The 40,841-nt window shown below is 41.2% G+C and carries 41 protein-coding genes and 1 pseudogene; 22 read left to right on the top strand and 20 right to left on the bottom strand.

What is annotated here, in order from left to right; translation table 11 throughout:
* Nucleotides 1–55 precede the first annotated feature (55 nt).
* The 3 genes from RM049_RS34040 to RM049_RS34030 all read right to left on the bottom strand — a co-directional run bounded on the left by RM049_RS34040 (nt 56) and on the right by RM049_RS34030 (nt 2,320).
* Nucleotides 56–436: a DUF423 domain-containing protein gene (locus RM049_RS34040; protein WP_322707345.1), complete on the bottom strand. Its 381-nt coding sequence runs from the start codon at nt 434–436 to the stop codon at nt 56–58.
* 78 nt (nt 437–514) lie between these two features.
* A complete protein-coding gene (locus RM049_RS34035; RefSeq protein ID WP_322707344.1) occupies nt 515–994 on the bottom strand; it encodes a hypothetical protein in 480 nt (159 codons plus the stop codon).
* Between the two features lie 342 nt (nt 995–1,336).
* Complete coding sequence (locus tag RM049_RS34030; protein ID WP_322707343.1) at nt 1,337–2,320, bottom strand: helix-turn-helix domain-containing protein; 984 nt, start codon at nt 2,318–2,320, stop codon at nt 1,337–1,339.
* Nucleotides 2,321–2,687: 367 nt separating this feature from the next.
* Here RM049_RS34030 and RM049_RS34025 point away from each other — a divergent pair, with 367 nt between their 5' ends.
* The 3 genes from RM049_RS34025 to RM049_RS34015 all read left to right on the top strand — a co-directional run bounded on the left by RM049_RS34025 (nt 2,688) and on the right by RM049_RS34015 (nt 5,766).
* Complete coding sequence (locus RM049_RS34025; RefSeq protein WP_322707342.1) at nt 2,688–4,298, top strand: acyl--CoA ligase family protein; 1,611 nt, start codon at nt 2,688–2,690, stop codon at nt 4,296–4,298.
* A gap of 418 nt (nt 4,299–4,716) precedes the next feature.
* The gene (locus RM049_RS34020; protein ID WP_322692114.1) at nt 4,717–5,085 is read left to right on the top strand and encodes a hypothetical protein; all 369 of its coding nucleotides are present in this window, start codon (nt 4,717–4,719) and stop codon (nt 5,083–5,085) included.
* Nucleotides 5,086–5,334: 249 nt separating this feature from the next.
* Complete coding sequence (locus RM049_RS34015) at nt 5,335–5,766, top strand: GFA family protein (protein WP_322692113.1); 432 nt, start codon at nt 5,335–5,337, stop codon at nt 5,764–5,766.
* 78 nt (nt 5,767–5,844) lie between these two features.
* On the opposite strand, the pseudogene RM049_RS39475 reads toward RM049_RS34015, so the two are convergent.
* Nucleotides 5,845–6,016: pseudogene (locus RM049_RS39475) on the bottom strand (efflux RND transporter permease subunit); the annotation flags it as partial.
* Nucleotides 6,017–6,897: 881 nt separating this feature from the next.
* On the opposite strand from RM049_RS39475, the gene RM049_RS34010 reads away from it, so the two are divergent.
* Nucleotides 6,898–7,254, top strand: coding sequence for a hypothetical protein (locus RM049_RS34010; RefSeq protein WP_322673207.1), 357 nt, complete (start codon nt 6,898–6,900; stop codon nt 7,252–7,254).
* A 190-nt stretch (nt 7,255–7,444) separates the two neighbouring features.
* Here RM049_RS34010 and RM049_RS34005 read toward each other — a convergent pair whose 3' ends face one another.
* From RM049_RS34005 to RM049_RS33995, 3 genes are all read right to left on the bottom strand, one after another.
* The gene (locus RM049_RS34005; RefSeq protein WP_322673208.1) at nt 7,445–7,792 is read right to left on the bottom strand and encodes a cupin domain-containing protein; all 348 of its coding nucleotides are present in this window, start codon (nt 7,790–7,792) and stop codon (nt 7,445–7,447) included.
* On the bottom strand, nt 7,789–10,683 hold the full coding sequence (locus RM049_RS34000; RefSeq protein ID WP_322707341.1) for a glycerol-3-phosphate acyltransferase: 2,895 nt from the start codon (nt 10,681–10,683) through the stop codon (nt 7,789–7,791). Before RM049_RS34000 ends, RM049_RS34005 begins: the two co-directional genes overlap by 4 nt.
* A 351-nt stretch (nt 10,684–11,034) precedes the next feature.
* Nucleotides 11,035–11,175, bottom strand: coding sequence for a hypothetical protein (locus tag RM049_RS33995; RefSeq protein ID WP_190240958.1), 141 nt, complete (start codon nt 11,173–11,175; stop codon nt 11,035–11,037).
* Nucleotides 11,176–11,434: 259 nt separating this feature from the next.
* Between RM049_RS33995 and RM049_RS33990 the strand changes: the two genes are divergently transcribed.
* Complete coding sequence (locus tag RM049_RS33990) at nt 11,435–12,400, top strand: SGNH/GDSL hydrolase family protein (RefSeq protein WP_322707340.1); 966 nt, start codon at nt 11,435–11,437, stop codon at nt 12,398–12,400.
* A 135-nt stretch (nt 12,401–12,535) separates the two neighbouring features.
* Here the strand turns inward: RM049_RS33990 and RM049_RS33985 are convergent, their stop codons facing one another.
* From RM049_RS33985 to RM049_RS33965, 5 genes are all read right to left on the bottom strand, one after another.
* Nucleotides 12,536–13,561, bottom strand: coding sequence for a lysophospholipid acyltransferase family protein (locus tag RM049_RS33985; RefSeq protein ID WP_322707339.1), 1,026 nt, complete (start codon nt 13,559–13,561; stop codon nt 12,536–12,538).
* Nucleotides 13,506–14,129: a class I SAM-dependent methyltransferase gene (locus RM049_RS33980; protein WP_322707338.1), complete on the bottom strand. Its 624-nt coding sequence runs from the start codon at nt 14,127–14,129 to the stop codon at nt 13,506–13,508. The genes RM049_RS33985 and RM049_RS33980 overlap by 56 nt, the downstream gene beginning before the upstream one ends.
* Nucleotides 14,130–14,176: 47 nt before the next feature.
* Nucleotides 14,177–14,671, bottom strand: coding sequence for a DUF1772 domain-containing protein (locus tag RM049_RS33975; protein ID WP_322673213.1), 495 nt, complete (start codon nt 14,669–14,671; stop codon nt 14,177–14,179).
* A 253-nt stretch (nt 14,672–14,924) separates the two neighbouring features.
* Complete coding sequence (locus tag RM049_RS33970; protein WP_322707337.1) at nt 14,925–16,601, bottom strand: alpha-amylase family glycosyl hydrolase; 1,677 nt, start codon at nt 16,599–16,601, stop codon at nt 14,925–14,927.
* Nucleotides 16,602–17,009: 408 nt separating this feature from the next.
* Nucleotides 17,010–17,441: a nucleoside deaminase gene (locus RM049_RS33965; RefSeq protein WP_322707336.1), complete on the bottom strand. Its 432-nt coding sequence runs from the start codon at nt 17,439–17,441 to the stop codon at nt 17,010–17,012.
* 14 nt (nt 17,442–17,455) lie between these two features.
* On the opposite strand from RM049_RS33965, the gene RM049_RS33960 reads away from it, so the two are divergent.
* Nucleotides 17,456–18,379, top strand: a complete 924-nt coding sequence (locus RM049_RS33960) for a nucleoside hydrolase (RefSeq protein ID WP_322707335.1) — start codon at nt 17,456–17,458, stop codon at nt 18,377–18,379.
* A gap of 29 nt (nt 18,380–18,408) precedes the next feature.
* On the opposite strand, the gene RM049_RS33955 is transcribed toward RM049_RS33960, so the two are convergent.
* Both RM049_RS33955 and RM049_RS33950 read right to left on the bottom strand, forming a co-directional pair.
* Nucleotides 18,409–18,669: a hypothetical protein gene (locus RM049_RS33955; protein WP_322707334.1), complete on the bottom strand. Its 261-nt coding sequence runs from the start codon at nt 18,667–18,669 to the stop codon at nt 18,409–18,411.
* A gap of 15 nt (nt 18,670–18,684) precedes the next feature.
* Entirely contained in the window at nt 18,685–19,014 is a 330-nt protein-coding gene (locus RM049_RS33950; protein WP_322707333.1) for a flavoredoxin, read from the bottom strand.
* Nucleotides 19,015–19,117: 103 nt separating this feature from the next.
* Between RM049_RS33950 and RM049_RS33945 the strand changes: the two genes are divergently transcribed.
* Nucleotides 19,118–20,740: an ATP-binding protein gene (locus tag RM049_RS33945; protein ID WP_322707332.1), complete on the top strand. Its 1,623-nt coding sequence runs from the start codon at nt 19,118–19,120 to the stop codon at nt 20,738–20,740.
* 47 nt (nt 20,741–20,787) lie between these two features.
* Here the strand turns inward: RM049_RS33945 and RM049_RS33940 are convergent, their stop codons facing one another.
* Nucleotides 20,788–21,342, bottom strand: a complete 555-nt coding sequence (locus tag RM049_RS33940; protein WP_322707331.1) for an NUDIX hydrolase — start codon at nt 21,340–21,342, stop codon at nt 20,788–20,790.
* 128 nt (nt 21,343–21,470) lie between these two features.
* Between RM049_RS33940 and RM049_RS33935 the strand changes: the two genes are divergently transcribed.
* The 4 genes from RM049_RS33935 (at nt 21,471) to RM049_RS33920 (ending at nt 24,637) form a co-directional block, all read left to right on the top strand.
* On the top strand, nt 21,471–22,523 hold the full coding sequence (locus tag RM049_RS33935) for a dipeptide epimerase (RefSeq protein ID WP_322707330.1): 1,053 nt from the start codon (nt 21,471–21,473) through the stop codon (nt 22,521–22,523).
* Nucleotides 22,507–23,553, top strand: a complete 1,047-nt coding sequence (locus RM049_RS33930) for a DUF1611 domain-containing protein (protein ID WP_322707329.1) — start codon at nt 22,507–22,509, stop codon at nt 23,551–23,553. Before RM049_RS33935 ends, RM049_RS33930 begins: the two co-directional genes overlap by 17 nt.
* Before the next feature lie 130 nt (nt 23,554–23,683).
* Nucleotides 23,684–23,941, top strand: a complete 258-nt coding sequence (locus tag RM049_RS33925; RefSeq protein WP_322707328.1) for a hypothetical protein — start codon at nt 23,684–23,686, stop codon at nt 23,939–23,941.
* A gap of 27 nt (nt 23,942–23,968) precedes the next feature.
* On the top strand, nt 23,969–24,637 hold the full coding sequence (locus tag RM049_RS33920; protein ID WP_322707327.1) for a Uma2 family endonuclease: 669 nt from the start codon (nt 23,969–23,971) through the stop codon (nt 24,635–24,637).
* Between the two features lie 38 nt (nt 24,638–24,675).
* Here the strand turns inward: RM049_RS33920 and RM049_RS33915 are convergent, their stop codons facing one another.
* On the bottom strand, nt 24,676–24,876 hold the full coding sequence (locus RM049_RS33915) for a hypothetical protein (RefSeq protein WP_322707326.1): 201 nt from the start codon (nt 24,874–24,876) through the stop codon (nt 24,676–24,678).
* 253 nt (nt 24,877–25,129) lie between these two features.
* On the opposite strand from RM049_RS33915, the gene mnmE reads away from it, so the two are divergent.
* The 4 genes from mnmE to RM049_RS33895 all read left to right on the top strand — a co-directional run bounded on the left by mnmE (nt 25,130) and on the right by RM049_RS33895 (nt 27,699).
* Nucleotides 25,130–26,524, top strand: coding sequence for a tRNA uridine-5-carboxymethylaminomethyl(34) synthesis GTPase MnmE (gene mnmE / locus RM049_RS33910; RefSeq protein ID WP_322707325.1), 1,395 nt, complete (start codon nt 25,130–25,132; stop codon nt 26,522–26,524).
* Between the two features lie 69 nt (nt 26,525–26,593).
* Nucleotides 26,594–26,818 (top strand): hypothetical protein, encoded by a 225-nt coding sequence (locus RM049_RS33905; protein WP_322707324.1) that lies wholly within the window; start codon nt 26,594–26,596, stop codon nt 26,816–26,818.
* A 147-nt stretch (nt 26,819–26,965) separates the two neighbouring features.
* Nucleotides 26,966–27,382: a XisH family protein gene (locus RM049_RS33900; RefSeq protein ID WP_322707323.1), complete on the top strand. Its 417-nt coding sequence runs from the start codon at nt 26,966–26,968 to the stop codon at nt 27,380–27,382.
* Complete coding sequence (locus tag RM049_RS33895) at nt 27,370–27,699, top strand: XisI protein (protein WP_322707322.1); 330 nt, start codon at nt 27,370–27,372, stop codon at nt 27,697–27,699. The genes RM049_RS33900 and RM049_RS33895 overlap by 13 nt, the downstream gene beginning before the upstream one ends.
* Before the next feature lie 75 nt (nt 27,700–27,774).
* Here the strand turns inward: RM049_RS33895 and RM049_RS33890 are convergent, their stop codons facing one another.
* From RM049_RS33890 to RM049_RS33880, 3 genes are all read right to left on the bottom strand, one after another.
* On the bottom strand, nt 27,775–29,250 hold the full coding sequence (locus tag RM049_RS33890; RefSeq protein WP_322707321.1) for a DICT sensory domain-containing protein: 1,476 nt from the start codon (nt 29,248–29,250) through the stop codon (nt 27,775–27,777).
* 232 nt (nt 29,251–29,482) lie between these two features.
* Nucleotides 29,483–30,985 (bottom strand): UDP-N-acetylmuramoyl-L-alanyl-D-glutamate--2,6-diaminopimelate ligase, encoded by a 1,503-nt coding sequence (locus RM049_RS33885; RefSeq protein WP_322707320.1) that lies wholly within the window; start codon nt 30,983–30,985, stop codon nt 29,483–29,485.
* Between the two features lie 53 nt (nt 30,986–31,038).
* Complete coding sequence (locus RM049_RS33880) at nt 31,039–31,320, bottom strand: glutaredoxin family protein (RefSeq protein ID WP_322707318.1); 282 nt, start codon at nt 31,318–31,320, stop codon at nt 31,039–31,041.
* Nucleotides 31,321–31,528: 208 nt separating this feature from the next.
* Between RM049_RS33880 and RM049_RS33875 the strand changes: the two genes are divergently transcribed.
* The 7 genes from RM049_RS33875 (at nt 31,529) to RM049_RS33845 (ending at nt 40,308) form a co-directional block, all read left to right on the top strand.
* On the top strand, nt 31,529–32,494 hold the full coding sequence (locus RM049_RS33875; protein ID WP_322707317.1) for a homogentisate phytyltransferase: 966 nt from the start codon (nt 31,529–31,531) through the stop codon (nt 32,492–32,494).
* Between the two features lie 3 nt (nt 32,495–32,497).
* Nucleotides 32,498–32,971 carry a tetratricopeptide repeat protein gene (locus RM049_RS33870; protein ID WP_322707316.1) on the top strand — a complete coding sequence of 158 codons (474 nt, stop codon included), beginning with the start codon at nt 32,498–32,500 and terminating at the stop codon, nt 32,969–32,971.
* Between the two features lie 703 nt (nt 32,972–33,674).
* Nucleotides 33,675–35,828: an ATP-binding protein gene (locus tag RM049_RS33865; protein WP_322707315.1), complete on the top strand. Its 2,154-nt coding sequence runs from the start codon at nt 33,675–33,677 to the stop codon at nt 35,826–35,828.
* 311 nt (nt 35,829–36,139) lie between these two features.
* Complete coding sequence (locus RM049_RS33860) at nt 36,140–37,366, top strand: tetratricopeptide repeat protein (RefSeq protein ID WP_322707314.1); 1,227 nt, start codon at nt 36,140–36,142, stop codon at nt 37,364–37,366.
* Between the two features lie 101 nt (nt 37,367–37,467).
* The gene (gene cobA / locus RM049_RS33855; protein WP_322707313.1) at nt 37,468–39,057 is read left to right on the top strand and encodes a uroporphyrinogen-III C-methyltransferase; all 1,590 of its coding nucleotides are present in this window, start codon (nt 37,468–37,470) and stop codon (nt 39,055–39,057) included.
* Nucleotides 39,058–39,164: 107 nt separating this feature from the next.
* Entirely contained in the window at nt 39,165–39,761 is a 597-nt protein-coding gene (gene coaE, locus RM049_RS33850) for a dephospho-CoA kinase (RefSeq protein WP_322707312.1), read from the top strand.
* A gap of 241 nt (nt 39,762–40,002) precedes the next feature.
* Nucleotides 40,003–40,308 carry a hypothetical protein gene (locus RM049_RS33845; RefSeq protein ID WP_322674792.1) on the top strand — a complete coding sequence of 102 codons (306 nt, stop codon included), beginning with the start codon at nt 40,003–40,005 and terminating at the stop codon, nt 40,306–40,308.
* Nucleotides 40,309–40,494: 186 nt separating this feature from the next.
* Here RM049_RS33845 and RM049_RS33840 read toward each other — a convergent pair whose 3' ends face one another.
* Nucleotides 40,495–40,767 (bottom strand): hypothetical protein, encoded by a 273-nt coding sequence (locus tag RM049_RS33840; protein ID WP_322707311.1) that lies wholly within the window; start codon nt 40,765–40,767, stop codon nt 40,495–40,497.
* Between the last annotated feature and the right edge of the window lie 74 nt (nt 40,768–40,841).

The raw sequence follows: 40,841 nt of genomic DNA, 5'->3' as shown, positions 1-40,841 counted from the left end.
ACCTTGCTACTATCCATATCTGGGTTCAAAGGATTTTATTAGTGGGATAGGTTCATTACAACTTCAAATTCCAAGCAGCAAAAGCTAAAGCACCCCAACCTGCGAGAAAGGCTGTGCCGCCTAGTGGTGCGATCGCTCCCAAGGATTTAATACCGGTTAAGCTAAGGGCGTACAAGCTACCTGAGAAAATAGCAATGCCAATAATAAATAGCCATCCACTGGCTACGAGTGTGGGTTGAGGCGACTCGGTACGACTAATTAGTATTGCTACTAGAAAAAGTGCCAGAGCATGATACATTTGGTAACGAGCGCCAGTTTCAAAAATTTCTAGCGATCGCTCACTAATCTTATCTCGCAAAGCATGGGAAGCAAAAGCACCAGCAGCAACCGACAAACCGCCTAAAATGGCAGCTACGCTCAAAAAAATCTGCGTCATTAGACCTAGCCGTAAGTTGAAGATCGTCATTGGTCATTGGTCATTAGTAAATAACAAATGACAAAGGACTAATGACAATTAGACATCAAAATGATATGATACAGCCCCTTCTTCGTTCACCTTAAAATTTGCATTGAATTCTTTAGCTTTTTCATCTAAATATTGTCTGGCGTGGGCTGCGGGTAATTGTGACTGGATGGCAAAGCCTAAAACAGTTACGCGCCCGTGATTTTCTTGTAGCATCTCATAAAAAATCGATTGCAGGCGATCGTTAACTTGTTGATTAATTGCCTTTTTCTCCTGCCGACTTTGACGGTACAATCCCAATGCTAACCACGTGCCCAGTGTTAGGGTAGGGACACCAAAAATTAGACCACCAACAGCAGCATTATTATCTTCATAAGTAGCATTCGGTGCGTTAAAGTCATACTCACCCGCCGGTATTGAGATGGCTTTAGGTGTAGCGAATTTTTCTAGTGCCGCTGTTGCTGATAGAGTTACAAACATGAATCCGAGTGTCAGTAGCCAACCGGCAGCTAATTTTTCAGCAGTTTTCATAGTTTCACTTCAGATTTACACTTTGCTTGCGATTTTAACCTGACTTTCATAAAGGTTCCAATATATCAATTAACCTGACTTTTCACGTTATGTGGAAAAGTCTACCAAAAACCTAACCCCCTAATCCCCTTACCGCGTCGGTAAGGGGGAAAATTCAAAGTCTCTCTCCTTTTAGGAGAGAGATTTAGAGAGAGGTTTTTCAGATACCGTGAAAAGTCAGATCAATTAACTCCCAGTTACAGTTTTTTAGCTTTTACACAATATTTTTTGCCTATGCTCACCACTCATGGAATGGAGTGGCGAGGACGGCATTAAGATGTAATTGGATTGTGGTACAGTTCGTTAATACGATCCTTCTGGTGGGGAAATATCAGATCCGACAGCCACACCAGTATTATTAATGGATTTAATCCCCGGTTTAACAGTAGGGGATTGTTGTTTTAACGATTGTAAAACCGAAGAAGAGTTATCTTGCTCAGTTGATATATTGGTATTTGCTTGTTGCTGGGACATCAAAGCTAATCCTCCCATTGCACCAGCAAGAAGAGCTGTATAACCTACATATAAATGCGTCGGACGAATTTCTAATCCCATTCCTTTTTTAGATTGGTACGAAAGAGGCTGAGTTACTGGTATAGCTGCTTGTACTGGCAAAGAAGCAGCTAAAGCAACACCATTAAGTCCTAAAGCATCTCCATAACGTCGGATAAATCCACGTAAAAAAATGTCATCTGGCAATTCTTTCGAGTTGCCGTTTTCTAATGCCTCTATCAGCTCGGTTCGGATATGAGTGGAAAGCTGGATGTGGTCTAAAGAAAGCCCTTTGGACTGACGGTTTTTTTGGAGTTGTTGCCCGATTTGATGTAGGCACACCATACGTTGTTGGTCTGCTTGCAAGGCAAGTTCTGCTTGAGAAATTTTCTGATGATTCAGAAATTGCAGTGGTTTTTTCCACAGCGAATTTTCTGCTGCATTTTTAGAGGATTGCTCCTGTTGAGTGCAATCCTCCTGCTGTATCTCTGATGAAGAATTGACTGTTTCTGTCGCTTGCTTCGTATCTGTAGCTGTTTCAACTTTTTGATTTTGTTGGGCAAATTGTCGAAATGCTAAACCGATCGCTTCTCTACCTACAGCTTTTAATAAATCTTGAGCCTGACCTGTTTCTTCACCTATTAACTTCTGCACAATCGCTAAAGCACGTCGATAAACTCGGCTACGATGCAGTTGTACTTCTATTTCTCCTAAAAGCGATCGCAACTCATCTTGAGAAATTTCAATATTTGGATTGCCCAGAATTTGCAAATAGTGTACAGAAGTAGTAACCATTGTGAAAACCTTTTATATTAACTCAATCAAAGAAATTTACAATCATATCTTCACTATTGTTTCCTAACTTCACCTTGGTTTTCCGGATATTAATTGTATAATTTAAATTTTTTAATTCATTATCAACACTGGAACAAACCCATAATAAATGCAGTCACCATCGTAAAAATGATACTGGCATCTCTGTGAGAAAAAACCTTGAGTGCGTACCATTTGCAAGTAACCGGAATCTCAAGGTAGACTGAGCCTGCCCCTGAGTCTAGTCTAATTGAATGCGATCGCGGTAGCTAAGTACTGTAAAAATCATGTAGTGCTTTATGACCGTATGGTATGCTCATGCAGTAAATAATTACTGTTAGCATTAGCCATGAACCCTGAAGCAGTTGATCGCAGCTTTCTCACACCTCTAACTTTTATTCAACGTAATGCTAAAGTCTATAGTCATAAAGTTTCTATTATATATAATCAAAAACGCTTCACTTACAGGGAATTTGCAGAGCGGATCAATTGTCTAGCCTCAGCACTGCATCATGCTGGACTTGAAAAAGGCGATCGCGTCGCTTTTTTTTGTTTTAATACTCCACCCATGCTAGAAGCCCATTTTGCTGTGCCTTTAATAGGTGGGATTCTCGTATCTATTAATACTCGTTTGGCTTCCCAGGAAGTTGCTTATATCTTAAATGATTGCGGTGCTCAATTTCTTTTTATTGATACAGAGTTAACAAATATAATTCGACCTATTCAAAATAGTCTTAAAACTGTTAAGTATATAATCAATATCAGCGATAATCAAGGATTTGAACCTATAAATGGAAAGGATTATGAAACATTTCTCCAAACTGGTAATCCAACTCCTTTGCCTTGGGTAATTACAGATGAAATGGATACGATTTCTATTAATTACACTAGTGGAACCTCTGGTAAACCCAAAGGTGTAATGTATTCTCATCGCGGTGCATATATTAACTCTTTAGGAGAAATAATTGAAACAACACTAACACCTAACTCAGTTTATTTATGGACTCTGCCGATGTTTCACTGCAATGGTTGGTGTTTTACTTGGGCGGTAACTGCTATCGGTGGTACTCATATTTGTTTGCGTAAGTTTAACCCTGGTAATATCTGGAAGTTAATTCAACAAGAAGGGGTAACTCATTTAAATGCTGCACCTGTAATTTTAATTTCTCTCCTCAATCATCCAGACTGTCCGCAATTATTAGCAAAACCTCTAACTATCACTACAGCAGGCGCACCACCATCGCCAATATTGATTGAAAAACTTACTAAAATTGGCGCAAAAATTATTCACGTTTATGGTTTAACAGAAGTTTATGGCCCATATAGTGTTTGTGAATATCAATCAGATTGGAATAATTTAAATATTGAAAAACAAGCAAAACTTATGGCACGCCAAGGCGTACCTTATATCAGTGCAGATGGTTTGCGAGTTGTAGATCGAAATATGAATGATGTCCCCGCGGACGGTGAAACAATGGGGGAAGTGGTGATGCGGGGAAATATGGTGATGACAGGCTATTATAATGACCCAGAAACAACTGAAAGTGTATTTAGAGGAGGATGGTTTCATAGCGGTGATTTAGCAGTAATGCACCCTGACGGTTATATTGAGGTGCGCGATCGCATGAAAGATATCATCATTACAAATGGAGAAAATGTCTCTAGTATTGAAGTTGAACAATGTCTTTACCGCCATGAAGCTGTGTTAGAATGTGCAGTTATTGCTGTGCCTCATGCCAAGCGGGGTGAAGTACCAAAAGCTTTTGTTACCCTCAAAGAAAACGCGCAAGTTACAGAACAAAATTTAATCCAATTCTGCCGCGATCGAATTGCTGGTTTTAAATGCCCTACGACAATTGAATTTACTACTCTGCCAAAAACTAGTACTGGTAAAATTCAAAAGTATCTTTTACGAGAAAAAGAATGGATAGGTTATGAAAAGAGGATTTATGGCAGTTAGTTGCGATATCTAAATTCACTGCCAAGTTTACCTGATATTGTTATTGAAGGATATAAGCGGCTGAAGTTGCGAATCAGGCAAGGACTCCACAGCACTGGTCTGTTCTACATTGAGATTGAGTTAGTCAGTCTCACGCTGGGATAGCTGTTGCTAGATGTTTTTTCAGCTTTCCTGTAACCAACACCAATTAGACAGCTAGGGCCTGCAAAGGCGATTTTATAAAGAATTTTTAAGAAATTAATATTTTTCAGAAAAGGAAAGACCTAATGCTGAAGTAATCCCCAAAAGTTCAGAATCATAGATTTTGTAGTTTACACACACTCTAGTGTCTGAAAACCTTACATGGTAAAGTCTCTGATGTACTTCATCCATGTCGAAACCTAATTATTAGTTTTTCAATTTTTTGGAGGAGAGGAAAATGAAGAAGTTCAGCTGTTTGATGATTGTGGGGGCAATATTGTCGATTAGTGCGCCGGCTGTGGCTGAAAGTCGTGCCGTTAATATCAGTATTGGCAGTATTGGTGGTTCCTTAGATAATGCTGCTTTGCGAACAGTTCGCCAGGTTATCGGGTCTGCTGTCGGCAATAGCACTGTCGATAAATTCATTGTATATAGTCCTAGAACTGGATCTATTCCCATCGAAGGAGGTTTATCTGCTTGTGCTGAAGCTGGCTTCGGGATCAGCAATGCAACATTTAATGCTTTTGTCCAGCAGTTGCGTTCAATTAATCCCAAACCAGGGACTTTCTACAATCTAGAACTTACCGCAAGCTGCAAACTGAAATAAGACGTTTGCACTCAACCACGGTAGGATGGGCTTCGTACCTCAGCCCATCCATCGAGTTAAACTCCACGCGATCGACGCAAAACTCCATATTTTGAAATTGGAGATGTAACATCAATGTTGATTTAAATCAGCGTCAAGAAGCGACTAGATTAGTTGTATCAGCCTCTAAACTCAATAGTGCAGATACTTCCAGCATAAAACAAAAAAGAATGTAAAAATAGAGCGCATTTTTGGGAGCAGAGAAACAATATGTCTAATGTGAGCATTGCAAAAGGTAGCTGCTTGTGCGGAGTAGTAAACGTTTCTACAACCCGTATGAGCGATCGGGTAGAAGCATGTCATTGTAGTATGTGTCGCAACTGGGGTGGAGGACCTTTGTTAGTAGTTGACTGTGAAAATGAGGTTAGCTTCTCTGGTGAAGAATATATCGAAGTTTATCAATCTTCAGAATGGGCAGAGCGTGCATTCTGTAAGAAGTGTGGTAGCCATCTATTTTACAAATTCAAACAAAATAACCAGCATTTCATACCCGTTGGACTATTCGATAGCTGTGAAGGTCTTGTTTTCGAGCGTCAGATATTCATAGATGAAAAGCCCAAATATTACTGTTTTGCCAATGAAACCAAGAACCTAACAGGGGCGGAGGTATTTGCACAGTTTGCACCGCAATCACAGCAGTAAAGATTGAAGTTACTTTTTAGCATATCTGTGATAGTCTGAGCAATTATTGTCAGGAAAGCCTTGGTAAATGCCTTAACTTGTAGAAAATGCTAAACCTCCGGTTAAGGCATATTCCTAGACCTTGATACAGTTCAGATCCCTGTCCTGGAAAGATTGCCAAGGGAACCATGCCTAGAACGCTCGTACCTGCTGACATAATGATAATGATGGCACGGAGGCGATCGCGTATCGCATTGTAGAGCGATTCATCGTTCAGTCGCTTAGATCATTTTGCCTTACACTAAGTAATGTCGTATTTGCGACTAATCTCATACTCTAGCTTGTTCAAAGTTCACCTATTTTTTGTTAACAGCCACTCTATTAATTTATTAAGTGGTGAAACGCCGAGCGCGCCAATACTAATATCGTGTCCGGTTAAAGACTTATCATTAAGACGGCAGGGGAGCAGGGGTCAGGGGGAAAGAGGGTTTCCTGGTTTTTGCACAGATGTGGGAATTATAACTAATTAGGCGGACATAATATAACTCATCAATTACGGCTATTTATCAGGTAAATAGACCACGCGCTAGAGGCGCAAGGCGTTGCGCCCCTACGACAGGTGTGGTTCAAATACATGTACATGAAAACTGCTGTAAAGTCACTTTTACGCAGACATCAGGTCAATTGGAGTACAAAATACTAATAAACTTCTCTGTTTTGCCTTCACGTTTCGGTGTTTCGTGCAGCCTGTAGCAACTTCCGTCTTCCCTGCAAGAGCTTCTGCCTTCGCGTTTCGGTGTTTCGCGCAGCCTGTAAGAGCTTCTGCCTTCGCGTTTCAGTGTTTCGCGCAGCCTGTAAGAGCTTCTGCCTTCGCGTTCCGGTGTTTCGCGCAGCCTGTAAGAGCTTCTGCCTTCGCGTTTCGGTGTTTTGCGCAGTCTGTAGCAACTTCTGCTTTGACATTATCAGAAACAGACTTGCATTATATGACAATACGGTTCGGTTAAGGTTTTTTGATGAAAATTTTAGATTGCAAAGACGCGACAAATTGCATCTCTACATCTGGATTTTGGGTTATTCCTGATACACATTTACTTGCACTGTAAGATTTAATCGGATAATCTGAGCAATCGAGATTGTTTTTCAAGAAAACCAATGAACAAATTCATACTGAGTTTGCTTTCTTCTCCAGTGCTGATTAGCTCTCTTCTCTCTATGGGAGTAATGCTAAATCACGCACAAGCTATGGAGCCAGAACCAGGAGTCAAAAGCACAGATCGTCTATCTTGTATACGCAATAAACATAAAGTGGGTTTAGTATGTGCCAGGGCTTCTGTATTGGCTCAAATTCCTAACTATCAGCGTGAAATAGAGTTTTCTCAAGAAGATGCTCCCATGCTGGAGTTCAATGATGAAGAAAGCAATGTGGCAATCGACTTATTTGGTTGTGATTGTCCTGCTTGTATAAATTCTTTGCGTCAGATGCGCAACGCGACACCCTTGGTATATTAATAAATCATTGATTTTTGAAGACGCGATTTATCGCGTCTCTACATCAGGGTTTTGATTTGATCTGAAATGTATTGATTTATAAGCAACATCCGCAAACTTTTCTAAGGACATAACAATGTTATGTCCCCCTGCGTGTTTTATTCAAAATCAAATTAACCTCAATTGCTAGTTAACGATCCTAACTGAATGATTAGCTCGATTTTTCGACTCGCAAACCAAAGTATGTCAAAACAAGTTCGGTTGAGCCACTATTGACAACTTCGTGTACTTCTCCCGGTTCGATGGCTACGCAGTTTCCCGGAAGCAAGGGGTATTCTGTACCATCAATGTGAATTACTCCCAAACCAGCTTCTACAAAGAATACCTCGCACATATCTTGATGCGCGTGTGCTGGTGCGGTTTGTCCAGGAGCAAAACGTGCTTGAGAAAAGTTAGTTAGGTGAGGTAAATCGCCGAAGCGTAACATCACCTTTTTCTTGATTTCGGCATTGTGAGAAACCGATTCTTCTGGCAAATCTTTCAGGGAAGTGGTAATCATTCGGGTCTTAAATCATTAGATAATTCCACAATACCCCTAGACCCATCAATCCTGACTCGTTGACCATCTTGCAAAAGCCATGTAGCACCACGAACATCCATCACGGCGGGAATTCCATACTCACGAGCAACGATCGCACCGTGAGAAAGTCTTCCTCCAGCTTCGGCAATTAATCCTCCAGCCCTTAATAATAATGGGGCCCAGCCGGAATCTGTATAAGGCACTACCAGAATCGTATCTCGATCGACTTCTGGAATGTCTTGTAAATTTCGCAACACTTTCACCCTACCTTCGGCTTGCCCATGACTGGCTCCAATACCTTGTAAAATTTGGTCAGAGTAAAGTTCAGAGGGAGCTAAGGGGTGAGGAGGTGTATTGCCGTAGACTAAAACAGGTATTTGAATAATCTCGCTATCTTGCAGAAATTGCGATCGCCTAAATTCCACTAACTCATCTAACTGCTCGATTAAGCTGGAATCTTCATCTCCAATTAGACGCCGCACTTCATCAAAGTTGAGAAAAAAGATATCGCCTGTTTGCCTAAGTAAGCCAGACTTTAACCAAATCTTCTCTAAAGCCACAAAACTCCAACGCAATTCAGCTAAAAGCCGGGAATAAACTTCGGTGACTCGTCCTTTGATATCCACGCGCCGTTGCACGAAAGAGCGTTTGCGCTTACTGGCAAAAATACTATTAATCGCATCTTTAGCACCTGCTTGTGGTTCGTTCCCCTGCATTAACTGCACAAACATCTGCTGAATCATTTGGGGATTTTCTCGCCAAGTGGGAACGGAGATATCGGTTCCTACTTCGCTTAAGTAGCCGTAATCTTGCAGCAATTCGTTAAATTCTTGGAGGATCTTCTCTCCTTCGGGGGATTGCTTTAATTGTTCAAATACTTGCTGTGGCTCAAACTCAACCAATACCTGCTTGGCATCTGTAGCGATCGCACTGAGCGATCGCAATGCCGCTACCTCTGGGGTGACGCTATGATCGATTTGCCCATCTTTTACTCGAAAAATTGCCTGTCTTAGGGCAGCACTCAAGGGAGCTAAAATGCTGTAATACGTTCCATGACGCAGCAACTCTAGAATAAAATCAATTCTTGCCAACAACGCCGGTGGTTCCAAGCTATCTATATCTGACTGCGCCAACTGCGACAACCCAGGAATGAACCGTTTGTGATAATCTTCCTTGAAGTCCTTTTCTAAATTTAATTCCCGCTTCAGCAACTTTCCTAGTCCTGGCAAATTTTCCCAAGTTGACTGCAAGGACGGTTTACTTAATTTAGCTCCTCTGGTTAAAAATTCCAGACTTTCCGGCGGCAGTCCCATTCTGAGAAAAATATCTCCTAAGAGGGAAGCATTAAAGTAGGCTCTGGAATAATGCAGAGTTGCTGTTTTGGCGAAATCTAACCCCAAAGCGCGATCGCCTAAAACTAAAGTAAAAAATTCTCCCCAAACTCCACAAGTTAAGGGACGATTAATTGACCATGTTAAAGGGTGAATTACTCCGGGAATCACTTCGGCGGCGATTTTGCGCGTCCAGATGGGTAACAGAGTGGCGATCGGTCGAGATTGCAACACCCAAAGCGTTTGCCCATCATAACTCCACTCGATATCTTGAGGAGTGCCATGATAACGTTTTTCGAGTCGGTAAGCTAAATATGCAACTTGTTTGATTAATGATTGTGGGACTCGTCCTTGACCCTCTAATTGTACAGAGTAAGAATTTTCTGTTTCAACGACAAAAGCGCGATATTGTTCTGGGGTGACTTTTCCCGAAACGACTTGCGTCGGGCTGCCTGGAAGGGCTTCAATCACGATCGCATCGCCTTGCTGGGTAATGGGATCGCGACTGAAAGCAACGCCAGAATACACACTCTGGACTTGTTGCTGAATCAACACAGCCATTGCTGTATCATTTAAGCCGCGATCGCGCCGATATTGAACAGCAGATGGATGATTGTAGGAAGCTTGAACTTGAGCGATCGCTTCTTGTAATCCTTTTTGGCTAGTAACATTTACAACTGTTTCATACTGTCCAGCAGCAGAAGCGTATTCTGAGTCTTCTCCAATAGCGGAGGAACGCACCACCAAAGGAGATAATTCTGATGGCTGGAGAAATTCTGTTAACCCTTCTGGATTGTCGATGGGGGCTAGCACCCATCCCTTCGGCACTGGATAGCCCCAGCGCTTAATTTGAGATAATGTTGCTGCCTTTTCTCCGACTATGGCAGCATTCAACTCTTCATCTAGAGAAACCATTGTGCGTTCGCCGCGTAAAAACTCCAACATCGCAAGAGATTCAGTTTGTGCCTCTTGGGCTGGCAGTTTCATATCATCAGCAATTTTGGTGTAAATCCAGCCCATTAAACCAGCTAAGGCTACAGCAGCAAGTATTCTGGGAATATCGCTAAAGTGCAGAAGTGCCACAAACAAAGGAAAAAGTAGCAAAACCCCAAATTTGACTAACTTTCTTGATTGCAGAATTGTAAAAGCAATACCTGCAAAGAAAGATACAAATATCGCTACCAGTGGGTCGTGTACGACAAATCCCCAGACAACATTTGTCGTACCTGCTCCTCTGCCTATCCAGTATCTACCAATTACCAGAGCGATTAGGGCAAGCAATTCCCAAGACGATCCATCTGGGAAGAAAATGCGGGTGAGTAAGACTGCCGCAACTCCTTTCAAAGCTTCTGACAAGACTGCCAGAATTCCGACAATTTTACCCCCATGATAAAAGGCAGCTGATACACTAATGTTTCCTGTACCAACTTGTGATAACTGCTTCCGCGTCAGGGCGTAAGTTATCCATGCAATCAGGGGTAATCCGCCCAAAAGGGGGCAGATAATTAAAATAGCGAAAACACCCCAAGGTTCAAACATTCTGGAATTTGGATTTTAGATTTAAATTTTCCATCTAAAACCTCAAATCTAAAGTTTTGCTGAAATTTTTGATGGTTATAAAAGGGGCTTTTATCAAAGAGAATTCAGGAGTCAGGAGTCAGGAGTCAGAACGATGGCTAGAGGATGAACGCGGGGTTTAAAAACAATCCAAATTATAGATTTATAAGTCTACAATCAGCTAGTAGTTTGAATTCCCCAAGGAAAAGCATTCTGGATTCTGGATTCTGGATTCTGGATTCTGGATTCTTTTTTAATTACTAGTTGCTAAATGGACACTTGGCTAAGACGGAAACCGTTTAACACAAGTGTCCTTCTAGACTACTAATGGTTTTAGTTTAGCGCATAGGCAGCTTGCAGCGCCCAGATTACGAGAGCAGCGATCGATCCCAGAAGCAACACGGTAGAGATAGTGACTACTTTTGGGGAATCTGCACCCTTAAATTTCATAATTCCGCGATTTAAGTCGGACACAGCTTCTAATCCTCTGTTGTTGGAGCATGAAATATTTGTCCGTCTTGATTGTAGTCCCTCTCTTTGCGGATGATGTTAAATTCACTTTAAAAATTTAGAAGTGGGGGGGACTGGGGACTGGGGGCTTGGGGACTGGGGACTGGGGACTGGGGACTGGGGAATGGGGGCTGGGGACTAGGAGAATAACCAATGCCCAATGCCCAATGCCCAATCCTTCAGTATCATTGAAAAGCAACTCCGTATAAGAGGGTGTGAGTAGGTGAAAATAGCACTGAGCGTAATTTTGGCGGTGGTTGTGGGATTGTTTCTGGTAATTGAGATTGGACTGCGATCGCTGTTTGGTTTTGGTAATCCTTTGATTTATATTGGCGATGAGCAAATTGGTTATTTGTTGGCTCCTAACCAACGGACTCGTCGTTTTGGTAATCGGATTGAAATTAATGAATATTCTATGCGAGGTAGTCCGATCAAAAAGCTACCTGCACCTACTGGGCTGCGAATTCTCCTCTTAGGTGATTCTATTGCTAATGGTGGCTGGTGGACAGATCAGACTAATACAATATCTAGTTTGATGATGCGTTCTCTAGCATCATCTACTAATAGTAATTATCGGGAAGTAGAAGTGTTAAATGCTTCAGCAAATTCTTGGGGGCCAAGAAATGAATTAGCTTATTTAGAGAAGTTTGGCAATTTTAACGCGCAAGCAGTGGTGTTATTAATTAATACCGATGATTTGTTTGCTACTCCTCCTACTTCATTACCAGTAGGACGCGATCGCAATTATCCCGATCGCAAACCTCCTCTGGCATTGGTGGAAGTATGGCAGCGTTATATCGTCAAGCAAAAGCCAATTCCAGAACTGCAAGCCGTACAAAATGAACCAGGCGATCGCGTGGGGATTAATCTGGAGGCGATCGCTAAAATTCAAGCCTTGACTCGCCAATCCCACAGCAAATTTCTGCTGGTGATGACTCCTTTACTACGAGAAATTGGTGAACCAGGCCCCCGCGATTACGAAATTAAAGCACGTCAGCGCTTGAGCGATTTTACCAAGGCACAGCAAATTAACTATATAGACTTTTTACCAAATTTCAATTCAACTACCAACCCCCAAGGTTTGTTTCACGACCACATTCACCTCAACTTGCAAGGAAATAAATTTGTCAGTGAAGTTATGGAGCGATCGCTTTTGGAAATGCTGGGGGAGGCGTCACTTCGTCACTAATATTCGTGTTTTATATCAAGTCCGGCTAATTAGTTTTAATTCCCAAATCTATGCAGAAAGCCCAAAAGCCCCTCTCCTCCCCTGCTCCTCTGCTCCCCTGCCCTCCTAATGATAAGTCTTTAACCGGACATGATATTAGCTAGATTTCTGACTATCTCTAACCAAATTATTTAACTCTTCCTGCATTTGACTTTGAACTATTTCATAACAAGCATTCACATAGTTACGATCTCTAGCTGCATCTTGACCATATCTTTCAAAAATAATTGGATGACAGATACGAGTGTGAATTTGCACAGGTAAAGGAATATTTGGCAGAGGGCCAATAGACAAGCCCCAAGGCAAACCTAAGTAAATTGGGAAAACACCAGGGTCTAATTGATATAACCACGGCAATCCCCACTGATGCAATTGTTTGACGAAATCATAGCAATCACATAAGACTATCAAGCTATCATGAGCGCCTACCGAAATTACAGGAATAATTGGGACTTCTTGTTTTAAAGCCAGTTTGACAAAGCCTTGATGACCGGCAAAATGAATTTTATAGCGTTGGCTATGAGGACGAAACATATCATATTGTCCACCAGGATATACAAGAACGCTAGCACCCCGATCGAAAGCCGCACTAGCCATTTTGGGATGTGCAAGAATTGCTCCAAATTTCTGGGCTAATCCTGCTATTTCTGGACTCACTTTCCAAGCGTAAGGGTGCATTAGACCATACACTAAACGCTCGGTTCCAAATCTCGAAAACCAATCGTACATCATCATTATTAAATCTGGAGAAGCCATTCCACCATTGTGAGAGCCAACCAGTAGTACTTTCCCTGTTGTTGGGATGTGATGCCATCCATCAGTTTTTACTTGAAAGTAATAACGGTAAAACCATGACCATATAGGCATCAATGATTCAATAAACTGAGGATCTCGCTGTGTTAATGACTGATAAATCTTTTTCGAGAATTCTGATGTTAAAGTATTGTCAGCGCTGACAGAAATATTCTCTACCTGTTTTGGAAATTCCATAATTAATCGCCCATCTTCCATCAATATTGCAAGTATCTCTGCAACTGATCTAAATTTCAATGCACCAAAATTGTCTTTACTTTCTAAACAAGATTGATATAAGTCTGGGTGGTTTATTTTGATCTTTTTCATGCCACCACTCTTTGAAGTCTTCAAGTAGAAAGCCATGAACTTTCGCTATGTTAAAAAAGTCTGATAGATGATGCACAAATGCCGTAATTTCAACGGACTCTTGCTGTCTTTGAAAATTAGCTTTTGTTCCTTGATATTGCTTGAATGGATGAAGCTCACAGATGAAAAAGTATCCTCCTTTAACTAAGACACGAGATGCTTCTGAAAATATCAAGCTGAGGTCTTCGATGTGTTCTAAAACAAGATTACAAGTGACTAAATCGGCAGACTCATTATCACAAGTCCATTGCTTGGTAATGTCTTCGGTAATAAACACTACATTCGCAGACCTCACTTTTTCTTTTGCCTTTTCGATCATCTGTGCTGAAAAATCGATCGCACAAACTTTCAGAGCAATTTGTGAAAGCAAAAGTGTATTTTTACCTGTGCCACAGCCAATTTCTACGACTGATTTACACTTCAAACCCATCAAGGTTTCTCTGGTGACGATTCGATCGAGATCGCGCGTCAGATTTTCGTCAGCATCGTATGTGGCTGACCAATTATCGTATGCTGCTTGAATACTCATATAGCTTCATTTTGCCAAGCAAAGGGTATCATACATATCGATCGTTTCTATTTCACCGTGCGATCGCACAGTCCGAGTATAACTGCTGCCGCAAGTGCTGCTATTGTCCGAACGTGGTTCCAGAACGTCCAATTGGTAAGATATTTAGCCCATAGGTTCGCGCCTTCAGTGCTATCCGGTTTGGCGATCGCTAAGGCATCATTCAGCGGCACATTAAACGCGATCGTCACTAGAACGGTGCCAATCAGATACAGGAGGCTACCGACAAGCAAATAGGCAGCACCAGGTTGATGCCACTTTAACACCGAGGAAATCGCTAGAAAGATGCAAGCCATAGCCGTTCCAAAGAGTGCCAACATGAACAATGGATTGATCGCAGTGATATTGATGGATTGCATAGCGATAATGCCCTCCTTTGGTTGGAGTCGTGCAAGGGCATTCATCACGAAAGTCGAGAAGGCAAAGAAGACGCCAGCCACAAGCGCACAGCCTAGTGCTGTGAAAAGCGTCAACGGAAAGCGCAAATTGTCAACAATTACCATTAAAGCCTCCTGTTAATTACTGCCCAATGCCTTATTCGCAGTAGATGATTGGTCTTTCAAGACGCGATAAATCGCGTCTCTACAATCTGGGTTTTGGGCCGATCCGATTGGACACGATATTATTTTATTTGCTGTTGTTCCCATCGCTAGTCTTATTATTGTGTTGCGACGCAAGCAGTTTGTTTGACGAGCGATCGCACTGCTTGCGACAATGTATTTATAACCTTTTGACATTAACGACCTACAGACTACATTACTGTGAATTTGAAACAAATATTTTAGCTGTATAGCTTGATAAGTCAGTAACTAAACCATCCTCTTTAGATTTCACTTCTTGATTGCTAACCCAATCTCGCCAATACTCAGCAGTTGGAAAGTCTGAAATTTTATATTGATTTAGATTTTGGTCGGAGAAATTTACCACGACAACGACATGAGAATTCTGCTCATTCCAACGGGTGTAAGCCAGCACTTTCTCAGCTGCATTTTCGTAGAAAAACTTAATATTGTCACTTTGCAAAGCTGGATTTTGCTGGCGTAGAGCAATCAACTTTTGATAATACTCAAATAAATCATGATTCTGGTCGCTTGACAATAAAGACCAATTAATCTTTTGCGGTTTAGTCACATCTTCGCTTTTTTGCTGATATTCGCCAAACTCGTCTCCCATCCACAGCATCGGTATACCCATCGCTGTCATTAACACAGCAGCAGCTAACTTAGCTCGTTCAAATGCGGCGGCGTCAAAGATGCTACAATTGCCTAATTCTCGTAATAGACGTTCGCGATCGTGGGTTGCCAAATAATTAATTACATTGGTTGCGATCGCATAACCCTGCTGTTTGGGATCTAAAATCTGCTTGAGTTGTTCTAATTCAAATGATTTCCCACAAATATATGGAACTAGAAAGTAGCGAAAACTCTCATGCCAACAAGCATCTAATGGGCCATTTGGTTTGACTACAGTCTTTGTATCGGGAATGTGTTCAGCAATGTTGTAAAACTGTTTGGGTGCAGCATAATTTTTCGCTTCCTTAGTCAGCCAGTTGAAAAATTCAAAGTTAGCCAATTGCCGCACTGCATCAAAGCGAATTCCATCAATGTGATACTCCTTAATCCAAAATTTTACCACATCGCCGACGTATTCCCATGCAGGTTTAATATTTAAGTTTTTGTCGTAATTATCATAGTTAAACTCTGGGCCCCAGTAATTATCTGGATCTTCAGGATAATGCTTGTTTTCGTAATACCAATAATTTCGGTCAATTAGTATTAAAGGGCATTCTTCATCTGTATGGTTATAAATTCCATCCATAAAGACGCGAATGCCTCTACCATGACACTCGTCAATCAACCGCTTTAAATCTTCTGTTGAACCGTAACTAGATTCTGTAGCAAAGAAGTGGCGAACTTTATAGCCCCAGTTATAATCACCAGGGTACTCATTAACTGGCATTAATTCAATTGCATTAATTCCCAATTCGCAAAGATAATCTAACTTAGCAATTATCCCTAAATATTTGCCTCGCTCGTTAGAATCAACTTCATCACCAGTAAAATCGGCAACGTGTATCTCATATATGACTAATTCTCGGTTATCAGGCAACGGTATTTCATTGTTTTGCCAAAGGTAATTATCAACAATGCGTTGCCCATCTTGAATGCGTACTATGCTGTATTTTTCTGTTTCATCAATATCTGTCGCTTTAGGATCGATGATATCTATCCATTCATCAAGTGCAAAATTTGGGCTTTTGGTTTGAATGCGAAATTTATATTGATAAACACCGTCTTCTAATTTTATTTTCGTGCGAAAATAACCATCTTCACCTTTTGACATGGGAATTTCTTTCCAATCTGAAAAAGACCCAATTAAAGCTGCTCCTTTGTTGCGAGGAGCAAATAATGTAAATTCAATTAAATTTGCCATTTTCACATTTTGAAATTTTAGCTAGTTATAGTAACTAAAATTATTGTGTAATATAAAATAATTAGTAGCTTCTTTCTTAAGTATTATCAATATTTTCCTAATTTGCTGGACTTCAGACAGATAGTGCGATCGCTATGATTTTAGAGGTGCAATAGCTATCCAAATCATAACTACTTATGCGGACATGATATGATAGTTTTGCTCAATTGTATCTGGGGTTTCGTTCTCAAATTTGATTCATACCTTCTGGAATTAAATGTCTATTTCAAGACAGTAAACGCAGTGACTATTTTCTGGCATCACATTACTCTTGCTACTGGCTGATTTTAAAATATCTATCCTTAAAAAATGGATAGTGGGTAGTAGGGAGCAGAGGAGAATAAATAATTAATGACAAATGACAAATGACTATTTACCAATATCTTCATTCCAAAGTTCGGGGTTAGTTTCAATAAACTCACTTATCATTTGTTCGCATTCGTCAAGATTAAGATCGATAACGTCCACACCGTGAGATACCATAAATTCTTTAGCGCCAGGAAAAGTTCTAGATTCTCCAGCGATGACTTTTTTAATGCCAAATTGTACCACTGCCCCAGCGCATAGGTAACACGGCATTAAAGTTGAATAGAGTGTAGTACCTCTATAACTGCCAACTCTTCCAGCATTGCGGAGACAATCGATTTCGGCGTGGGTAACAGGATCGGCATCTTGCACGCGTTTGTTGTGTCCTCTACCGAGAACTTTACCATCCTTGACAAGAACCGAACCAATAGGAATTCCACCTTCTTGTCTGCCTTGTTTTGCTTCTTGAATTGCAGCTTCCATAAACTCATCCATATAATTCTCCTTTTATGACAAAACAACTTGTATTAATGGATCACGATGGCGGTGTAGATGATTATCTGGCAACTATGCTGCTGTTGACGATGGATCGTATTGAACTCCTTGGTGTTGTTGTCACCCCAGCAGATTGCTACGTTCAACCGGCTGTTAGCGCCACACGTAAAATTATAGATTTGATGGGATTTTCTCATATCGCGGTAGCAGAAAGCACTGTGCGCGGGATCAATCCATTTCCTACTCTCTATCGCCGTGATTCGTTTATCGTTAACCATCTCCCCATTCTCAATCAAAGCGAAACCATTACTACGCCATTGGTTGCCGAAACAGGTCAAGATTTCATGATACAGGTGTTGCGGGAGGCATCAGACCCCGTAACGTTGATGGTAACTGGCCCGTTAACGACGGTTGCAGTGGCTTTGGACAAAGCACCAGATATTGAAGCCAAGATTCACAAAATTGTTTGGATGGGGGGTGCGTTGAATGTTGGCGGTAATGTAGAAAAAAGTTTAGAACCTGGACAAGATGGTTCCGCCGAATGGAATGTTTATTGGGATGCTGTTTCAGCAGCGCGGGTATGGCAAACCCAAATTGAAATTATTATGTGTCCTTTGGATTTAACTAACAATGTCCCAGTCACATCGGAGTTAGTATACAAAATGGGACGACAACGCCACTATCCCATCTCTGATTTAGCCGGACAATGTTATGCACTAGTTATCCCCCAAGATTATTATTTTTGGGATGTCTTAGCAACAGCTTATCTGGGACATCCAGAAATTTATCAATTGCGCGAATGGGAAACAGAAATTATCACCACTGGTCTTAGTCAAGGGCGTACTAAAGTAGTTCCTGGTGGTAGGAAAATCTATGCAATGGATAAGGTAGATAAAGAGGCTTTTTACGCTTATATTTTGCAGCAATGGGCAAGGTAGAAAACTAAAAAATTAGGTGTGGTGGATACTCAAACTTGTGCCTGCACAATAAAATCCTCAACTTGTCTGATTCGATCCCAATCAATGGCAGCAACCCACAATTTCTCCTCTTCGGAGAACTGCACTACTCCATCAACTTCCAAATCCTCGCTATATACCGTGAGCAACTGTCCATCTCGTAGCTCAATACTCTGATTTGCTAAGTCTTCCATTGTACCAATACAGTTCAAACGCAAACGCCCTTCAGCATCAGCATTATGAAAATCTGCAAAAACTCTAGGGGTAATCATTCTAGGCGATCCAAACTATAACTGCTGCTTTGCTGGATTAGAAACAGTAGGTGTGAGGAGTTGACTAACTTGCTGCGGGTTTAAACCCCTCAATGTTGCATGATTAGCACTTCTACCGGATGTTCGGATTACATCACCACCTGCTTGGCGAACCTCGCCAACTGTTGTTACACCAATCTGCCCATGAGGAATACCCGATGCCAACTCCACTACTGACGATCCTACTGCACATTCTACAGAAATTCCTGTTATGCCACTCGGATGAGTACCTATTCCACGTCGAATATCCTCTGGACGATTACGCCCTCCCCGAACTACCAATGCTTCATCTGGAATTATTGTCACAAGTGTAATGTTTTTGATTAAAGATTAGAATTTGTCCGGTACTTCATGGATTGCATTGTATGCTACAAATTTAAAGAATCGTTAGGCTGCTATGCGTAACTATATGTCAATTGAAGTAGTTGAAATTACCTCCGATCAATTAAATCAGATACTTATAGCTCAGGAAAGCCATTTTCTCGATCTAAAGTCAATAGATATACAGCCAGGAAAATTATGTAAGTTTATTGCTGGATTTGCCAATGCAGATGGTGGAGAACTGTTCATTGGCATTGATGAGGATACTGTAGAAGGCAAAAAAACAAGAGCTTGGCGAGGTTTTACCGATCAGGAAGCCGCAAATGGGCATTTACAAATTTTTGAACAACTTTTTCCTTTGGGAGATGGTTATTCATATACCTTTCTGATTTGTGAAGGCTGTCCTGGTTTGGTTCTGCAAGTTACTATTTTTAAATCACGAGGAGTCGTGGAGGCTTCGGATAGTGTTCCCTATCTAAGACGTGGCGCACAAACTCTGCCTATTAAAACTGAACAAGCTTTAGAAAGATTAAGATTAGACAAAGGTATCGAGTCATTTGAGAGAAGAACTATTGACGTAGAACTAGAGGTAATTACAACATCACAAGTAATGTCTAAATTTATTAGTGCTGTAGTTCCAACTAGCGAGGCTGAATTGTGGCTCAGAAAACAACAATTAATTCAAAAGAATAAACCAACAGTTGCAGGTACTCTACTGTTTGCTGATGAACCTCAAGCTATTTTTCCAAAGCGTTGCGGAATTAAAATTTATCGATACAAAACAAAAGATATAGAGGGCACAAGAGAGACTCTTGCCTTTGATCCGATAACTATTGAAGGTTGTCTATACGATCAAATTCAGCAAGCAGTAGCTAAAACAATAGAAATGGTTGAAGAAATTCCAAAAGTAGGGGAAACGGGATTAGAATCAATCAGCTATCCAGAAGAAGCTATTCATGAAATAATAACAAATGCTTTGTTACATAGAGACTACAGTATAGTATCTGATACTCATATTCGCATTTTTGACAATAGGATTGAAATTGAAAATCCAGGTAGATTACCTGGTCATATTACTGTAAAAAATATTCTCAAAGAGCAGTATGCACGGAATGGAGCTATTGTTCGTATAATCAACAAATTTCCCAATCCACCTAATAAAGATGTTGGAGAAGGTTTGAATACTGCTTTTCAGGCAATGGCTAGGTTGAGACTGCAACCTCCTGAGATATATGAAGCCGAAACCTCTGTAGCTGTACATATTAAACATGAACCTCTAGCTTCAGTAGAAGCAACCATAATGTTATATTTAGAAAAGCATAAAGAAATTACTAATAATATTGCTCGAAATGAAACTGGAGTTCGTTCAGAAGGAACTATCAAACAAGCATTTTATAGGTTAAAAAATAGGGGACTTATTGAGGCTGTTCCTGGGAGGGCAAGAAGTAATGCAGCCTGGCGTAAAGTTGGAATTAATGACACAGATTCAGAAAATGCAATCTCAATATATGAAATGTATCCACAGTATGAGCAATTAGTCATGGACTATCTTGTAGATCATGAAGAAATAGATAATCGTATTGCTCGACAACTGACTGGGATCGAATCAGGTACAGTAATGAAAAATATTTTTTATAGGTTGCGGAACAAAGGACTTATAAAAATCGTGCCAGGGAAATCGCGTATCGATGCCAAATGGCGCAAAGTTTAAACCTGTCTCAAGAATCATTCTTGCTAAAGCTAAAAAAGCTATATTGATTATTGAGGAGTGATAAACTTTAAACCTAAGAAGAGAGCCGCCATAGTTCCGGCAACAGAAATTTCTCCCTGAATAATTTTATTTAAAACTGATTCGATAGGAATTAATACAACTTCCATCTCTTCAGTAATATTTAGTTGTTGCTCTCCAACTTTGCTCGCATTTTCTGCTAAAAATAAATGTATATGATTGGTATCTTTACTCGGCTTATCGTATAAAGTTCCAATTTTTTGAAATTCTTGGGGAATATAACCAGTCTCTTCTCTCAGTTCTCTAATTGCTGCTATTTCTGCACTCTCTTTTGTCGGGTCGAAATTCCCTGCTGGCAGTTCCAAGAAAAATTCACCTACGGCGTGTCTATATTGCCGGACAAAAATAATTTCTCTATTACTAGTGATAGGTAAAACCATCGCAACGTCAGGCTTAATACTGACAAAATAATCATCTATAATTTTACCATTTGGTAATTCTATTTCATCTTGCCTTACCTGACACCAAGGATTATCTAAAACCATTTTTGATTTTAAAATCTTCCATTTCTTTAAGTTGTTCATAAATAAAAATAATGTATAAAAACTTTAGTCATTAATCAATGAATGTAAAAAAGTATAACAGATGTATCCGATAATCTAAATTTTGAACTTACACTGGCTTTTGCAATAATATAATATGTAAAATAAGTATGCAAATAAATGTAAAATTATTTACAGTAAACAAGAGATTTCCGCTGACTATTAGTCGAGGTACAACGGCACAGACAACAAATGTATGGGTGAGAATTTCACACGATCGCATCGAAGGCTGGGGGGAAGCATCGCCGTTTGGTGTAGGTAATCATCGGCAATCAACTGATGCAATCAAAGATACTCTAGAGCAAGTTGTGCCTCTGTTACAAGCATTCAGTCCTTTACAACGTCAGGAAATTGAGCAAGTTTTAATACAAAATCAAATTCCTTCTGCTGCAAGAGCTGCCTTGGATATAGCAATGCACGACTGGTTAGGTAAGCGTGTAGGTTTACCTTTATGGCAAATTTGGGGACTCGATCGCAATCAAATAGTCCCGACTTCAGTCACAATTGGGATTAATTCGCCAGAAGGCGCTAGGGCGAGAGCGCGAGACTGGTTAAAGTTTACAGATGTCCGTCTTTTTAAGGTGAAGCTAGGTAGTCCAGATGGCATAGATGCAGATAAAAAAATGCTCTTAGCGGTGCGAGAAGAAGCACCCGAACTAGAATTTTTTGTTGACGCCAACGGGGGTTGGAGTTTAGAAGATGCGATCGCCATGTGCAATTGGCTGGCCGATTTAGGTATAAAGTATGTAGAACAGCCATTGCCACGGGGAGAAGAACCAAGTTTAGCAAAACTCAAACAACACTCTCCCTTGCCTATCTTTGTCGATGAAAGTTGTTTCACCAGCGCTGATATTCCCGATTTGGCAAATTACGTGGATGGCATTAATATCAAACTAATGAAATCAGGGGGGCTAACAGAGGCAATGCGAATGGTACATACAGCACGAGCATATCGGTTGCAAGTAATGTTCGGTTGCTATTCTGACAGTTCGCTAGCTAATACAGCAGCATTACAGCTAGCGCCACTAGCTGATTATTTAGATTTAGACAGTCACCTGAACTTAATTGATGACCCTTTTACGGGTGCATTGCTAAAACAAGGAAAAGTTTTGCCAAACGATTTACCAGGTTTGGGAGTACAACACAGTGCGTCTACCACTTAATCAACGAGTAGCTATCTTGCTACATGAAGGGACTATTGGGACTCACGGCAAAACAGGGCTAGCAATTTTACGTTACAGTGAAGCCCCAATTGTAGCCGTAATCGATCGCGAGTGTGCTGGTAAATCTCTACCAGAATTAACAGGTATCAAGCGCGATCTGCCGATTGTGGCATCGGTAGCCGCAGCCCTAGAGTACAAACCGGAAGTTTTAGTAATTGGTATTGCTCCAGGAGGTGGTGCTGTACCAGATGATTACTGGCTAGAAATCAAAGACGCTTTAGAAGCGGGAATGTCGCTGGTGAATGGTTTACATACACCAATGGCAAGTATCCCAGAATTAAATGCACTGCTCAAACCAGGGCAACTCATTTGGGATGTCCGCAAAGAGCCATCTAATATTAATGTTGCTAGTGGAATGGCACGTACTCTTCCATGTCGGCGGGTGTTGACAGTGGGAACCGACATGGCAATTGGTAAAATGTCAACTAGCCTAGAGTTACATTGGGCGTCAAAACTGCGGGGCTGGCGTTCTAAATTCCTCGCCACAGGGCAAACTGGAATTATGTTAGAAGGAGACGGTGTGGCTTTAGATGCCGTGCGGGTAGACTTTGCCGCCGGTGCTGTGGAACAGATTGTTATGCGCTATGGCAAAAACTACGACATCTTGCATATTGAAGGACAAGGTTCGCTGCTACACCCTGGTTCAACAGCAACTCTACCCCTAATCCGTGGTTCGCAACCAACCCAACTAATATTAGTACATCGGGCGGGACAAGTTCATGTCCGCAATCATCCCCATGTAATAATTCCACCTTTACCAGAGGTGATTCGGCTTTATGAAGCTGTTGCTAATGCTGGTGGTGCTTTTGGAAGTGTTTCTGTAGCGGGTATAGCATTGAACACAGCCCATTTAGATGAATCTGCGGCTCAGGAAAGCATCGCTCAAACAATAGCAGAAACGGGGCTACCTTGCACTGATGTAGTCCGCTTTGACGCCAATGTGCTTTTGGATGCGGTGATGAATAATTAACGTGAGTTCGACGAGTGCTATTTTGACCTCTCCCCCAGTGGGGTAAAACTAAAGCTAAAACCTTAGTAAATCAGGTTTGGGGGGAGGTTTTGAGAATTTATGCAATAAATATATTAAATTCGGGCGGTCGTTGATTGAATTCGGGCGGTCGTTGATTGAATTTGGGCGGTCGTTTATTGAATTCGGGCGGTCGTTTGTTGAATTCGGGCGATCGTTGATTGAATTCGGGCGATCGTTTGTTGAATTCGGGCGATCGTTGATTGAATTCAACCAGTGGTTAGGGTGGGGTAAAACCCAGATTATTGAACAACGTAGAGACTTGTGTGTACACCGTAGGTGGGGGAGAGGAATGGAAGTGGGGTTTTTAGAGCCGTCGAACTCACGTTAAACTTATAGCACTGACACACTTGTTGCCATGTCTGTCGCCCAAGATTTAGAATCCCCAGAAAATGTTATATTTCCCCCAGGGGATTTATATAGTGACGAACCGCCTTTGGAAACTGACTTGCATCGGTTGCAAATGACACTGCTCATCCAATGTTTGGAGTGGCTGTGGCAAAATCGCAAAGATTTTTATGCATCGGGTAATCTCACCATCTACTACAGTCCACGCCAGCGCAAATCAGAAAATTTTCGGGGGCCAGATTTTTTTGTCGTACTGGGGACTGAACGCAAACCCCGTAAAAGTTGGGTTGTCTGGGAAGAAGAAGGCAAATATCCCAATGTAATTATAGAAATTATCTCGGATAGCACAGGCGACACTGATAAAGGCTTAAAAAAACAAATTTACCAAGATATATTTCGCACACCAGATTACTTCTGGTTTGACCCAGAAACGTTAGAATTTTCAGGGTTCCATTTGCTGGATGGTGAATATCAACCGTTAGAACAAAATCCCCAAGGCTGGTTATGGAGTCAACAGCTAGGTTTATATTTAGGGGTTGTTCAAGAAAAATTACGCTTTTACACTCGTGAAGGAGAACTGATTCCCACACCGGAAGAAGTGGCACAACACCAGAAACAACGTAGCGATCGCTTGGCAGCAAAACTGCGAGAATTAAATATAGATCCAAATACCATTTAACTTCCACGCTGTCTTGCTTGTGCCTGTTAGCTCGAATGCTATGGATCTTCAGGAAAAACCCATTTTGGAGGTTCTGCCATTTTTTTTTGCAGACGTTCTTGTGCCAACTCCAGCATTTTCTCTAAGGGAGTCTCTTCAATAAATTTTGCGGCTGACTCTCTAAACTCGGTATTGGGGCATTTATCCCCTAAAACACACCCATTAACACAGGCTACAGCGCAGTTAATCTTTTGCTCCACAGTACATTCCTCTCTCTAAAAGTTATAAGTTATAAGTTGTGAGTCATGATTTTCATCTCTAACTCTTCACTGTTAACTCTTTACTATCAGGCATGACCTACAAGTAAATTTTACCTTGACAGTTGGTATCTCATTAGTCTAAATACTCACTATTTAGAAAGTTATGAGTTATGAGTGAAAGTTATGAGTTATGAGTTATGATTTTTACTCCTAACTCCTCACTCCTCACTCCTCACTTTTATAAAGGGCGCTCATGTCAGAACTGTTTGCTACTACTGGAACTATAGCCGCGATCGCCACTGCTGTTGTCCCCCAACAGGGTAGTGTTGGGATTGTGCGGGTATCCGGTTCTCAAGCAATGGCAATCGCCCAAAGTCTCTTTCATACACCAGGGCGACAAGTTTGGGAAAGTCACCGGATTTTCTACGGTTACATTCGCCATCCCCAGACGCGACAAATAGTGGATGAAGCCCTATTGTTGATGATGAAAGCACCCCGTTCTTACACCCGTGAAGATGTAGTAGAATTCCATTGCCACGGGGGAATTATCGCAGTGCAGCAGGTATTACAACTGTGTTTGGAAAATGGCGCTAGACTAGCGCAACCTGGAGAATTTACTCTCCGCGCTTTTTTGAATGGACGATTGGATTTAACTCAAGCCGAAGGTATTGCTGATTTAGTGGGAGCTAAATCGCCCCAAGCTGCTCAAAGCGCCTTAGCTGGTTTACAAGGAAAATTAGCTCATCCGATTCGGCAGTTACGCGCTAACTGTTTAGATATCTTGGCAGAAATCGAAGCTCGGATTGATTTTGAGGAAGACCTACCGCCGTTGGATGATAAAGCAATCATATCAGCAATCGATAAAATTGCCGCAGAAATAACTAGGTTATTGCAAACCAAAGATCGAGGTGAGTTGCTACGCACTGGTTTAAAAGTGGCAATTGTCGGGCGTCCGAATGTGGGTAAGTCGAGTTTATTGAACGCTTGGAGCCGGAGCGATCGCGCTATTGTGACTGATTTACCTGGTACAACCCGCGATGTTGTCGAATCTCAGTTAGTTGTCGGCGGAATTCCCGTACAAGTGCTAGATACAGCCGGGATTCGGGAAACAACAGACCAAGTGGAAAAAATTGGCGTCGAGCGATCGCGTCGTGCTGCCAATGCAGCTGATTTAGTCTTGCTTACCATCGATGCTTCCGCAGGTTGGACAGAAGGCGATGAAGAAATTTATCAAGAGGTACAACATCGTCCGTTGATTATAATAATTAACAAAATCGATTTATTGCAAGAAAGCGAAAGAACAACTCTTCAATCTAAAATCTCAAACCCAAAATCCAAAATTGTCACAGCCGCAGCCCAAAATCAAGGTATTGATGCTTTAGAAACAGCAATTTTAGAAATAGTTCAATCTGGAAAAGTGCAAGCTGCTGATATGGATTTAGCCATTAACCAAAGGCAGGCAGCAGCCTTAACTCAAGCTAAAATATCTTTGGAACAGGTACAAGCAACAATAACCCAGCAGTTACCTCTGGATTTTTGGACAATTGACTTACGAGGTGCGATTCAAGCTTTAGGGGAAATTACCGGAGAAGAAGTAACAGAATCAGTTTTAGAGAGGATTTTTAGTAGATTTTGTATTGGTAAATAAACTAGACAAGTATCAATAAAAAATAAAAAATCGTAATATTTATGTCGGATTATTAATTATTATAATATAATGCTTGATACAATTCCAGTTCGAGTTCTTGGTTGTCTTAGACCAGGCATAATCACGGTTATAGCCTTTCCTGGTGCAGGAATGTTAGATGGTGGGTTACTAATGGAGTTACCAACTGAAATAATTCCAGTAGAGCTACGAATGCCAAATAGTGAATTTATAGTAGTTCGCAATAAACAAAGTGGAGAGTTTACACAGGTGTTGTCAAAAGATTCATCCAAATAACATTATGTCTTTTATCAATAAGATTAATTCTGTAAACAGATGAATTTTAAAAACCAATCCAGGTAAATTACCAGTGTAAACTATTTGCTTTAATAAAATTTTTATAGTTGCTGCAAAACTGCCAGTGAATATATTTATAATTAAATTATGTCAGCTAAAGATATTTTTCATATTGCTGTTTGTTCAGCTTTAAAAAAGGATGGGTGGACTATTACCCATGACCCTCTATCAGTTAAAGTTGATGAAATTGAATTTTATGTAGACTTAGGGGCAGAAAGAATCTTAGCTGCTCAAAAAGCTGGTCAAAAAATCGCAGTTGAGATTAAATCTTTTATCGGTGCATCGGAAATTAGTGATTTTTATGTCGCTTTAGGTCAGACGCTCACCTACCGTTCAGCATTACGGAAAAAGTACCCTGAACGAATTTTATACTTAGCTATCTCTGAAGATGTTTATCAAGACTTTTTTATTCGGCCATTTATTCAAGAAATAATCGCTGAACATCGGCTGAAGCTTCTGATTTTTGAACCCATTAAAGAAGAGGTTTTGCTATGGAAAGAATAAACTACCGTGAATTAGTGCAGACAATCCTGAAACGTCATTCAATTCACCACTCAAATGATGATACAGAAGTACAGTTAATTTTTGATACAGAGCGCAACCATTATCAAGTTCTTCATTTGGGATGGGAAGAACTGAGGCGAGTTTATGGTTGTATCATCCATATTGATATTAAGGACGACAAAATTTGGATTCAGCGCGATGGAACTGAGACCGGAGTAGCAAATGAGTTAGTAACTGCTGGAGTGCCAAAACAAGATATTATTTTGGGTTTTCATGCTCCTTATAAGCGAAAGTTTACTGAGTTTGCACCAGGTTAGGCAAAATAACTGTAGGAATTATAAGTTATGAGTGATGAGTTATGAATTTTTAACTCATAACTTATAACTCATAACTCATAACTCATTTTCTGTCACGATCGCTCTTGGCATATTATCAGCAGTTGCCAGTTGCACTGTAAAGGTAGAACCTTCAGATAATTTACTTTTTACAGAAATAGATCCACCACAGCGCAGCAGCAATTGCTGTACTATCGTTAACCCTAACCCAGCACCACCATAATCTTCGGTTGCTGCTGTACGCACGCGATAAAAGCGATCGAAGATTTTAGGAATTTCGTTTTCGGCAATACCGATACCTGTGTCGCGGAATTCTAATTGGACATAATCGCCTTGATTACGGGCACGCACCCATACTTGACCTCCATTAGGGGTAAACTTAAGACTGTTGTGCAACAGATTAATCACAATTTGCCTTAGCTTACCAGTCACGCACCAAACAGATGGGAGTTCAGTCGGTACGGTGTAGGCTAGCATAATTCCTTTTTCTTGGGCTACAGGTTGGTAAGTACTAACTACTCCAGGTACTATATCTGAGAGACGCACCAACTCCAAAGTCGTCCCGTCAAAATTCTGTTCTAGCTGCACCAGTTCCAAGAAACCAGTAATCAGGGAGTTTTGCTGATCGCACTGGGTATTTAACATCTGTAAATAACGTTGTCGTTGCGGGGGTTTCAGATTAGGGGAATTTAATAATGAAAGTGCTGTTTTCATGTGCGTCAAAGGTATACGTAGTTCCTGACAGACATTTTTCAGGTATTCATCTTTGAGTTGCTCTTTGTTGTGCAGTTCTTGATTTTGCTGCTCCAACTTATTAGTGCGTACTGTGATGATTTGACGATTAATTTCATCTTGTCGGAGGAGTTGTTTTGCCAACAATTGATTCATAAGTGCGGCTTGAGGCACGGTTGGACAAATAAAACTAGCAGGTAAAATTGAGGATGATTCTGGCGCAATCGCTTGTTGGATACCATTTAATACTTGCTGAATTACTCTCCCCTCAACAGTAGTTATAATCAGCAACGGCTGGTTTTTATTAGTATTTACCTTCCCCGATGTCTGATTTTTGCGTTTTTTAAGTGGTCGATGAGCCAAAATTAAACTGCAAAACTGTGGCGATAACACCATCAGAAAGTTTTCCCGCCGCATTTGGCTATCTGGTGGTAGGTGAACAGGAATGTGATAGGGGGACAAGGGGGACAAGGAGGTATTTACTTTTTCCTCTCCCTTGTCTCCCCCTGCTCCCTCATCTCCCCCTGCTTCCTTTTTCCTACTCTCGTCAATCTGGCAACTATAAATGAGACTAGACGCACCTACCGAGGATTGATAACGCGCTAATTCTGATTGCCAAATTTTATCTGGTGGTAGCTTCACCCAGAGAGTGGCTGCAATTTGCTGCTCAATGAGTAAGTCAATTTGCGCTCTCACCAGAGATAGCAGAGTAGCAGGACTGAGGGACAATGGTTTCGGAGGCGCTTGCACTCCCATAACCAGTTGATAAACAGACAGATCCTTAGCCAGAGAAACATTCATGAGTCAAGCACAACTTGGATGAAGCAAGAAATAATTCTGTCTTCGATTTTCACCTTTATATGTGCATTTTTTACAAAATCACCACGGAAAGAAACATTAACTATAAAAAACTCTACTTAGACGGGACTGGGGACTGGGGACTGGGGACTGGGGACTGGGAACTGGGGACGGGACTGGGTACTAGGAGAATAACCAATGCCCAATGCCCAATGCCCAATGCCCAATACTTAAATTAAGCTTGGACGTTAAGTCTTTCGTGTAAAGCGTCGCGTGCGTGTTCTCGGTCGTCAAAATGGATTTTTTCAGTGCCGAGAATTTGGTAATCTTCGTGACCTTTACCAGCAAGCAATACTCCATCACCGGGTTGTGCTTGTAAAATAGCGGTACGAATTGCGATCGCTCGATCGCAAATTACTGTTGGCTGCACTGTGTCAGCTATTCCCGCCAAAATATCTTGCAAAATCCTTTCTGGATCTTCAGTGCGGGGATTATCTGATGTCACCACTGCCACATCAGCTAACTCAGCAGCAATTTTACCCATTTTTGGGCGCTTAGTGCGATCGCGATCGCCTCCACAACCAAATACACAAATCACTTTACCAGGTATAAAGGGACGCGCAGCTTTCAATAAATTTTCCAAGCTATCGGGCGTGTGGGCATAATCCACAATCACGCTAATATCTTGCTCAGTACTAATCTGTACCCGTTCCATCCGTCCGGGAACTCCAGGGAACTCAGGTATCACAGCTGCCACTAACTGCAAATCTAGCCCTAAGTGTAAAACTGCTCCGACAGCTGCTAAAAGATTTTCTAAATTATATTGTCCGACTAGGGGCGATTGAAAAGCCACATCACCTTTTGGTGTATGTAATGTCCCACTAACACCATTCGGCTGGTAACTTAAATCACTCATCCATAAATCGGCGCTGTTGTCATTGACGCTGTAACTCCAAACCCGTTCGGAATCCAACGAAGCAATTAACCGCTTCCCGTAAGCATCATCAGCATTAATTATTGCCCGTCCCTTGAGATAATTAGGACTAAACAATAACGCTTTGGCAGCAAAGTAATCTTCCATGTCGCTGTGATAGTCGAGATGGTCTTGAGTAAGATTACTAAATACCGCCACCTCAAATTCACAACCCAACACTCTACCTTGGGCCAAAGCGTGAGAACTGACTTCCATCACCCCAAACTCACTACCAGCCTTTACCGCCTCTGCTAGCTGCTGTTGCAGTTCCACTGCAAAGGGGGTAGTGTGGGCAGCAGTTTGCTCAAAACCTGCCCAACGAGTGTAGAGAGTTCCCATCAAAGCTGTAGCTAAATTAGCTTTGTTGAGGAGAAATTCAATTAGATGAGTAGTTGTAGTTTTGCCATTTGTACCAGTCACACCTACCAGCTTGAGTTTTCGCCCTGGATAACCGTAAAAAGCACTAGCTATCTGCGCGCAAGCTTGAGTAATATTACTTGCACTAATGACCACAGCCTGATTTGTGGGAGGATTTTTTTGTGCAGCTTCGGGAGAAACGATCGCAGCGACAGCCCCTGATGCGATCGCACTTTGCCAAAATTCCCCACCATCAACCCGCGTTCCTGGCATCCCAATAAACAAATCTCCCACACGACAAGCATGGGAATTCGTCTTTAAACCCCTAACTTCCACATCCTCTAAAGTTGGATAACTAGGCAATTGCTCAACACTGTCTACCGCTGTTAGTAATTCCCGCAATTTCATTTTGTGAACCTCGTCACATTCTTGATCTTGCGCTTATTCTGCATTATTTTTTTCTAATTGGCTAAATATTTACGCAACATTTGCTCCAATTGCTGCACGTTAGCACGAGGAGAAGGACGCGGCAATGGTTTCTCACTTCCCTGTGCGCCCTCTGCGCCTCTGCGGTTCGATAAATAAAGCACCGGCACTTCATACTGATACGCAGCAAACCAATCTTCACGAGTTGTAATATCCCTAATTTCCAACTCGAAACTGAGATTTTGGATTTGTTCTAGCTTTTCTTGCAAGCCTTCACATAAATGACAGCCGGGTTTACTGTATAAAATTAGTCGCATTCTTGATATGAGTTGGCGCAAGAAGTTATAAGTTTAGAATAACGTAGACGCTTCTCCTGTCGGAGACGCTACGCGAACGGCTTGTCGCAGCCACAGCAGAGGGCACGAAGTAGAAGGATGAAAGCTCATTGATTCATGAAAGTAGTCTAATGACCAAATTCTGTGACAATGATTAACAACCAACCAGAATACTGTATTTAAGCTACTCATGAGCCAAAGTTCTCAAAACAGCCCTTTACCAGGCAAACCTGTTCAATCATATTTCCAGTGGTTATACGCCTTCTGGAAATTCTCTCGCCCTCATACGATTATTGGTACAAGTCTGAGTGTTTTGGGTTTATATTTAATTGCCATTGCCATCAGTAGAGATGCAATGAATGTTGTCTCTACGTATTCTCTATTCCCTGTTTTTGGTGCATGGATTAGTTGTCTGTGTGGCAATGTTTATATTGTGGGGCTGAATCAATTAGAAGATGTAGAAATCGACAAGATTAATAAGCCTCATTTACCCTTAGCGTCTGGTGAGTTTTCCCAGCAAACTGGGCAATTAATTGTTGCTTCTACTGGAATTTTGGCGCTGGTTGTGGCGTGGCTAACTGGCCCGTTTTTATTGGGTATGGTAGCAATTAGTTTGGCCATTGGTACTGCTTATTCTTTACCACCAATTCGCTTAAAACAGTTTCCCATTTGGGCGGCGCTGTGTATTTTTTCGGTGCGCGGTACGATTGTTAACTTAGGTTTATATCTGCATTACAGTTGGGCGTTGCAACAAAGCCAAACGATTCCGCCTGTGGTATGGGTGCTGACGTTATTTATTTTAGTGTTTACCTTTGCGATCGCCATCTTTAAAGATATCCCGGATATGGAAGGCGATCGCCTCTACAATATTACTACTTTCACTATCAAACTTGGCCCTCAAGCTGTGTTCAATCTATCTCTTTGGGTAATAACTGCCTGTTATCTGGGAATAATTCTGGTTGGGGTGCTACACGTCGCCTCAGTTAACGCTATATTCCTGGTAGTTACTCATTTGGGGCTGTTGGCTTGGCTGTGGTTACGGAGTTTGACGGTAGACTTACAAGAGAAAAGTGCGATCGCTCAATTCTACCAATTTATCTGGAAACTCTTTTTTATGGAATATCTGATTTTTCCTATCGCCTGTCTTTTGGCTTAGACAATGCTAGAAACCTTTCCTACTAGTTCGATTATCGCTGCTGTTGTAGTTGTTCTGAGTCTGTCAATCCTTGGCTATTTCGCTTGGAAAACTTTGATTACCTCAGATTTGTTTCAAAAAGGTATCAATCTTGCCCAAGCAAAAGATTACCAAGGTGCAGAAGCAGCTTTTCGCAAAGTGATTTCCATCAACTCTACAAATGACGTAGTGCGCTTGTTTTTGGGAGATGTTTTAAACCAGCAAGGACAAGTAGAAGAAGCAACAGAATTATTTCGGGAAGTAATTCGCCGCAGTCCGAAAAATCCTGATGCTTACTTGCGTCTGGCGAATATCCTCATGCAGCAAGAGCAAGAAGAAGAAGCTAAAACTAACCTGCAACAAGCTAAAGATTTATTACAAAAACAGCGCCAACCTGAAAAAGCTAAAAAAATCACTCAACTATTAGATAAAATGAGTGCTAAGTCAAGCGAATCTTAACTTTAATGAGAGTTGCAGAGATTAAATTTTCCTGTTGTGTCTCCTAATTTTTGCCATTCCCATCATTATGGTGAGAATGGTTTTTATTTGGTAACTTACTATTGTATACCATAATTATGTCTGCAATTTCCACAAGTTTGACCGCTCTCTTCATAGCTGTTACAATTGCGATCGGATGCGCTTCAAGCTCCATAACCACAATTAATTCATTTAGGCTTTAGAAGAGAAAATATTAGTAATTTTAAATGATTGATTTTTGCCAAACAGCGATGATACTAACAGCCTTTTTATTTTATAAAAACATATTGTAGTCTCCTTACCTTAAGCAGTGCAGAAATTAGACACACTGGATCGCTAATATTTGAGTAAGTATCTAGGCATAATAAATTTAAAGTTTGTAGTAAGGACTTTAGTCCTGATAATCCTTGCTCTGAGCGATAAATCATATCATATCCGCTTGATTGCTTATTAAACCCGAAGAACCCCACCCCGCCAAAGCTGTGCTTTGTCTCCCCTCCCCGCTTTTCGGGAGGGGTTGGGGGTGGGGTTCTTTTATTATGGGTAATTTGGCGGACATGATATCACTCACTACAAAATAGAAGTTTATTTTATATTTAATTATGTCTACCTACTTACTAAAATAGTATTAAGCAAAGGTAGATATTTAGTAGTAAATTTTAATAAATTAAACAATCCAGTATTTATGTCAAATATAATATCAGAATTGTGGACTAACTTTTTTACATCAGAATCATTTATTCCACATGGACATTGTTATCTATGGCAAACGAATTTAGTTTGGTTACACATATTATCTGACGCATTCATTGCACTAGCTTATTACTCGATTCCAGCTACACTCTTCTACTTTGTCCGCAAGCGACAAGATTTGCCTTTTGATTGGATTTTTCTACTATTTAGTGGATTTATCGTAGCTTGCGGCACTACTCATTTAATGGAGATTTGGACACTTTGGCATCCAATCTATTGGGTGTCGGGGTTTCTCAAAGCAGTAACTGCCACAATATCTGTAATTACCGCGTTAAAGCTTGTACCTTTAGTTCCTCAAGCATTGGCACTTCCTAGCCCTACTCAATTAGAACAAGCAAATCAAGAACTTCAAACACAAATAAGCGAACGCTTATGGGTAGAGGAAGAACTGCGAAAATACCAGAATCATCTCGAAGAAATGGTTGCTGTTCGCACCAATGAAATTACTCAGACTAACGAACAATTACAACAAGAAATTCTTGAACGCCAACGCATCTTAGAAGTTCTCCGGCAAAGCGAAGAACGCTACCGTTACTTGGCTGAGGCAATTCCTCAACTTGTTTGGACAACTAAACCTAACGGTGAATGCGATTATTTTAATCAAAATTGGTGCGAATACACTGGGCTAACGTTAGAACAATCTTTGGGTTCTGGTTGGTTGGCTGCATTGCATCCAGATGATGTTCAAAGAGCTGATAAAGTGTGGTCTGATGCTGTCAAAAATAGCACTATATATAACAATGAGTATCGCTTTAAACGAGCTGCTGATGGCTCTTATCGTTGGCAGCTAGCGCGAGGTTTACCACTTAAAGATGAGCAAGGTTTTGTAGTCAAGTGGTTTGGAACCTGTACGGATATCCACGAACAAAAACAAATACTTGAAGAACGAGCGCACCTACTGGAATTAGAACAAGTAGCACGAGCGAAAGCAGAAACAGCCAATCGAATTAAAGATGAATTTTTAGCCGTCCTCTCTCACGAACTACGCACTCCACTCAACGCAATTCTCGGCTGGTCAAAGTTGTTGCAAACCCGCAGATTAGACCAAACAAAGACATCTGAAGCCCTAGCCACAATCGAGCGAAATGCTACCTTACAAGTTCAACTCATTGAGGACTTGCTGGATATTTCCAAAATTTTACAAGGTAAACTGACGCTGAATATCACGAAAATTAATCTAAAGTCCACGGTATTGTCGGCATTACAGACAATGCAGTTAGCAGCAGAAACAAAGTTGATTGAGGTAAATACAGTATTTGAACCGGGTGTGGGACAAATTATGGGCGACTCGACTCGTTTGCAGCAAGTCGTCTGGAATCTCCTTTCTAACGCAATCAAATTTACACCTAGAGGAGGAAAGGTAGAAGTGCGACTTCAGGAAACTGATGGCTATGCTCAAATAATTGTTAGCGATACGGGTAAGGGAATTAGCGCTGACTTTTTGCCATTTGTGTTTGATTACTTTCGCCAAGCAGATAGCACCTCTACGAGAAATTTTGGTGGATTAGGACTGGGATTGGCAATTGTGCGTAATATCATCGAAATGCATGGCGGCATCGTCAAAGCAGATAGCCACGGTGAGGATAAAGGGGCAATATTTACTGTTAGCTTACCGCTTCTGGCAGATGAAATTCCAAAGCTGACGGATGGACAAAATTACCCTGCATTCTTAGCTACTAACTCTTTACCTCTGAATGGCATCAAGGTTTTAGTTGTCGATGATGATATTGATTCACGAGATTTTGTTGCTTTTGTATTAGAGCAAGATGGGGCTTTTGTAATGGCAGTATCTTCTGCTGAAGAAGCATTACAAACTTTAGCAGAGTTCAAGCCAGATGTGTTGGTAAGCGATATTAGTATGCCCGATATGGATGGCTATATGTTAATACATGAAGTGAGAACTCGGACAGCAGAACAAGGTGGACAAATTCCAGCAATTGCCTTGACTGCTTTTGCGAGAAACGATGACCGCGAAAAAGCCCTAAAAGCTGGGTTTCAGATGCATTTATCTAAACCTCTTAACCCAGAAAAATTAATTGCAGCGATTGTTAAATTGATGGAAACAAAAGTTTCTGTAAATACCTAAAAATGATTTTTTACTTTTAATAAATTACCATCTATTAGACTTCTTGCATGAATTAATGAGCTTTCACCCTAAATCCCTCTCCCACGCTTGGGAGAGGGACTTTGAAATGTCTCTTGTGTACAAATAGCCATTTATATGAGATTACACTTGTATCAAGTTAGTTTAATCACTTATAATTCCAGCTATAACCTCGCCAAAGCTACACTTTTGTCCTAACAACAAGTGAGGAAGGGCTGAGATAAGGTTTTTTGACGATCGCAATTAGCCGAACTTGATATTTAGATGTAAACCAAGCAGGTAAGGTAAGAAAAATGCTGAAAAACAAGAATCTACTGATAGCAGCTATTATCTGCTTGTGTTTGAGCAATGGAAATACTGCCTTTGGTCAAAATGTTGGCGTTATCTTAGCAAAAATTCAAAATACTCAGTCCGCAGTTATTCGGAACAAAAATGCAGTTGCTAACTTCGAGCAAGGAAGCAATCTCTATAAACAGGGAGATTTAAAAGGAGCAGAGGCGGCTTTTCGGAAGGCAATTGAACTAGAACCCAATTTTGCACAAGCTTATATTGCCTTGGGAAATACTCTCGACGATCGCGGTAAACCACAAGAAGCGATCGCTCAATACAATAAAGCCATTAGTCTCGATCCTCAAGACTCTAGAGCATATTTTAATCTGGGTTTGACTTTAGCAAGACTGAATCAGTTAGAACCTGCGATCGCCCAATATCAGAAAGCCATCAGCCTTGAACCCAAGTATGCTGAAGCTCACTATAACTTAGGAAACGCTTTCTACGCTCAAGGCAAGCTAAAAGAAGCAGTTACCGAATATACAGCAGCTATTCGCCTCAAACCAGACTATGCGCCGACTTACACCCGTTTAGGAAATGCTCTCTACGATCGAGGTGAGCTAGCAGAAGCAGTTACCCAGTATAAAAAATCTATTAGCTTCGATCCTAACTATGCAGACGCTTACTATTACTTAGGAAACGCCTTGTACGCTCAAGCAAAGCCAACAGAAGCAATCGCCAACTATACCGAAGCCATTCGCCTCGCTCCGAAAAACCCAGCAGGTTATAATGCCTTGGGAAATACTCTATACGCTCAAGGCAAACTAGAAGAAGCGATCGCACATTACCAAAAAGCCATCAGCTTCGCTCCCAACTATGCAGACGCTCACTATAATTTAGCAAGTGCTTTTTACGCTCAAGGCAAGCTCACAGAAGCAATCGCTGGCTATACCGAAGCGATTCGTCTCGATCCCAAACACGCACAAGCTTACACAGGTTTAGGAAATGCGATGGACGATCGAGGTAAACCTCAAGAAGCGATCGCACATTACAAAAAAGCCATTAGCCTCGTCCCCAACGATGCATTCACTTACTATAATTTGGGAATAACTTTGGGAAGACAACAACAGTCAAAAGAAGCGATCGTTAATCTCAAAAAAGCCAGAGAATTATTCCAAGCTGAGAAAAACAAGGAGATGGTTGAACAAGTCGATCGGCTAATCCAAAAAATTAATACGCAAACGGATTGAATAAAGGGATTGGGCATGGGGCATTGGGCATTGGGCATTGGGCATTGGGCATGGGGCATGGGGCATGGGGCATGGGGAGAATGACAAATGACAAATGACAAATGACAAATGACAAAGGCAAAGTCTACCTCGTAGGTGCTGGGCCTGGAGATGCAGCATACCTGACAGTAAAAGCTTACAATCTCTTAGCTACTGCTCAAGTGCTAGTCTACGATGCTTTAGTAGATGCTCAATTATTGCAGTGCGTCCCAGATGATTGTCTGAAATTGGATGTCGGTAAACGCGGTGGCAAACCCAGTACAAGCCAAGCACAGATTAACAAGTTACTGGTAAAACACTGTCTGCAAGGAAAACAAGTTATACGCCTAAAATCAGGCGATCCGTTGGTTTTTGGGCGTTGCACTTCCGAAATTGAAGCCTTGAAAGCATCCGGTTGTGATTTTGAACTAGTACCAGGAATTTCCTCAGCCCTTGCAGCGCCTTTGTTGGCAGGAATTCCCCTAACAGATCCGGTGTTAAGCCGCACTTTTGCAGTGCTTACAGCTCATGAACCAGAGATTTTAGACTGGGAAGCACTGTCACGCTTAGAGACACTGGTAATTTTAATGGGAGGGCGACATCTACGAGAGATTGTAGATCGACTGGTGCAGCATGGGCGATCGCACATAACACCCATTGCCATCATCCGTTGGGCAGGAACTCCCGAACAACAAATTTGGACGGCGCAACTGGGCAATATTCTAGAACAAACCGCCGGATTATCCCTTTCTCCGGCGGTAATTGTGATTGGCGAAGTTGTTGGGCTACGCAAGTACTTACAACCTGAGAAAATAGATTGTCAGGTTTCTACTACAGGCAAAACTTTTAGCCCCCCTGCTATGTCAAGCAATTTCCCCCTATCTCCCCTTACTGGTAAAATGATCTTGGTAACACGCTCAATTGGGCAATCGAGTCAATTTAGCGATCGCCTCATTGCATCAGGTGCAACAGTCATCGAAATGCCTACCTTAGAAATCGGCCCCCCCTCCAGTTGGGAAGCTTTGGATAGTGCGATCGCTCATTTATCTGACTTCGACTGGTTAATTCTCACTTCTACCAATGGCATAGACTACTTTTTTGAAAGGCTAACTACGCAAGGTAAAGATAGCCGTGCCTTAGCTGGCATTAAAATTGCCGTCGTTGGTGAGAAAACAGCCCAAAGTCTCAAACAACGCTCTCTGCAAGCAGATTTTATTCCCCCCAACTTTGTTGCCGATTCTTTAGTGGAAAATTTCCCAGATCGATTAGATGGTAAAAAGGTGTTATTTCCCAGAGTTGAAAGCGGCGGCAGAGAAGTTTTAGTTAAGGAATTAACTCTCAAGGGAGCAAAGGTGATAGAAGTTGCGGCATATCAATCTTGTTGTCCTAGTAGTATTCCACCTGCGGCAAAGTTAGCTCTCCAAAACCGCAAGGTAGATGCAATCACCTTTGCCAGTTCTAAAACTGTACAATTTTTCTGTCAACTTACTAATAGTATATTTGCCAACAACTCCGATCCTAGCCAATTATTAGAGGGAGTTTGTATTGCCTCTATTGGCCCCCAAACCTCTAAAACTTGCCATGATTTATTCGGACGTGTGGATGTAGAAGCCGAAGAATACACTTTAGATGGTTTAACCCAAGCACTGATCGCATGGGCGACAAATTCTTAGATGAGGGAGTAGGGGGGCAGGGGAGCAGGGGAGCAGGGGAGCAGAAGAGTAGAGGAGAATAACTACTGACAAATGACAAATGACGAATGACAAATGACAAATGACAAATGACAAAACGTATAATCGGCTTAACTGGTGGTATTGCCACAGGCAAAACTACTGTCACCAATTATTTAGCTAGCACTTATAACTTGCCGATTTTGGATGCAGATATTTATGCTAGAGAGGCAGTATCTTTAGGTTCGCCTATTTTGGGGGCGATCGCTCAACGTTATGGCGAACAAATTTTACTATCAGATGGCAGCCTCAACCGCCAAAAGCTAGGTGAAATTATCTTTAATCGTCAAGATGAACGCAACTGGATAGACAATTTGATTCATCCTGCTGTGCGCGATCGCTTCCTCAAAGCAATTGCTCAGTCTTCGTCACAAATACTGGTGTTAGTAGTGCCTCTATTATTTGAAGCTGGGATGACTGATTTGGTAACAGAAATCTGGGTAGTGCGTTGTTCTCAAGAGCAACAACTACAAAGATTGATACAACGAAACCATTTAAATGCAAAACAGGCACGAGCCAGGATTAACAGCCAATTATCCATCGAAGAAAAAGTGGCTCATGCAGATGTCGTTTTAGATAACTCTTCTACCCTAGAAATACTACTGAAGCAGATAGATGTAGCTCTAGCTACGACAAGTAGTAACTAAATTATATTTTTATTAAAATATATACATATATGACATTTTCAAGACATAAAAAGCTTATTAATTAATACTAGATAGTTAAGCAAAAAACTTATATCTCACCAAATATTGTCTTACAGTTAGGTGATTTTACAGTTGAATATGCGATTAATAGTACTGTAAATTTAAAAGAATGACTTTTAAATAAATTATAAGTTCTATTTTTTAAATGTTTTTAAGTGCCTTCTCTTCAATCATAACAGGTATGAACTTAAGTTTTAGTTTTTTAAATAAATTAGCTTTGGTTATCTCGCCAGTAACAGAATTAAAACAAAAGAATAAAATCCATGATTACAGACAACAAGTTTGTGGAGGCGACTACATATTTGAGCGCTTCAATGAAGGAACAATCGGGTACATGACTGGAGTAGGGAAAAGCGTTAAAGCTTGCGATCGCATTATTTTACGAGAAGGTTGTGAATCTTATCAATATCAAGTTGAAGAAATTGATTATTACTCCGCTCCATCTGATATGTGGATAGCTTTACTCAAGCAAATACCGAATGACTAAATATTGTTAGCGAAAGCTTGAAATTGCGTGAGCGATTATTTGCACAATAGTACAGCTGTGAAAGAAGATGAGCGGCATTTGTGCGATGGGCTAGGCCCCGCCGTACGCGATCGCATTTCCAGAATCTCTCCTTAAATTTAACAGATGAGGCGATACTCACTAACAAATATCGCTTACTTAGAGCAATTAGCACCCAAATTCTTCTCTAAGCCTGCGCCTTAAATCTCCAGAGATAGGTAGCCAGTTAATTTCTTGGCAGATATTGTTACGAGTTTCCCCATTTTGTAAGCGTTGTCTATAGATGGCTATTAACAACGCCTCTAGACCAAACTTAGATAACATATCAGCTGCCAATCCTATTATTCCCAGCAGAACTATACCACCTATCATCCCTCCTGGCCCCAACATTGCTAAAGCTGCTGTAATAGCAGCAGCACCAGTAAGACCTGTAGTAGCCATCGTAATTATAATTTCTAGCAGTTAAACCTCATCCACCTTGAGAACTGGAGTTTTTCAAGAAGATATATTAGTTT

The organism is Nostoc sp. DedQUE04, assembly GCF_034530995.1.
Lineage (GTDB): Bacteria > Cyanobacteriota > Cyanobacteriia > Cyanobacteriales > Nostocaceae > Nostoc.
Note: the sequence above shows the minus strand (reverse complement) of the source record. Positions and strands in the feature narration are given on the sequence as shown.

Coding starts and splice junctions, on each gene's coding strand:
- RM049_RS34040 (WP_322707345.1), bottom strand. CDS start 436: ATGACGCAGATTTTTTTGAGCGTAGCTGCCATTTTAGGCGGTTTGTCG.
- RM049_RS34035 (WP_322707344.1), bottom strand. CDS start 994: ATGAAAACTGCTGAAAAATTAGCTGCCGGTTGGCTACTGACACTCGGA.
- RM049_RS34030 (WP_322707343.1), bottom strand. CDS start 2,320: ATGGTTACTACTTCTGTACACTATTTGCAAATTCTGGGCAATCCAAAT.
- RM049_RS34025 (WP_322707342.1), top strand. CDS start 2,688: ATGAACCCTGAAGCAGTTGATCGCAGCTTTCTCACACCTCTAACTTTT.
- RM049_RS34020 (WP_322692114.1), top strand. CDS start 4,717: ATGAAGAAGTTCAGCTGTTTGATGATTGTGGGGGCAATATTGTCGATT.
- RM049_RS34015 (WP_322692113.1), top strand. CDS start 5,335: ATGTCTAATGTGAGCATTGCAAAAGGTAGCTGCTTGTGCGGAGTAGTA.
- RM049_RS34010 (WP_322673207.1), top strand. CDS start 6,898: ATGAACAAATTCATACTGAGTTTGCTTTCTTCTCCAGTGCTGATTAGC.
- RM049_RS34005 (WP_322673208.1), bottom strand. CDS start 7,792: ATGATTACCACTTCCCTGAAAGATTTGCCAGAAGAATCGGTTTCTCAC.
- RM049_RS34000 (WP_322707341.1), bottom strand. CDS start 10,683: ATGTTTGAACCTTGGGGTGTTTTCGCTATTTTAATTATCTGCCCCCTT.
- RM049_RS33985 (WP_322707339.1), bottom strand. CDS start 13,561: ATGAAAAAGATCAAAATAAACCACCCAGACTTATATCAATCTTGTTTA.
- RM049_RS33980 (WP_322707338.1), bottom strand. CDS start 14,129: ATGAGTATTCAAGCAGCATACGATAATTGGTCAGCCACATACGATGCT.
- RM049_RS33975 (WP_322673213.1), bottom strand. CDS start 14,671: ATGGTAATTGTTGACAATTTGCGCTTTCCGTTGACGCTTTTCACAGCA.
- RM049_RS33970 (WP_322707337.1), bottom strand. CDS start 16,601: ATGGCAAATTTAATTGAATTTACATTATTTGCTCCTCGCAACAAAGGA.
- RM049_RS33965 (WP_322707336.1), bottom strand. CDS start 17,441: ATGGATGAGTTTATGGAAGCTGCAATTCAAGAAGCAAAACAAGGCAGA.
- RM049_RS33960 (WP_322707335.1), top strand. CDS start 17,456: ATGACAAAACAACTTGTATTAATGGATCACGATGGCGGTGTAGATGAT.
- RM049_RS33955 (WP_322707334.1), bottom strand. CDS start 18,669: ATGATTACCCCTAGAGTTTTTGCAGATTTTCATAATGCTGATGCTGAA.
- RM049_RS33945 (WP_322707332.1), top strand. CDS start 19,118: ATGTCAATTGAAGTAGTTGAAATTACCTCCGATCAATTAAATCAGATA.
- RM049_RS33940 (WP_322707331.1), bottom strand. CDS start 21,342: ATGAACAACTTAAAGAAATGGAAGATTTTAAAATCAAAAATGGTTTTA.
- RM049_RS33935 (WP_322707330.1), top strand. CDS start 21,471: ATGCAAATAAATGTAAAATTATTTACAGTAAACAAGAGATTTCCGCTG.
- RM049_RS33920 (WP_322707327.1), top strand. CDS start 23,969: ATGTCTGTCGCCCAAGATTTAGAATCCCCAGAAAATGTTATATTTCCC.
- mnmE (WP_322707325.1), top strand. CDS start 25,130: ATGTCAGAACTGTTTGCTACTACTGGAACTATAGCCGCGATCGCCACT.
- RM049_RS33905 (WP_322707324.1), top strand. CDS start 26,594: ATGCTTGATACAATTCCAGTTCGAGTTCTTGGTTGTCTTAGACCAGGC.
- RM049_RS33900 (WP_322707323.1), top strand. CDS start 26,966: ATGTCAGCTAAAGATATTTTTCATATTGCTGTTTGTTCAGCTTTAAAA.
- RM049_RS33895 (WP_322707322.1), top strand. CDS start 27,370: ATGGAAAGAATAAACTACCGTGAATTAGTGCAGACAATCCTGAAACGT.
- RM049_RS33890 (WP_322707321.1), bottom strand. CDS start 29,250: ATGAATGTTTCTCTGGCTAAGGATCTGTCTGTTTATCAACTGGTTATG.
- RM049_RS33885 (WP_322707320.1), bottom strand. CDS start 30,985: ATGAAATTGCGGGAATTACTAACAGCGGTAGACAGTGTTGAGCAATTG.
- RM049_RS33880 (WP_322707318.1), bottom strand. CDS start 31,320: ATGCGACTAATTTTATACAGTAAACCCGGCTGTCATTTATGTGAAGGC.
- RM049_RS33875 (WP_322707317.1), top strand. CDS start 31,529: ATGAGCCAAAGTTCTCAAAACAGCCCTTTACCAGGCAAACCTGTTCAA.
- RM049_RS33870 (WP_322707316.1), top strand. CDS start 32,498: ATGCTAGAAACCTTTCCTACTAGTTCGATTATCGCTGCTGTTGTAGTT.
- RM049_RS33865 (WP_322707315.1), top strand. CDS start 33,675: ATGTCAAATATAATATCAGAATTGTGGACTAACTTTTTTACATCAGAA.
- RM049_RS33860 (WP_322707314.1), top strand. CDS start 36,140: ATGCTGAAAAACAAGAATCTACTGATAGCAGCTATTATCTGCTTGTGT.
- cobA (WP_322707313.1), top strand. CDS start 37,468: ATGACAAATGACAAAGGCAAAGTCTACCTCGTAGGTGCTGGGCCTGGA.
- coaE (WP_322707312.1), top strand. CDS start 39,165: ATGACAAAACGTATAATCGGCTTAACTGGTGGTATTGCCACAGGCAAA.
- RM049_RS33845 (WP_322674792.1), top strand. CDS start 40,003: ATGAACTTAAGTTTTAGTTTTTTAAATAAATTAGCTTTGGTTATCTCG.
- RM049_RS33840 (WP_322707311.1), bottom strand. CDS start 40,767: ATGGCTACTACAGGTCTTACTGGTGCTGCTGCTATTACAGCAGCTTTA.